We start from the raw sequence: 57,000 nt of genomic DNA on the forward strand, positions 1-57,000 counted from the left end.
CGCGGCCACACGATCTCGCAGACGAGCAGCACGACGTACCAGGCGAGGTCGAGCGCCAGCAGGGCGACGGTCGCGTCGTGGAGCACGGCGTCGTCGTCGCCGTTCCACAGGTACGGCCCGCTGTCGGCCGCGGCGAGCAGCTTGGCCCCGGCGAGCGCCGAGATGGCGAGCGCGCCGCCCGCGACCCAGTGGTCCCCGGCGCCGCGGGCCACCTGCCGCGGGTCGAAGCGGAACAGCGCGACGACGTAGAGCACGAGCCCCAGCCAGAACGGCACCAGTGCCAGGTGAGCGAGCCAGGCCGTCGAGGTGGCCTCGGCCAGCGAGGCGCCGAGCACCGCCAGGCCCTCCGTCGCCACGCATCCCAGGAAGACCGCCCCGGGCATCCGCCGCTCCCAGTGCTGCACGACCAGCAGCAGCAGCGCCGGCCACAGCAGCGCGGCCAGCGCCAGCAGCGCCGCCGCCGGCGTCGTCCAGCCGAGCAGCGTGAAACGGGTGCCGATCACGGTCGTCGCGGCGATCGCGGTGAGCGCGCCCGGCGTCGCCGCCCACCGCTCCCACTGCGCACGGTCGGACAGCAGCAGGTGGACGAAGCCCGCCGCGAGTGTCAGCCAGGCGGCACAGGCCAGGGCCAGCGCGACGCGGGACAGCAGCTCGTGGTGCGTCAGGTGCAGGGCGACCGACAGGATGCCGGTCGCCATCACCGCGGCCCCGGCCGCCGGCGGACGCCGCGCCCACCATGCGCGCAGGGGGTGACTGGTGCCGGATGACATGGACCGATGCTAGAGAGCCCGGCGCGTCAGGCCGGACGCACCACGCTGTGGATCGCCGACTCGCCGTCGTAGAAGACCGACTCCTCGCGGACGTACGCGCCCGGCTTCGGGGCGTGGATCATCATGCCGTTGCCGATGTAGAGGCCGACGTGGCTGATGTCGTCGTAGAAGAAGACCAGGTCACCGGGTTGCGCCTGGGAGACGGAGACCGTCGTGCCGGCCTCGACCTGGTCGTAGGTGGTGCGCGGCAGGGTCACGCCCGCCGCCTTCCAGGCGGCCTGGGTGAGCCCGGAGCAGTCGTAGGAGCCGGGGCCCGTGGCACCCCAGACGTACGGCTTTCCGATCTGGGCGCGGGCGAAGGCGAGCGCCTTCTCGGCCTTGGTGCCGTACGAGGGATCCGGCGCGGACGAGCCGGTGTCCGTGCCGCCGGTGTCCGCACCGGACGAACCGGTGGAACCCGAAGAGGTGCCGCTCTCCTGCTGGGCGGCCCGCTCCCGCTCCTGCGCCTGCTGCGCCTGCTGCCGGGCGAGCTCGGCGGCCTTGCGCGTGGCCTCCTCCTGCTTCTTCCTCTCGATCGCCGCGAGCCGGGCCTTCTCCTCGGCGGTCAGCGTCGACAGCAGCTCGCGCGCGTCGCTGAGCTTCCCCTGGACCGTGGCCTTGGCCTGCTTCAGGTCGTTCTGCGAGTCGGTGAGCGTCTCGAGGCTCTCGGTGGCCTCCCGGCGCTTCTTCATCGTGTCGGACTGCTGGGTGACGAAGTCGTCGACCGCGTCCTTCTGACGGCCGGTGAGCCGGGTCATCAGCTGGCTCCGGTCGACGTAGTCCTGCGGCGAGTCCGCGAGCAGGAAGGTCGCGGTCGACGGGAGCAGGCCGCCCGTGCGGTACTGCGCGGAGGCGTAGGAGCCCAGCTCCTCGCGGGCCTCGTTGAGCTTCTGGGTGCGCTTGGCCACGTCGTCGAGGAGGGTGTCGACGCGCTGCCGCTGCTTCGCGGTCCGCTCCTTCGCCGCGTTGTACTTCTCGGTCGCCGACCCGGCCTGGCGGTAGAGGTCGTCGACCTTCTTCTCGACCTCTTCGAGGGTGGGCCTGTCGTCCGACGGCGCGGCCTCGGCCGTCTGGGAGAGCAGGGCGACGGAGGTGAGGGCCGCCGTGGCGAGGGCGGGGGTCCGTATGCCTGCCATGCGCGTGCCGGTGGGGCGCGACTTGCGGTGGGACGCCAAGGGAGGCGACTCCTTCCGTGCTCCGCCTACCGGGTTGGCGGTGGGGGCACCTCCCAGGCCGTTCAGGCTCTGGGGGAGGGTTCGGGCGGTGTGGCTCGGAAGGTGTGCCCTACGGCACCGCCCGTCGTGGGCGGGTGACCGATTCACCCCAGGAATCCGGTGGGTCCCCGGCTCCGGGCGCCGTACGGCACGCCGGACTCGGCGGAGGCCGCACGTCCCGGCGACGTTCGCCGGAGGGGGCGTGCGACCTGCCCCGCACCGTAGCCAACTCGTGTGGCGCCTGGGAAGGTTGCCGGGTGATATGCCCGATACATTTTCGTGACCTTCGGCGTGGGCGTCACGGTGTGTGATAACCCCTGCCCCGAGAGTCCCCGGGTGTAAGAGGGCGGCCAATTTCCGGGGTGGCGGCCGGTTGTCGGTGGGGCGCCCTAGACTCGGAGAGCGATGAGCAGCCTCTTTGACGAAAGCTTCCTGGCGAGCCTCCAGACCCCGCGCGGTCACGAGGAGGAACCCCCGCCGCCGCCCGAGGACGAGCACGGGGCGGAGCCGGTTCCGCACGATCTGTTCGGCGGGAAGTTCGACGTGCCGCCGGACCGGGACCCGTACTACCGGGACGGCGCCCCGCGCCCGGTCCTGGACCCCGCCGCACTCCTGGACGGGCTGAACGACAACCAGCGCGCCGCCGTGGTGCACTCCGGCTCCCCGCTGCTCATCGTGGCCGGCGCCGGCTCCGGCAAGACCCGGGTGCTCACCCACCGCATCGCCCACCTGCTGGCCGAGCGGGGCGTCCACCCGGGCCAGATCCTCGCGATCACCTTCACCAACAAGGCCGCCGGCGAGATGAAGGAGCGCGTCGAGCACCTCGTCGGACCCCGGGCGAACGCCATGTGGGTCATGACGTTCCACAGCGCGTGCGTGCGCATCCTGCGCCGCGAGAGCAAGCGGCTGGGCTTCACGTCGTCGTTCTCGATCTACGACGCCGCCGACTCCAAGCGCCTGATGGCCCTGGTCTGCCGGGACCTCGACCTGGACCCCAAGCGCTTCCCGCCCAAGTCCTTCAGCGCCAAGATCAGCAACCTCAAGAACGAGCTGATCGACGAGGAGGACTTCGCCGCGCAGGCCGCCGACGGCTTCGAGAAGACCCTCGCCCAGGCCTACGCCCTCTACCAGTCGCGGCTGCGCGAGGCCAACGCCCTCGACTTCGACGACCTGATCATGACGACGGTCAACCTGCTCCGTGCCTTCCCGGACGTGGCCGAGCACTACCGCCGCCGCTTCCGGCACGTCCTGGTCGACGAGTACCAGGACACCAACCACGCCCAGTACGCCCTCGTCCGCGAGCTGGTCGGCACCTCGGAGCACCCCGTCGACGTGCCGCCCGAGACCGAGGTCCCGCCCGCCGAGCTGTGCGTCGTCGGCGACGCCGACCAGTCGATCTACGCCTTCCGCGGCGCCACCATCCGCAACATCCTCCAGTTCGAGGAGGACTACCCGGACGCGACGACGATCCTCCTGGAGCAGAACTACCGCTCCACCCAGACGATCCTCAGCGCCGCCAACGCGGTCATCGAGCGCAACGAGTCCCGCCGCCCCAAGAACCTGTGGACCAACCAGGGCGCGGGCTCGCAGATCACCGGGTACGTCGCCGACACCGAGCACGACGAGGCCCAGTTCGTCGCCGACGAGATAGACCGGCTCACGGACGCGGGCAGCGCCCGGGCCGGCGACGTCGCCGTCTTCTACCGCACCAACGCCCAGTCCCGTGTCTTCGAGGAAGTGTTCATCCGCGTCGGCCTGCCCTACAAGGTCGTCGGCGGTGTCCGCTTCTACGAGCGCAAGGAGGTCCGGGACGTCCTGGCCTACCTGCGCGTCCTGGCCAATCCCGAGGACTCGGTGCCGCTGCGCCGCATCCTCAACGTCCCCAAGCGGGGCATCGGCGACCGCGCCGAGGCGATGATCGACGCGCTCGCCCAGCGGGAGAAGATCAGCTTCCCGCAGGCCCTGCGCCGCGTGGACGAGGCGTACGGCATGGCCGCGCGCTCCGCGAACGCCGTCAAGCGGTTCAACGCGCTCATGGAGGACCTCCGCACGATCGTCGAGTCCGGCGCCGGACCGGCGACGGTGCTGGAGGCCATCCTCGAACGCACCGGCTACCTCGCCGAGTTGCAGTCGTCCACCGACCCGCAGGACGAGACCCGCATCGAGAACCTCCAGGAACTCGCCGCCGTCGCCCTGGAGTTCGAGCAGGAGCGGGCCGAGGCAGAGGGCGAGAGCACCGGGACCCTGGCCGACTTCCTGGAGCGGGTCGCACTGGTCGCCGACTCCGACCAGATCCCCACAGCGCCTGATGATGCTGCTGACGCAGCGGGGTCGGACGGCGACGGCGTCGTCACCCTGATGACCCTGCACACCGCCAAGGGCCTGGAGTTCCCGGTCGTCTTCCTCACCGGCATGGAGGACGGTGTCTTCCCGCACATGCGCGCCCTCGGCCAGGCCAAGGAGCTGGAGGAGGAGCGGCGTCTGGCCTATGTAGGCATCACGCGCGCGCGGGAGCGGCTGTACCTGACCCGGTCCACGCTGCGCAGCGCCTGGGGGCAGCCGTCGTACAACCCGCCCTCGCGCTTCCTCGAGGAGATCCCGGCGCCGCACCTGGAGTGGAAGCGCACCGGTGCGAACGGGCCCGCGCCCTCCGCGCCGGTCTCCGGTGTGGCGGCCTCGCTGTCGTCGTCCCGTTCCCGCTCCTCGGCGTCGGGCGCGTCCGGCTTCGCCACGCGCCGGACCGCCGCCGAGAAGCCGACGGTCTCGCTCGCGGTCGGCGACCGGGTGACGCACGACCAGTTCGGGCTCGGCACGGTGGTCGGGGTCAAGGGCACGGGGTCGAACGCGGAGGCGACGATCGACTTCGGCGAGCCCAAGCCCAAGCGGCTGCTGCTGCGGTACGCGCCGGTGGAGAAGCTCTGAGGGACGCGTTCCGGCCGGGTCGGCCCGGCCGGGCCCGTCCGGGGCCGCGTGGTCCGGCCCGGCTCGCCGGGAGGCTGTACGGGCGTCAGGTCGGGTCGATGCCGTGGCTGCGCAGCCACGGGAGCGGGTCGATCGCCCCTCCGCCGGCGGGCCGCACCTCGAAGTGCAGGTGCGGTCCGGTCGAGTTGCCCGTGTCGCCGGAGAGCGCGATCGCATCGCCGGCCTTGACCTGCGCACCGTAGGGAACCTGGTAACTGGAGAGGTGGCAGTACCACGTCTCCGTGCCGTCCTTCGCGGTCAGGATCAGCATGTTCCCGTAGGCGACGTTGAACTGCGTGCGCACCGTGCCGTCGGTCGCCGCCATCACCTTGGTGCCGTACGTCACGGGGAAGTCGATGCCGGTGTGGGCGGACATCCAGTTGATGCCGGCCTGGCCGTAGTAGGCGCTGAGCCCGTGCTCCTCGACCGGGAGCGCGAACTTGGGGCGCAGCCGCTCCTTGCGGGCCGCCTCCTGCGCCGCCCTCTTCTTCTCCGCCTCCTGCTGGGCCTCGAGGTCGATGCGCTCCTGCGTCCGGCTGGCCCGGTCGGCGAAGTCGTCGGCGCCGGCGGAGAGGCTCGCGAGCTGCGTGTCCAGCTTGTTGTTGGCGGCGGACGGCTTCACCGGGGCGGCGTCCGTGTCGGCCGCCGACGCCGTGGTCTCCTTGCCGTCCTCGCCGCCCAGACCGCCGACGGAGGCCGCGGCGATACCGGCGACGCTCATCACGCAGGCCGAGGGCACGGCGATGGTCAGCAGCGCCGAGCGCTTGGCCGGCTGGCGCCGACGGGAACGCGATCCGCTGCGGGACGCGGTGCGCGAGGCCGGGATCCGGGGGGCCGGGACGACCTCTTCCTGGTCCTCGAGCAGCGTTCCCAGGGCGGGCAGTTCACCGGTGGCGGTCGCCGGGTCGTCGTGCGGGGCGGGTGCCTCGACGGCGGCCGGAGCGGTGTCCGTCGCGGTGCCCGTCGTGGTGTCCGTCGCGGTGTCCTGCTCCGTGCCGTCCTGCGCCGCGCCGTCCGAGTTCCACTGCGTGGCGTCGTAGGCGCCCGTGTCGAAGGTGCCGGTGCCGAACGCCACCGCTTCGAAGGCGCCCGTCTCGAAGGCCCCTGTCCCGAACGTCCCCGTCTCGAAGGTCTGGGTGCCCCAGTCCCACTGCTGGGTCCGGTCCGCGGGGGTGCCGGACTGGTCGGGCTGGGCCCACGCGCCCGTGTCCCACTGGCCCGTCGACTCGACGCTCGTCGCCTGCTCCGGTACCGGGACGGCCTGCTGCCCCTCGGCCGTCCACGTGAGCGTGTCGTAGGCGCCGGTGTCGTAGGCGGCATGGTGCTGGGCCGCGTAGGCGTCGTGGTACGGCGTCTGGTGACTGCCGGTGGCCCACTGGGTGGTGTCGTACGTGCCGGTGGTGGCGTAGGCACCCGTGGTGTCGTACGAGCCGGTGGTGTCGTAGCCGCCCGTGTTCTGCTCGGGGAGGCTGCCGAAGAGCGGATCCGCGGCGAAGGTCGCCGTGGTGTGGGGGCCGGTGGCAAAACCGGTGGCGTCGTAGCCGCCGTACGTGGTGAGGTCGTCGTACCGGGCTTCCCCGGTGCCGTACGACGCGTAGTGCGCCGGGTCGGCGTCGGAAGCCGAGGCCGGGGTGGTCATGCCCCCCGACGGGTGACGGTCGTTCACCAACTTCTCTTTCGCCTCGACAACAGGGCTGCCAGAGCAGTGCGGCGACTGTACCCGGCGGTATGCGGGCGCGACAATCTTCTGCAGGTTTCGCCCACGCAGGAAACGGGCAATCGGCCGTGTTTTGGGGGACGACGGGCGCGAGTTTGGCTTTGTGTTCGACGTTTGTTCGACGCCGACCGGGGCATTGCGTGCCGATTGCGTCGCGGTGATCTCTCCGCGGCGACCTCGGTGCCGGCCGCCTGACGGGGTGTTTCGGGGGGCGTTCCGGCGGCCGATCGGGTGAGACTTCCGGTCTCAGGCGACGGTCAGTCCGCCGGATGCGCCGCCGGCCGCCGTGCCTGGTACGGGGCCGGGCGTGTCGAGCGCCTGCCGGATGCCGGTGGCCACGGCGGGGTGGACGGGCAGGGCCAGGTGGCCGATGCCGCTCACCCGGACGTTGCGCACGGTCAGGTCGGGGTGGTCGAGGCAGGCCGTCTCCAGCGGGTCCATCACCCGGTCCAGATCGCTCCAGAAACTGACGAACTGCGTGCGGCAGCCGGGCGCCGGCCGGGCCAGATCCTCGATCACCGCCGAACCGGGCCGCATCTGGCGGACGATCGGGTGGGCGTTCGCCAGCGGTATCACCCGGGTGCCCGCGTGGGGGGTGCCCAGGGTCACGAGCGTCCGGACACGGAGGTCGCCGCCGAGGCGCTGCACGTAGTACCGGGCGATCAGTCCGCCCAGGCTGTGCCCGACGACGTCGACGCGCTCACTGCCCGTGCGCTCGCAGATCTCCTCGATGTGCCTGCCGAGCAGCTCGGCCGCACAGCGTATGTCGCAGGTCAGCGGTGAGTAGTTCAGCGATTCGACCTGCCTGCCGTGCTGGGCCAGGCTGCGGCGCAGCAGGAGGAAGACCGAGCGGTTGTCGATGAAGCCGTGCAGCAGGACGACCGGGGGGCGGGGGTGGGCCGGCAGCTTCGCGGTGGGCGCGGAGGAGGCTTCGGGGTCCCGGGAGATCGCCCGGGACGGATCGGGGACGCAGCGGCGCTCCTGCACGATGCCGGAGGGGTAGAGGAGGACGTGCCCGGCGAGGATCGCGGCCTCCAGGGCCGTCGCCTTGAGAAGGGTCATGGAGAGCCCCGTCACCCTGCCGGGCAGGCCGGGGAGACCGGTGAGGGCCGATAAACCGGTCAGGGCCGACAGGCCCGGGAGCGCCGGGAGAGCAGGTAGGGCGGGCAGGAAACGCTGACACAGCGGGAGAAGGGGCAGTGCTGCCGTCGTGACCTTCATGGGCCGACCTCCTGTCGGCACGCGGAGGAACGCCTGTGTCTCCGAGTGCCCTCGTGGAGAGCCGTGACACCAGTGAAATGTGGTGTTTACGAGGGGCTATCCGATTCAGTGTGCCAGTGCGGGGGGCTCTGCGCCCTCCGGTGCCGTGGATACGGCGGCGTGGCCCGCGGCTGCCCTGCCCTGTCCTGCCCTCGCTGCGGCTCTCCGTGCGCGTGTTCACTCCGCGGTCCCTGCGACGGTGCGCGGCGAACATGTCCCACCGTGTGATTTCCCCCTCTGTCTCCACCGCGAAACTGCCGGTTGCGGGATGCTGGCGATAACGTTCGTTCACTTCCCCCGGACGGTGTCGTGCGCGGTGTCTGTACCGCGGGGCGTGCACTCGCGCACTCGGTGCGGAACGTGTGGCCCGTGTGCACCGTGCCCGTGTGTACGGGCACGGGTGATGTGTGCGGTACTTGTCGGTACGGATTGATGTAGTCGCTTCATGGAGGCAGTGATGGGTGTGGCAGCCGGTCCGATCCGCGTGGTGGTGGCCAAGCCGGGGCTCGACGGCCACGATCGCGGGGCCAAGGTGATCGCGCGGGCCCTGCGCGACGCCGGTATGGAGGTCATCTACACCGGCCTCCACCAGACACCCGAGCAGATCGTGGACACCGCGATCCAGGAGGACGCCGACGCGATCGGGCTGTCCATCCTCTCCGGTGCGCACAACACGCTCTTCGCCGCCGTGATCGACCTGCTCCGGGAGCGGGACGCGGCGGACATCCTGGTCTTCGGCGGCGGGATCATCCCCGAGGCGGACATCGCCCCGCTGAAGGAGAAGGGCGTCGCGGAGATCTTCACCCCCGGCGCGACGACGGCGTCGATCGTGGACTGGGTCCGGGCGAACGTGCGGGAACCGGCGGGAGCGTAACCGCTCCGGCCCGCCTGCGGGCGGCCGCGGCGTCGACCACGGGTGCCCGCGGGCGCCGATGCCCGGCGCTCGCTACCGAGGCGGACCTCCGGGGAGGCGTACGCGGGAGCGTGCGCACCCTTAAGGGTGATCGCGGAGGCGTACGCGGGTGCGTGCGCGGCGTCGGGGTGACGCGGCTCAGCGCCTGCGGCACCACTCCCTTCCGGTATCCGCGCTGTCGGGTCGTGGGCCGGAGTGCTTTCGGTGTGCCGCACCGCCTCCCGTTCCGTGGGCCCGGGGGTGCCTTCGGCGTGCCGGGTCGCGTCCCGCCCCGCCCCGCCGGCCGCGGCATCGGGGTGCGCCGGGCGGCGCGCCGCGCCCCCGCTCCGGCCCCCCTACACCGCCCCCAGCTCCTCGGTCATCGCCGCGCGCAGTCGCAGGGTCGTGACCAGGCGCTGGAACGCTTCCGCCCAGTACCCGCCCGCCCCGGGCGACGCGTCCTCCCGTTCGTCAGGTACCGCCAGCAGCCCGTCCAGGCGGCCAGCCTCGGAGGGGTCCAGGCAGCGCTCGGCCAGGCCCATGACGCCGCTGAAGCTCCACGGGTAACTCCCCGCGTCCCGAGCGATGTCGAGCGCGTCGACCACCGCCCGCCCGAGCGGCGCGGCCCACGGCACCCCGCACATGCCGAGCAGCTGGAACGCCTCGGACAGACCGTGCGTCGCGATGAACCCGGCGACCCACTCGGCCCGTTCGCCGCCACCGAGCGTGCCCAGCAGCTTGGCCCGCTCGGCCAGGGACACCGCACCGGGACCGCCGGCCTCCGGCGCCGTGGGCGCTCCCAGCAGTGCCCTCGCCCACGCGGCGTCCCGCTGCCGTACCGCCGCCCGGCACCACGCGGCGTGCAGCTCGCCCGCCCAGTCGTCCGTCATGGGCAGCGCGACGATCTCCTCCGGTGTGCGCCCGCCCAGCCGGGCCGGCCAGGCCCCGAGCGGCGCCGCCTCCACCAACTGGCCGAACCACCAGGACCGCTCGCCCCGCCCCGTCGGCGGCTTGGGCACGACCCCGTCCCGCTCCATGCCCGCGTCGCACTCGTGCGGCGCCTCCACGGCGATCGCCGCCCGGCCCGGGGCGAGGTCCAGCGACACGCACGTCAGGGCGCGCGCCGCCATCCGCGCGGCCAGCGCCGAGCCCGGCAGCGCCGACAGCAGTTCCGCCGCCGTCGCCCGTACATTGCGGCTGCGGTCGGCCAGGGCCTGTTCCAGGAACGGCTCGTCCGCCGGCGTCAGCCCCTCCCGCAGGGAGTCGAGGAACATCAGCCGGTCCTCGGCCCGCTCCGTCGCCCAGGTCGAGGCGAGCAGCCCGCGGGCCGCGGCCGGATCGCGCGAACGCAGGGACGCGAGCAGGGCGACACGCTCGGCGAACAGCCCCTCCTGCCACAGCTCCCGGATCCGCTCCGCCGCCTCGGGGCCGGGCAGTCCCGTGCCGCCGCCCGGTGTCGCACGCAGGGCGAACCGCCAGTCCGGGTTCAGCCGGGCCAGCCACAGGGCGCGCGGCCCCGCGAAGGCCAGTGCCGCCGGACGCAGGTCCGTGCGCCCCCGGGCCGCGTCCAGCAGGGCCGGCAGCGTCTCCGGCGGTGCCGCGAAACCCCGGGCGTTCGCCGCGGCCAGCCACTGGGGCAGCAGCTCCATGAGGTCGGGTGCCGTGCCTCTGCGCCCGCCGCCCGCCGTCCCGGGACGGTCGGTGAGGAGCATCGTGAGCCGGCGGGCGGCCGCGGCCGGCAGCGGCGGACGGTCGTCGTCGGGAGCCGGCCGCGGACGCCGGGCCGCACGGGCCGGGGACAGCCCGGCGCGTCTGCGGACGGTCTCCACGGCCGCGGCGTCCAGCAGCGCCGCCGGTGCCTCCCGGCCGGGCTCCAGGCCCCGGGGAGTGCGCCGCTGAGTGCCGAGCAGAGCCGAGGTGACGAGTTCCTCCCACGCTCCTTGCTGGGGCACGTCCGCCGGGGCGGGCGTCCTGGTCATGCGGTTCCCTTCCGTGGGGTGGGTCAGCACAGCGGCACCGCCGGGCCCGGTCCGCTCGGCCAGGCCGTCAGCGGGGTGAAGCCCCGGTGACCGCACTCGCCGAAGACCGTGAGGGGCCTGCCGCCCGCGAGGGCGACCAGGCGCCACAGGCCGGAGCGGCCGCGGGCCGCCGGGGTGAGGGGCAGCGCCGTGTCCGCGTCGGCGTCCGCGAGCTGCCAGGACTCGCCGTCCGGTACGGGCACGACCCGCTCCAGCACCACCGGGACCGACTCCAGCCACGGGTCGTCGACGAGGGCCTCGCCGTAACGGGCGACCGCGCGGGACGTCGTCACTCCCGGCGGCCGTGCCCCCGTCCCCTCGGGCGGCGCGAACTGCCTGCCGAGGGCGACCCGCCGCTGCCCGGCGCCCGGGTAGGCGGACACCTCCGCCTCCAGTGCCAGACCCACCGGGAGCGTGAGCTCCGGGGCCCGGCCGGCGGCCCCGTAGGACAGGAGCAGCACGGTGCGCTCCGACTCGGTGCCGTACAGCCAGACGCGCCGGGTCGTCAGCCGCGCGTCGGCCGTGTCGTACTGGGCGAGGACCAGCCACCGGTCCCGCACCGGCGGGCCGTCCGCCGACGCCGGCAGGCCGACGCGTGAACGGACCGTCGCCGCCAGTGCGTCCGGCAGCCGCTCCCGGCGCAGCCAGCCCTGGTCCAGGAGGTGGAGCAGGGCGCACTCCTCCAGCAGCCGGACCGGCCAGCCGGGACCCGAGGACGGCAGGGCACCCAACTCCCTCGCCCGGGCGGCCAGTCCCGGCGCCTGGGCGTCGACCATGCGGGCCGCCGCCTCCTCCCACAGCGCGTACCCGGTCCGCTCCGCACCGGCCAGACCGTCTCGGAGCAGGTCCGCCAGGCGCTGCTCCAGCTCCGTCGCGCCCGCGGTGACGCGCTCGGCCCTGCGTTCCGCCCGCCGCCGCGCCGCCTCGGGGTCGGCGGCCCCGCCCGTGGAACCGGCCGGTTCCCTCGCCTTCCTCTCCTTCTCCTTCGCCCGCTCCCGTCTGCCCGTGAGCCACGGCTCCGCCCAGTCCGGCTCCTCGGCCCGCGGCACGGCGCTCTCGTCGCCCGCCCACAGGAGCAGCAGCCCGAGCGCGTGCTTGCACGGGAACTTCCGGCTCGGGCAACTGCACGTGAAGGCCGGGCCGGACGCGTCCGCGAGGTCGACGACCGTCCGGTACGGCGTGCTGCCGCTGCCCTTGCACAGCCCCCATACCGCCCCCTCGCCGGAGCCCCCTGTCCCGGACCACGGACCGGCCGCGCCGAGTTTGCTGCCCGCTTTGCGCGACGCGGCGTCAGGTGCCAGTGCCAGCACCTGGTCCGCGGTCCAGCGCACCCCCTGCTGAGTCATGCTCCCGAAGGTAGATCGTGCCACTGACAATCGGCCCAACGAGAGCGCCGGCCACGGTGTTTGCGCAGGTGGGAGCGATTGTCAGTGGGGTGGTGCACGGTTGGTTCCAGACCGAACCGGCCGAGCTGGAGGGGGACTCGCCATGTCCGTGTCCGTGGAACCGACGCCCGTCGATCCGACCCGCGACGGGGGAGCGGCGGAGGCGTTGCGGCCGCACGCCGAGCACGCCTTCGCGGCCGAACTCGCCGCGCTGGCCGCGCAGGACGACCGACCGCGCCCGGCCCGCTGGAAGCTGTCGCCGTGGGCCGTCGCCACCTACCTGCTCGGCGGCACGCTGCCCGACGGCACGGTGGTCACCCCGAAGTACGTGGGACCGCGCCGCATCGTGGAGGTCGCCGTCACCACCCTGGCCACCGACCGCGCGCTGCTCCTGCTCGGCGTGCCCGGGACGGCGAAGACGTGGGTGTCCGAACACCTCGCGGCCGCCGTCAGCGGCGACTCGACGCTGCTGGTGCAGGGCACGGCCGGCACCCCCGAGGAGGCCATCCGCTACGGCTGGAACTACGCGCGGCTGCTCGCCCACGGCCCCAGCCGCGACGCCCTGGTGCCCAGCCCGGTCATGCGGGCCATGGCGGAGGGGACGACCGCCCGCGTGGAGGAGCTGACCCGCATCCCGGCCGATGTGCAGGACACGCTCATCACCATCCTGTCGGAGAAGACCCTGCCGATACCGGAGCTGGGCCAGGAGGTGCAGGCGGTCCGCGGCTTCAATCTGATCGCCACCGCGAACGACCGCGACCGGGGGGTGAACGACCTGTCCAGCGCCCTGCGCCGCCGCTTCAACACGGTGGTGCTGCCGCTGCCGGAGAGCGCCGAGGCGGAGGTCGACATCGTCACGCGCCGGGTCGACCAGATCGGCCGGTCCCTCGACCTGCCGGCCGCGCCCGACGGCGTCGACGAGATCCGGCGGGTCGTCACCGTCTTCCGCGAGCTGCGCGACGGGGTGACGGCCGACGGGCGCACCAGACTGAAGTCGCCCAGCGGCACGCTGTCGACGGCCGAGGCCATCTCCGTCGTCACCGGCGGCCTCGCGCTGGCCGCCCACTTCGGCGACGGAGTGCTGCGCTCCGGCGACGTCGCCGCCGGCATCCTCGGCGCCGTCGTCCGCGACCCGGCGGCCGACCGCGTCGTCTGGCAGGAGTACCTGGAGACCGTCGTCCGCGAGCGCGACGGCTGGAAGGACTTCTACCGGGCCTGCCGGGAGGTGAGCGCGTGAGCGGCGAGCGGACGCGGTCGCGGGCGGCCCTCCCGGTCGCCGTTCCGGCGGGGGACGACGGGGACTCGACCTGGTCCCGGAGGCGAGGGGGACGGTGTGACGGGCACTGAGGGGGCAGCCGGGTGGCAGCCGGGGGACGGTCCGCTGCTGCTGGGCGTGCGCCACCACGGGCCGGGGTCGGCGCGGGCCGTCCGGGCGGCGCTCGAGGCGGCCCGGCCGGGGGTCGTGCTGATCGAGGGCCCGCCCGAGGCCGACGCCCTCGTTCCGCTGGCCGCCGACGAGGACATGCGACCGCCGGTCGCCCTGCTCGCCCACGCCGTGGACGAACCCGGCCGCTCGGTGTTCTGGCCGCTGGCCGAGTTCTCCCCCGAGTGGGTGGCCGTCCGCTGGGCCCTGGAGCACGACGTGCCGGCCCGCTTCATCGACCTCCCGGCCGCCCACACCCTGGCGTGGGACACCCCCGGGAGCGGGACGCCGGCCGTGAGTCCGGAAGAGGCCGAGCCGAGTCCGGCAGCGGGGGAGCCGGGCCCGGAGGCGGAGCCCGCGGGCGGGACCGGCCCGGGGGAGGGGCGCGCGCCGGACGCCTGCTCCGGCGTGCGGGCCGATCCGCTGGCCGCCCTCGCCGAGGCCGCCGGCTACGACGACCCGGAGCGGTGGTGGGAGGACGTCGTCGAGCACCGGGGCTCGGGAGGCGGGGACGTGCTCGCGCCGTTCACCGCGCTGGAGGAGGCCATGGGGGCGCTGCGCGAGACGGAGCGGGACGGCGGGCGCGACCACGACCGCGACCTCGTCCGGGAGGCGTACATGCGGCTCCAGGTGCGGGCGGCGCAGCGCGAGTTCGAGGCGGGCGTGGCCGTGGTGTGCGGGGCCTGGCACGTGCCCGCGCTGCGCCGCAGGGCCACCGTCGCGGCCGACCGGGCCCTGCTCAAGGGGCTGCCCAGGACCAAGGTGGACATGACCTGGGTCCCCTGGACCCACCGCAGGCTGTCCCGGGCCGGCGGGTACGGGGCGGGCATCGACTCGCCCGGCTGGTACGGGCATCTGTTCGACGCCCCGGACCGGCCCGTCGAACGCTGGCTGACCAAGGTGGCCGGACTGCTGCGGGAGGAGGACCGCACCGTCTCCCCGGCGCACGTCATCGAGGCGGTACGGCTGGCCGAGACCCTCGCGGTGGTGCGCGGCCGCCCGCTGCCCGGGCTGAGCGAGACCACGGACGCCGTACGGGCGGTGATGTGCGAGGGCTCGGACGTGCCGCTGGCCCTGGTGCACGACCGGATGGTCGTCGGGGACGCCCTGGGGGAGGTGCCGGCGGGGGCACCCGCCGTGCCGTTGCAGCGCGACCTCGCACGGCTCCAGCGGCGGCTGCGGCTCAGACCGGAGGCGCGGGAGCGGGAGCTGGAACTCGACCTGCGCAAGGAGACCGACGCGGGCCGCAGCAGGCTGCTGCACCGGCTGCGGCTGCTCGGTATCGGGTGGGGCGAGCCGGCCGGCTCGCGGAGCAGCACGGGCACGTTCCGGGAGACCTGGCGGCTGCGGTGGGAGCCCGAGCTGTCCGTGCGGGTGGCCGAGGCCGGGGTGTGGGGCACCACCGTGCTCGCCGCCGCGACCGCCAGGGCCGAGGCGGACGCCCTCGCCGCCCGGGGGCTCGCCGAGGTCACCTCCCTCGCCGAGCGCTGCCTGCCGGCCGGACTGCCGGACGCGCTCCCCACGGTCATGCGGGTCCTCACCGACCGCGCGGCGCTCGACACGGATGTCGGCCACCTCGCCCAGGCCCTGCCCGCGCTGGTCCGCGCGCTGCGCTACGGCGACGTGCGCGGTACCGACACCGGCGCGCTGGCCGAGGTCGCCGCGGGACTCGCGGAGCGCGTCTTCGTCGGCCTCCCCGCGGCCTGTGCCGCCCTGGACGCCGACGCCGCCGAGGAGATGCGGCGTCACGTGGACGCCGTGCACGGGGCGGTCGGCCTGCTCGGAGAGGGCCCCGGCCACGGCGGCCTGCGCCCCCGCTGGCAGGCGGTGCTGCGGACGTTGTCCACGCGGGACACCGTGGCCGGCGTCGTCCGGGGCCGCGGCGTGCGGCTCCTGCTGGACGACGGCGCGCTGGCGCCGGAGGAGACGGCACGGCTCATGGCGCTCGTGCTGTCACCGGGGACACCGCCGGCGGACGCGGCGGCCTGGATCGAGGGCTTCGTCGGAGGCGGCTCCGGGGGCGGGATGCTCCTCGTCCACGACGAGCGGCTGCTCGCCCTGGTCGACGCCTGGCTGACCGGCGTACCGGCGGGCGCGTTCACGGACGTGCTGCCGTTGCTGCGCCGCACCTTCTCGGCCTACGAACCGGGGGTGCGCCGCACCCTCGGTGAGCTGGTCCGGCGCGGACCGGAGGGACGCGGCGCCGTGACGACGGCCGGATCGGCCGTACCGGGTTTCGCCGCCGGGCCCGACACCGGTCGCGCGGACGCCGTGCTGCCGGTGGTGCGCCTCCTGCTCGGCCTGGACGCGGACAAGGAAGACCTCGTGGGGGTGGACGCATGACGAGCGGGACCAGGGAGACGGACGCGGCGCGGGAGCGGCTGCGGCGGTGGCGGCTCGTGCTCGGCGGGGACACGGCCGACGGCACCGGATGCGCGCTGTCCGGACGGGACGCCGCGATGGACGGGGCCCTCACCGCGCTCTACGGCGGGAGCGGCAGGCCGCGGACGCGGGGGGACCGGGCGGCCGGGCTCGGCGCCTCCGCGCCGTCCGTGGCGCGCTGGCTGGGGGACGTACGGACGTACTTCCCGTCCTCCGTCGTGCAGGTCATGCAGCGGGACGCCATCGACCGGCTGGGCCTCGCCTCCCTGCTGCTGGAGCCGGAGATGCTCGAGGCCGTGGAGGCCGACGTGCATCTCGTCGGCACGCTGCTGTCCCTCGGCAAGGCGATGCCGGAGACGACGAAGGAGACGGCACGGGCCGTCGTCCGCAAGGTCGTCGAGGACCTGGAGAAGCGGCTCGCCACCCGCACCCGGGCCGCTCTCACCGGTGCCCTCGACCGCAGCGCGCGGGTCGGCCGGCCCCGCCACCGCGACATCGACTGGAACCGCACGATCGCGGCGAACCTCAAGCACTACCTGCCCGAGCACCGGACCGTGGTGCCGGAGCGGCTCGTCGGCTACGGACGGGCGGCGCGGTCGGTGAAGAAGGAGGTCGTCCTCTGCATCGACCAGTCGGGGTCGATGGCGGCGTCCGTCGTCCACGCCTCCGTGTTCGGGGCGGTACTGGCCTCCATGCGGTCGATCGACACCCGGCTGGTCGTCTTCGACACGGCGGTCGTCGACCTCACCGACCAGCTCGACGATCCGGTGGACGTGCTCTTCGGCGTCCAGCTGGGCGGCGGTACGGACATCAACCGGGCGCTGGCCTACTGCCAGTCGCGCATCACCCGGCCCTCGGAGACGGTGGTCGTGCTGATCAGCGATCTGTACGAGGGGGGTATCCGGGACGAGATGCTGAAGCGGGTCGCGGCGATGAAGGCGGCGGGGGTGCAGTTCGTGACGCTGCTGGCCCTGTCCGACGAGGGGGCGCCCGCGTACGACCGGGAGCACGCGGCGGCGCTCGCCGCGCTGGACACGCCGGCCTTCGCCTGCACGCCCGACCACTTCCCGGAGGTGATGGCGGCGGCACTGGAGAAGCGGCCGCTGCCGATACCCGACGCCGGGTGACGATGCGATGTCCGGGGGCCTGTTTCCGGGCGCCAAAACGGACATGACTACCCATCGGTAACGGAGAGCTTGCGCAACCTCCGGAGTCCCGTGTAAGGATCGCGCGTCCGTCCTGCCGCACGGGAGGAAGCTCCCCCTTGATGTCGTCAGCAGCCCTGCCCGGTGCCGCTCTGCGCGTGATGCGCACGGCGGCCGGGTGGCGTGCGCTGCGCCTGGCGCTGCTGGTGGGCGGACTCCTCGTGCTCGGTGTGCTGTGCGGGGAGCGGGCGCAGGCGGCCGAGGGCGCGCCGTCGGCGCGGGGTGCCGTAGGCCAGGTGCTGGACGCCGTGCCGCTGGACGTCGCGCAGACGGCCCGCACCGCCGGGGCACCGCCCGCCGCACCGGACGCCCGGCCCGGCCGGGGCGCCGGACCGGCGGTCCTGGACGGTCTGCGCCCGGTCACCGGGCATGCCGTCCGCACCGTGACGGACCAGGTCGTGCGGCCGGTCGGTGACGTGGTGGCCGCGGTGACCGAGGAGCTCGGGACGGCCGTGCGGGTGGAGGTGCCGCCGCTGGAGGCGTTGCCGCAGCCGGCGCCCTCGCTGCCCACGAACCCCTCGCTGCCCACGCCCCCGTCGCCGCCCCCCGCGCCGACGCTGCCGGATCTCTCCACGCTGCCCGACCGGTCCGGCCCGCCCGTCCGGCCGGCCCCGGGCGCGCGGGAGCCGGGGCCCGCGACCGCTCCGGACACCGGCCTCGCCGAGTCCGGTACGTCCGACGCCCGGCCCGCCTCCGGAACCCGGCCCGTCTCCGGCGCCCCGGCCATCTCCGCCGGTCTCGCCTTCGGGCCGGGCCTCGACAGGGACGGCGAGGCGGGCGTCGCCGCCCACGACGACGCCCGTGGTGTACCGGCCGGGCCCCACGCCCACGCCCCCGCGCACCGGGCGCCCACCGGGGACGCCGACGGTGCCCTGGGGACCGGCGCGGACGCCGACGCCGGCCCGCCGCGCCACGCCGACGCGCATGCGATCGCCCCGCACCACCGGGTACCGGTCCGGCTCGTGCCCGGCGCCGTCGTGCACACCGAGGCGCCCGACACCCGGGAGCGGTACCGGGACATCCCCGTCTCCCCGGCCTAGCGCCGACGCCCCCGCCCCGCCGCGGACCTGCCGCGCGGGCGTGGCGAGGTCTCCCCGCGGTGGGAGACGCCTTCCCCTTTCCGGTTCCGTTTTCCGGACGGAAGCCGCCGGAGCCGTACCCGGAGCCGGTGCCCGGCGCGGCGACCGCGGGGAAGCGCCACCGCCCCGCCACCGCCCCGGCACGGGACCGGCCGCCACCCGCCCCGCCCCGCCCCGCCGCGACCGCGCCCGCACCACCGGCGACGCGGGGGACCGCGAGGGGCGGCGGGGCAGACGAAAGACTCCGCGGGGCTCCAGACCCCGGACGGAGGGCCGAAAGCCGTCGGCCCCCGTCCGGCCGAGACCCCGCGGACGGTGCCGGCGATCCCCATTGGGGTGGGGACCGACCGGCCCGCACTCCGGGGGACCGCACCCGTGCGGCCCCCCGGAGGAGCGCCACGGACCTCACCGGGTCAACCCCAACCCGGTGAGGTCCTTCACTCCGCCGCAGGCCCCGGCCCTCCCGGCCGCCGTCACGCCTCCGCCCGGGCCCCTCCCAGCCCCCCTTGCACCCCCGTCCGCCCCCTCACGCCAGGCACCCCGTGCCAGTGAGCGTGGCATCATGTGACAGGTATCACCGCTCAGGTGTGACCCGCGATTTAGAGACCCCCGGGGAGCGGCGATAACCTGCGAGACGGACATGCCGCGCGCTCGGTCACCGTGTGCGCCCCCCTTGTGACACAGCGGACGTCACGTTGCCCTTCGCGGCACGCCCACGCATCCAACGAACCGCGAGATCACTGATAGGGACGGAAGCGCGTGGACCTGTTCGAGTACCAGGCGAGGGACCTCTTCGCCAAGCACGATGTACCGGTGCTGGCCGGTGAAGTCATCGACACGCCTGAGGCGGCGCGCGAGATCACCGAGCGTCTGGGCGGCAAGTCCGTCGTCAAGGCTCAGGTGAAGGTCGGTGGCCGCGGCAAGGCCGGTGGCGTGAAGCTCGCCGCCACCCCGGACGAGGCCGTCGCCCGCGCGACGGACATCCTCGGCATGGACATCAAGGGCCACACGGTCCACAAGGTGATGATCGCCGAGACCGCCCCGGAGATCGTCGAGGAGTACTACGTCTCCTTCCTCCTCGACCGTGCCAACCGCACGTTCCTCTCCATCGCGTCCGTCGAGGGCGGCATGGAGATCGAGGAGGTGGCCGCCACCCGTCCGGAGGCCGTCGCCAAGACCCCGATCGACGCCATCGACGGTGTGACGCCGGAGAAGGCGCGCGAGATCGTCGAGGCCGCGAACTTCCCGGCCGAGGTCGCCGACAAGGTCGTCAACGTCCTGGTCAAGCTGTGGGACACCTTCATCAAGGAGGACGCCCTCCTGGTCGAGGTCAACCCGCTGGCCAAGGTCGCCGGGGGCGAGGTCATCGCCCTGGACGGCAAGGTGTCGCTCGACGACAACGCCGAGTTCCGTCACCCCGACTTCGAGGCCCTCCACGACAAGGCCGCGGCCAACCCGCTCGAGGCCGCCGCCAAGGAGAAGAACCTCAACTACGTCAAGCTCGACGGTGAGGTCGGCATCATCGGCAACGGCGCGGGTCTCGTCATGAGCACCCTGGACGTCGTCGCGTACGCCGGTGAGAAGCACGGCGACGTGAAGCCCGCCAACTTCCTGGACATCGGTGGCGGTGCCTCCGCCCAGGTCATGGCGAACGGCCTGGAGATCATCCTCGGCGACCCGGACGTCAAGTCCGTCTTCGTCAACGTCTTCGGCGGCATCACCGCCTGCGACGAGGTCGCCAACGGCATCGTCCAGGCGCTGAAGCTCCTGGAGGACCGCGGCGAGAAGGTCGAGAAGCCGCTCGTCGTCCGCCTCGACGGCAACAACGCCGAGCTGGGCCGCAAGATCCTCACCGACGCCAACCACCCGCTGGTCCAGCGCGTCGACACCATGGACGGCGCGGCCGACAAGGCCGCCGAGCTGGCCCACGCCGCCAAGTAAGCACTCAGGACGAGGACACCAACACACCATGGCTATCTGGCTCAACAAGGACAGCAAGGTCATCGTCCAGGGCATGACCGGCGCCACCGGCATGAAGCACACCAAGCTCATGCTCGGCGACGGCACCAACGTCGTGGGCGGCGTCAACCCGCGCAAGGCGGGTCAGTCCGTGGACTTCGACGGCAACGAGGTACCGGTCTTCGGCACCGTCAAGGAGGCCATCGAGAAGACCGGCGCCAACGTCTCCGTCATCTTCGTGCCGGAGAAGTTCACCAAGGACGCGGTCGTCGAGGCCATCGACGCCGAGATCCCGCTGGCCGTCGTGATCACCGAGGGCATCGCCGTGCACGACTCGGCCGCCTTCTGGGCGTACGCCGGCAAGAAGGGCAACAAGACCCGGATCATCGGCCCGAACTGCCCCGGCATCATCACCCCGGGCCAGTCGAACGTCGGCATCATCCCGGGCGACATCACCAAGCCGGGCCGCATCGGCCTGGTCTCGAAGTCCGGCACGCTGACGTACCAGATGATGTACGAGCTGCGTGACATCGGCTTCTCGACCGCCGTCGGCATCGGTGGCGACCCGATCATCGGCACCACGCACATCGACGCGCTCGCCGCGTTCGAGGCCGACCCCGAGACCGACCTGATCGTCATGATCGGCGAGATCGGTGGCGACGCCGAGGAGCGGGCCGCGGACTTCATCGCGAAGAACGTGACCAAGCCGGTCGTCGGCTACGTCGCGGGCTTCACCGCGCCCGAGGGCAAGACCATGGGCCACGCCGGCGCCATCGTCTCCGGTTCGTCCGGCACCGCCCAGGCGAAGAAGGAGGCCCTCGAGGCCGCCGGCGTCAAGGTCGGCAAGACGCCGACCGAGACGGCGAAGCTCGCCCGCGAGATCCTCGCCGGCTGAGCCGGTCGCACCACACGAGTGGGCCCGCCTCCCGTACGGGGGGCGGGCCCACTCGGCGTTCCGGCGGGCCGTCCCGCTCACCCGGGGCCGGGCATCAGCCGCTCCGGCCCGTCCTGGAGCTGGTCGCGCAGCCTCTGGCGCAGCTCCAGCTCCCTGTCCGACAGCGCGCCCGGCGCCACCCTGGCCGGCACGCCGCGCACCGCCTGCCCGGGGGGCACCGGCGGCTCGTACTGCGTCGGGGCCGTGCGCAGCGTCAGGGCCGTGGTGCCGATCAGGGCGGCCGTGAAGGCGATCGCGGCCCGGGTCCGGAACCGCGCCCGGCGTTCGCCGCCCGCCCGCACCGTCGGCGGCCGGGACGCCCGCAGACGCCCGGTGGAGGCCACCTCGGCCAGCCGCCGGTGCAGCACCGCCGGATCGGCCAGCTCGGGCAGCCGCACGGCGACGGCCTCACGCGCGCGCAGCAGCCGTCCGGCCGCCGCCGGGGTGCTCGCCTCCGTCTCCGCGGCCGTCTCGGGCAGGTCGAGGCCGACGCCGTCGTACAGCAGGAGCGTGCGGCGGTACGGAGAGGGGAGTTGGAGCAGGGCGCCGAGCAGGGTGCGGTCGCCGGGGTCGGCGGGCGGCGGCTCCGGCTGCCGGTGGCGCGGCCTGAACCGGTGCCAGGGCGAGAGCGCGTACTCGTACGCCGTCGCCCGGACCCACCCCACCGGATCCCGGTCACGGGCCACCTCGGGCCAGTGCTCCCAGGCGAGTTGGAAGGCCCGTTCCACCGACTCGCGCGCCAGCTCACGACGGCCCGTCAGCAGGTAGGTCTGGCGTACGAGCGCGGGGGCGCCGAACTCGTACAGCGCGTCGAAGGCCTGAGCGGGCGTCAGTGCGGGGAGCGGTTCGGCCTTCGCCGACCCGGCCTTCGTCGGTTCGGCGCGGGCGCCCGCGGTCACCGGCGCCGCGGTCACCGGCGCCGCGGACTCCGGGGCCGGCTCCGGCTCGGACTCCGGTTGCCGGGCCGCCGCTTCGCCGGACAGGGTGTCCAGCAGCTTCGCGTACGCCGCCCGTGTGCGGCCGCGTGGGATCCCGCGGCCGCTCTCCCACGCTTCGACCGTCTCGCGAGTGACCCCCACCCGCTCGGCGAGCTGAGCCTGCGTCAGGGTGGCGGCCTCGCGCAGGCGTCGGCGCGTCTCGGGAGGAGGGAGCGGGGTTGCGTGGCTCCGCTTCACAGGACACCCCTTCGGACGAAAAGGTACATAAACGTATATTGAGCGACACAGCGGCGCTTCGCGCGTTACGCCGCGAAAGCGCGTGTCGTTGGGAGCATGGCGGGCGTGATCCAGACGACCGTTCGCCGAGCCCCGTTGTCCCTGCTCCGCACCCGGTGGCACGAGCGGGCGCCCGGCATGGCCGCCGGCCTCCTGGGAGGCGCGTTCGCGGCGGCCCTGGGAGTGGCCGGGGTGGCCGTGCTGGTGACGCTGCTGTGGATCAGCTCGCCCTACCCCGTCCGCGGGCCCGGCGACGCCCTGCACGTCGCCGCGGCGCTGTGGGTGCTGGCGCACGGCGCCGAGCTGATCCGCACCGACACGCTCTCCGGCGTCCCCGCGCCCGTCGGTGTCACTCCGCTGCTGCTGCTCGTGCCGCCCGTGTGGCTGGTGCACCGGGCGGCCCGGGACGCCACGGACCCCGGGGACGGGGTCGGAGTGGCCGTGGGCGCGGGCGCGAGGGCGGGTGTCGGTGTGCGCCGGGACGACGGCCCGCACCCCCTCTCCGCGCGCCTGGCCTGGGCCGGCGTCGTGGTCGGCTACCTCGCGGTCGCCACCCCGGTCGTGCTGTACGCGGCGGGCGGCGAGCTGCGGCCCTCCCCGGGCCGGACCGCGGTGTGCCTGCCGCTGGTCGTCATGGCGGCGGCCGGTGCGGGCGCGTGGACGGCGTTCGGCCGCCCCGGCGGGCCGGTGGGGCGGGCGCTGCGCGTGCTGCCCCGGAGCCTGCGGGAGCTGCTGGTGGAGCCGGACGCGCGGCTGGGCGCCGCGACGCGCGCCGCGGCCGCGGGGGCGGCGGTGTTCGTCGGGGGCGGGGCGCTGCTGCTCGCCGTCTCGCTGGTGTGGCACGGCGACTCCGTGCGCGGGGCCTTCCTGCGGCTGAGCGAGGGGTGGTCGGGGCAGTTCGCCGTGCTGCTGCTCTGCGTGACCCTGGTGCCGAACGCGGCCGTCTGGGCGGCGGCGTACGGCCTCGGGCCGGGCTTCGTGCTCGGTGCCGGGCACGTGGTGGGACCGATGGCGTCCGCCCCCGCTCCGCTGCTGCCGCCCTTCCCGCTGCTCGCGGCGGTGCCGGAGGCGGGGCCCGGTACGCCGCTGCACTGGGCGGCCGGGGTGGTGCCGCTGGCGGCGGGGGCGACGGTGGGCTGGTTCACGGCGCGGGTCGCCGCCGTGGGCGGTGGGGCGGTGGGGTTCGCCACGACGCAGTTCGTCACGGCGGGGTTCGCCACGACGGGCACGCGGAAGGAGGCGGCCCCGGAGCGGGACGAGGGTGCCGTCGAGCCGTGGGACGTGCGGCGGACCGTCGTCGCGGCCTGGGTCGCCGCGCTGTTGTCCGGGGTGCTGGTCGCCCTGCTGGCGGCGTGGGCGGGCGGACCGCTCGGCGGCGCGGGGCTGGCGCGGTTCGGGCCGGTGTGGTGGCAGGCCGGGGGCGCGGCGGTGGCGTGGGTGGCGGTGGTGGGGGTTCCGGTCGCGGTGGTGGGGCGGTGGTGGCTGTGCCGGCGGGCCGGAAAGGCGGCCGGTGCCGGGGCCGGTGCTGCCCCTGACGGTGCCTCTGCCGGTGACGGTTCGGGTCAGGGGCGGTGGGACTGGACCCGGCTGCGGGTGCGGGTGCCCTCGGTTTCGGTGGGGGGATGGTGGCGGCGCGGCCCGGTGCCGTCGTCCGGGGGCGGGGAGGCGTACGACCTGCTGCCCGCCGACGCCCCGGGGGAGCCGCCCCGGGCGCCCTGAGGGCGGTGACCCGCGCCGGCCGCACCCCCGGATCCCCGCTGAAGGCCCCCGTCCTCGAACGCGGGACGGGTGGGTGGCCCACGGAGGGGTCAGTCGTCCGTCGAGAGGACGTCCCGCAGGTGTTCCGGCAGGAGCTTGCTGCAGTTCTGCTGAGCCTGGCTGGTCAGGGCGTCGTTCTGACAGGTGTAGTAGTCGCTGTAGACCAGCTGCGCGGTGAAGGACGCGGCGACGATGAGGACGGCCAGGGACGACGTGACCAGGCCGCTGATCGCGGCGGTCCGCTGCGGGCGGGCGTCCTGCGGCGCGGCCGGGGCCGGGTGGTCCGGGTCGGTGGCGGCACGGGGCTTGGCGCGCAGGGCGCTGATGCCCCAGTACAGGGCGAGGGCGCCGAGGAGCAGGGCCACGTACGGCCAGGAGAAGAGCGCGAAGAACAGGGCCCACATGCCGCACAGCAGGGCGTAGCGGGCGCGCCGCTGGGCCGGGTCCGTCGGATCCCAGCGCGGGCCCCCGCCACCGCCCTGACCCTCGGGGCCGGAGCCGCCGCCGGGCCGCTCGCCGAAGCCGCCGGAGGAGCGGCCCGGCTGGCGGTCGCTCCACTGACGGCCCCACGGCGAGCGCCCGCCCTCGCCCTGCGGGTTCTGCGAGCCGTCGTCGCCCGACGGGTGCCGCGGCTGCCAGGGGCGGTCCGGCGAACCCTCCGGCGGCGGGGCGAACGGGTTGTCGTCCTGGGGGGTGCCGCCGCCCTGCTCGTCGCCGTTCTTCCGGTCCGGGGAGGCGTCGGACGGCGTGGAGGGACGTTCCCGCAGCAACACGGCGCTGCGCTGGTCTGGCTGCGCCGACTGCTGGGGGAGCGTGAGCAGTCGCAGGCTGCGGTCCGGCATCAAGTGAGCGTCTTCCCCTTGGCGATAGCGAACTGGCGACAACGATCGTGGCGGGCACGAACCGGGCGCCACGACTGGTGAACGCGTGGCACACGGGTCCCGTTCCCCGTCCGGTCCCCCGCAGACGCTACCTGCCGGCGCCGCCCCCGTCCCGAGGGGGCCGTCCGGTGTGCCGGTATCGTTGCTGACGGTCGGCCGCTTCGTAGACTTCCCCGTATCCCGGGGCGCGAAGCATTCGTAGGACCCTACGAACCGGCGTATGCGGGGCCGACCGCACGCACCCGCTCCCCCGAGAAAGGCCCCCACCGTGGCCGCCAAGCCCGTGGCCCAGCGCGCCAAGCGCCTCGTCGTGCTGGTCTCCGGATCCGGCACCAACCTCCAGGCGCTCCTCGACGAGATCGCCGCCACCGGCGTCGAGGCCTACGGAGCCGGGGTCGTGGCCGTCGGCGCCGACCGCGACGGCATCGAGGGCCTCGCGCGCGCCGAGCGCGCCGGGCTGCCGACCTTCGTGCGGAAGGTCGGGGACTACGGGACGCGGGAGGAGTGGGACGCGGCGCTCGCCGAGGCCGTCGCCGCCCACGAACCGGACCTCGTCGTCTCGGCCGGGTTCATGAAGATCGTGGGGAAGGAGTTCCTCGCGCGGTTCGGCGGGCGGTTCGTCAACACCCACCCCGCACTCCTCCCCAGCTTCCCGGGAGCCCACGGTGTGCGGGACGCGCTCGCGTACGGCGCCAGGGTCACCGGCTGCACCGTCCACTTCGTCGACGACGGCGTCGACACCGGGCCGATCATCGCGCAGGGCGTGGTGGAGATCCGGGACGAGGACGACGAGAGCGCTCTGCACGAGCGCATCAAGGAAGTCGAGCGAAGGCTGCTCGTCGATGTCGTGGGGCGGCTCGCCCGCAACGGCTATCGCATTGAGGGACGAAAGGTAGTTATCCAGTGACCGCCACCGCCGAGAGCAACAAGCGGGCCATCCGTCGCGCGCTCGTCAGCGTCTACGACAAGACCGGGCTCGAGGAACTCGCCCGCGGGCTCCACGAGGCCGGCGTCGAACTCGTCTCCACCGGGTCCACCGCCGGGCGCATCTCCGCCGCCGGCGTCCCCGTCACCAAGGTCGAGGAGCTGACCGGCTTCCCCGAGTGCCTGGACGGCCGGGTCAAGACGCTGCACCCGAAGGTGCACGCCGGCATCCTCGCCGACCTGCGCCTGGAGAGCCACCGGCAGCAGCTCGGCGAGCTGGGCGTGGAGCCGTTCGACCTGGTCGTGGTGAACCTCTACCCGTTCCGCGAGACCGTCGCCTCGGGCGCCACCCCCGACGAGTGCGTCGAGCAGATCGACATCGGCGGCCCGTCGATGGTGCGCGCCGCCGCCAAGAACCACCCGTCCGTCGCGGTCGTCACCAGCCCCGCCCGGTACGGCGACGTCCTCGCCGCCGTGCGGGACGGCGGCTTCGACCTCGCCGCCCGCAAGCGGCTGGCCGCCGAGGCCTTCCGGCACACGGCCGAGTACGACATCGCGGTCTCCTCCTGGTTCGCCTCCGCCTACGCGCCGGCCGACGACTCCCCGTTCCCGGAGTTCCTCGCCACCAGCCTGGAGCGCGCCCACACCCTGCGCTACGGCGAGAACCCGCACCAGCCCGCCGCCCTCTACACCGCGGGCACCGGCGGCCTGGCCGAGGCCGAGCAGCTGCACGGCAAGGAGATGTCGTACAACAACTACGCCGACACGGACGCCGCCCGCCGTGCCGCGTACGACCACGACGAGCCCTGCGTCGCGATCATCAAGCACGCCAACCCGTGCGGCATCGCCGTCGGCGCGGACGTCGCCGAGGCCCACCGCAAGGCGCACGCCTGCGACCCGGTCTCCGCCTACGGCGGCGTGATCGCCGTGAACCGGCCGGTCAGCAAGGAGATGGCCGAGCAGGTCGCGGAGATCTTCACCGAGGTCGTCGTGGCCCCCGGCTACGAGGAGGGCGCGCTGGAGGCCCTCACCAAGAAGAAGAACATCCGCGTGCTGCGCTGCCCGGACGGCCCGTCCCACCCGGTCGACGTCAAGCCGATCGACGGCGGAGCCCTCCTCCAGGTCGCCGACCGCCTCCAGGCCGAGGGCGACGACCCGGCGACCTGGACGCTGGCCAGCGGCGAGGCCCTGTCCGAGGCGGAGCTGGCCGAGCTGGCCTTCGCCTGGAAGGCGAGCCGGGCCGTGAAGTCCAACGCGATCCTGCTCGCCAAGGACGGCGCCTCGGTCGGCGTCGGCATGGGCCAGGTCAACCGCGTCGACTCGTGCCGGCTCGCGGTGGAGCGGGCCGGCGAGGAGCGGGCACGCGGCTCCTTCGCCGCCTCGGACGCGTTCTTCCCGTTCCCCGACGGGCCGCAGATCCTGATCGACGCCGGCGTGCGGGCCATCGTGCAGCCCGGCGGCTCGATCCGTGACGAGCAGGTCGTGGAGGCCGCGAAGGAGGCCGGCGTCACGATGTACTTCACCGGGACCCGGCACTTCTTCCACTGACGCACGCGCCGCCCCGACGCACCAGGGCCGTGTCCCCCTCGTACGGGTGGGACACGGCCCTGTGCGGTGCTCGGCGCGGACCGTGCGGTCGCGCGGGGGGCTTCAGTAGCGCGGGCGCCTGAACCACTCGGCGCTGGCCCGCTTGGAGGCGAAGACGATCAGCAGGATGGAGACGATGATGACGAGCAGGCCCAGGCCGTACATGGCGAGGGTGAAGATGCCCGTGATGATCGCGAACGATCCGTAGACGATCGAGCAGACCCGGACCCCGTTGCCGCCCTTCGCGTACTGCACCAGCAGGGCGAGACCGAGAAGTGCGAAGACGGAGGCAAGGGCGAGGAAGAAGACGACGACGCCCTTGCCCAGGTCGGCGTACCGCTCCGCCTCGGCGTCCCCGGTGATGCCCGCCTCGAGCATCGTCTCGTCCCAGCGCGACAGCGCGTAGCCGTAGACACCGGCGACGATCAGGTGGGCCAGGACGATCACGCCGAGCATGATCTGCGCCGCCCGCGTGAGGCCCGGCATCTGCGCCGGCCCCGGCGGGTAACCGCCGTACGGCTGCTGCACCGGCGGCGCGGCCGGGTAGCCGTAGCCCTGCGGCGGGACGTTCGGCGGCTGCTGCGGGTAGCCGTAACCGGGAGCGCCCGGCGGCTGCTGGGGCGGGGGCCCGTAGGGGTTGTTCGGGTCGCCGAAACTCATGGCGGTCCTTCCTCCGTGTGCTCCTGTGCGGGGACGCGCGGCATGGTGCGGAGGAAGTTCTACAGATGCGGTTCGTCCCCCCGGTACAGTCCGCGGCACTGTGCCGCTCCATCGTTCTTGACCCGGTCGTTACTTGTCCAGCCGCGGTCACCAGGTGTTGTGCAAGTGCAACATCCGTGATCATGGCCGGATACGGCCGGACCCGTCCCCGCGTGCCCGGGACTTCCCGGTCGGTGCCCGCATGGTGACCGGATTGGAACAGGGGGCCGGTCATCCGCGAGGATGGGGGCATGACCGCCCAGATTCTCGATGGCAAGGCCACCGCAGCCGCGATCAAGTCCGAACTGGCCGCCCGCGTGGCGGCGCTGAAGGAGAAGGGCGTCACGCCCGGCCTCGGCACCGTCCTGGTCGGGGACGACCCCGGCAGCCAGAAGTACGTCGCCGGCAAGCACCGCGACTGCGCCCAGGTCGGCATCGCCTCCATCCAGCGTGAACTGCCCGGTACCGCTACGCAGGAGGAGATCGAGGCGGTCGTCCGCGAGCTGAACGAGGACCCGGCCTGCACCGGCTACATCGTCCAGCTGCCGCTGCCCAAGGGCATCGACGAGAACCGCATCCTCGAACTGATGGACCCGGACAAGGACGCCGACGGCCTCCACCCGATGAACCTCGGCCGCCTCGTCCTGAACGAGCCGGCGCCGCTGCCCTGCACCCCCAACGGCATCCTCACCCTCCTGCGCCGCTACGGCGTGGAGATCAAGGGCGCCGAGGTCGTGGTCGTCGGCCGCGGCGTCACCATCGGCCGCCCGATGCCGCTGCTGCTCACCCGCCGCAGCGAGAACGCCACCGTGACCCAGTGCCACACCGGCACCCGCGACCTGTCCGCCCACCTCAAGCGCGCGGACATCGTCGTCGCCGCGGCCGGCTCCCCGCACCTGGTGCGCCCCGAGGACGTCAAGCCCGGCGCGGCCGTCCTCGACGTCGGCGTCTCGCGCAACGCCGAGGGCAGGATCGTCGGCGACGTCCACCCGGACGTGGCCGAGGTGGCCGCCTGGATCTCCCCGAACCCCGGCGGCGTCGGCCCGATGACCCGGGCCCAGCTGCTCGTCAACGTGGTCGAGGCGGCGGAGCGCAGTGCCGGCTGAGGGGCGGAGCACGGTGCCGGCCGAGGGCGGTAAGGGGACCGGGGGCGACGACGAGCGCCCGGAGGAGGAACTCCCGCGGGAGGAGCTCACCGTCCGGGACCCCGTCAGCGCGCCCGACGCCTCCGGCAGACCGCGGCGCGCCACCCGGCGGTTCCCCCTCTTCACGCGCGACACCGCGCGCCCCGAGGGCGGCGGCCGGGCCGCACCCCGTGACGCGCCCGCGCCCGCCCGGCAGTGGCCGGTGCTCACGGTGGTGGGCCTCGTCGGGGTCGGCCTGCTGCTGACCGCGCTGGACGTCTTCCGCTGGGGCACGCTGCTGATCGGCGTCGCGCTGCTGGTCGGCGCCGCGCTGCGCTGGATGGTGCCCGACGTCGGCATGCTCGCCGTGCGCTCGCGCTTCACGGACATCAGCACGTACCTGGTCCTGGGGCTCTGCATCGCCCTGCTGGCGCTGATGGCCCAGCCGCACCCGGTGCTGCAGATCCCGTTCCTGAAGGACACCCTGCACTTCACGGTCAGTCAGTAACCGGTCCCGCGTACGGCGGCCCGTCCTCCACCCCCGTGGGAGAACGGGCCGCCGCCGCGACCAACCCTCCTGCACGCGGAACGCCCTGTTCAACGCCTGGCGGGGCGCTGTGGCACGGAAGTGACCGTTCCGCTACGGAGTCCGTGAATGACGGGGGCCTTGCGCCGGGCGTGACCGCACATGTGCGTTCCGTGTGCCGAAGTGCCGACAAGTTCGGGGATGTGCCCCCAAGTCGCCCGGCGGCGGGGCTACCGTGGCCGACCGGGACGGCCCGGGGCGTTCCGTACAAGCGGTGGGGGCCGTTCCGGACGACGGCAGGGGTTCCGTACGGTGCACGGGAACGCCGGTGGGACACTGGTCCGCGGATCGGCGAGCGTGCGACGGTGCGTGCCGCGGGTCCCTGTGCTCCCGTGCGCCCCCACCCCGGGAACGGGGAGCCCGACCGGGCGCATCCCTGTGGGTAGCCAGAACGGGGACTCGGCGCGGGACGCCGCGCGCGAGGACCGCGGGGGACCGAACGGGGAACGAAACAGCACGTCACCGGGGGGAAGAGGGGGAAGCAATGCCTCGCTGGAAGGCCTTGCCCGAGGAACTCGATCCGCAGCTCGAGGAGTTCGTCGGCCAGTTGCGCCGGCTCGTGGACCGCAGCGAGCTGAGCATCGCGTCGCTGGCCGACGCCACGGGCTACAGCAAGACGTCCTGGGAGCGCTATCTGAACGGGCGGCTGCTCGCGCCGAAGGGCGCGATCGTGGCCCTGGCCGAGGTGACGGGCACCAACCCCGTCCACCTGACCACCCTGTGGGAGCTGGCCGAGCGCGCCTGGAGCCGCTCGGAGATGCGCCACGACATGACCATGGAGGCCATCCGCATCTCGCAGGCGCGGGCCGCCCTCGGCGAACTGGGCACGCCCGACGCCGGTTCCGGCAGCGGACGCGGCGGCAGGACGGGCCGGCACGGCGGCGGTACGGCGGCCAGGACGGGGGTCGCCGGGCCGGGCGGTGTGGCGCCCACGCTGCCGCCGACGACGGTCCCGGCGCAGCCGACGGCCGTCGACAGCCCCGACTCGGCCGTGGGTCCGGTGCGCGGCGGCGTCCCCGGGGGGCCCTCCGCCCCGTCCGCCGGCGGGCCCTCCGAGGGCAACTCGTGGGGCCTCGCGGGGTACCGGGGGCCGTCGCCGACGGGCGAGCGCCGGCCGCGGGTCACCGGGGCGCACCCGGCCGGTCCCGCCGCCACCGCGCCGGTGCCCGCGCCCCACGGGACCGCGGACGCGTACGGCCCGCCCCCGCCGGACGGCTCCCGGTCGCGAGGCGGTGCCCCGGGCGGCGGCGGGCGGACGGGGACGTTCGTCGCGGGCGTCGTCGGCGTCCTCGTCGTGGCCGCCCTCGCCTTCTTCCTCGTGCACGACGGCGGCGACAAGAAGGACGAGCGCGCCGAGCCGTCCCCGTCGCCCACCGCGAGCACCGCACCCCAGCTCCCGCCCGGGGTGAAGTGCAGCGGCGACCAGTGCACGGGCAAGGACCCCGAGGCCATGGGCTGCGGCGGAGACCTGGTGACCACCGCCGCCGCGGCCACCATCGGCACGGCCTCCGTCGAGGTCCGCTACAGCAGGATCTGCGGCGCCGCGTGGGCCCGCGTCACCCAGGCCGGCCAGGGCGACGAGGTCCGGGTCAGCGCCGGCGGCAGGAACGAGCAGACCGGCAGCATCACCGCCGCCGGTGACACGGTCGCGTACACCCCGATGGTGGCGGTGAGGAACGCCGCCGATGCCAAGGCGTGCGTGACGCTGGCCGCGGGCGGCCAGGGCTGCACGAACTGAGGCCGGCGGTCCGCCGGACCGGGTGCGGGAGGCGCCGGGGCGCGGCCCGCGGGACGAGGCGCCGTCGGCCGTTCGGGTGGCATCGGGAGGGAAGAAAGAAAATCTTCCCGTCGTAGGCATGGCCGGCGGAGGCGCGGGCACGCGACAGGTGTCCCCCCACGGGAGTCCGGCAACGGTCCCCGAACGGCGGTCGCCTCAGTCCCTCCCTCTCCCGGACCCGGGCGACCGCCTCTCCCTGTCCGTGACCGGCGCACCGGATGCCCCCACCGGGTGACAGCAGGCGGCGCTGTGGGACGGGCCACACGGGCCCCGACGCCCCGGGCATCGCGGGCGCGATAGCCTGACCGCTGGATCTCTCTTGACGCCAAGAGATCGATCATCCGTCGGTGATCCGTCCGCACCGATGATCGATCATCACGGCGGGCCGGTCACGAGCCGGTGCGGGATCCCGCACCCCGGGGCAGGGACGCCCCACCGCCAGCTGTCATACGGAGAACGCCATGACCCGCACTCCCGTGAACGTCACCGTCACCGGCGCGGCCGGCCAGATCGGTTACGCCCTGCTCTTCCGCATCGCCTCCGGCCAGCTGCTCGGCGCGGACGTGCCGGTCAAGCTGCGCCTTCTGGAGATCACTCCGGCGCTCAAGGCCGCCGAGGGCACCGCGATGGAGCTGGACGACTGCGCGTTCCCGCTCCTGCAGGGCATCGAGATCACCGACGACCCGAACGTCGCCTTCGACGGCGCCAACGTCGCCCTCCTCGTCGGCGCCCGCCCCCGCACCAAGGGCATGGAGCGCGGTGACCTCCTCGAGGCCAACGGCGGCATCTTCAAGCCGCAGGGCAAGGCCATCAACGACCACGCCGCGGACGACATCAAGGTCCTCGTCGTCGGCAACCCGGCCAACACCAACGCCCTGATCGCCCAGGCCGCCGCCCCGGACGTACCGGCCGAGCGCTTCACCGCGATGACCCGCCTGGACCACAACCGCGCGCTGACCCAGCTCGCGAAGAAGACGGGCTCGACGGTCGCCGACATCAAGCGCCTGACCATCTGGGGCAACCACTCCGCCACCCAGTACCCGGACATCTTCCACGCCACGATCGCCGGCAAGAACGCCGCCGAGGTCGTGAACGACGAGAAGTGGCTGGCCGACGACTTCATCCCGACCGTCGCCAAGCGCGGCGCGGCGATCATCGAGGCCCGCGGCGCGTCCTCCGCCGCCTCCGCCGCCAACGCCGCCATCGACCACGTGTACACGTGGGTCAACGGCACGGCCGAGGGCGACTGGACCTCCATGGGCATCCCGTCCGACGGTTCCTACGGCGTCCCGGAGGGCCTGATCTCCTCCTTCCCGGTCACCACCAAGAACGGCTCGTACGAGATCGTCCAGGGCCTGGACATCAACGAGTTCTCCCGCGCCCGCATCGACGCCTCCGTCCAGGAGCTGTCGGACGAGCGCGAGGCGGTCCGCGGTCTCGGCCTCCTCTGAGTCCGTCCGCTCCGCGGGCCGTACGTCACGGCCCCGCACGGGCCCCGTTCCGGTTTCGGCCGGAACGGGGCCCGTCGCCGTTTTCGCCGCTACCTTCGGAACACCGGTTTCGACGGGTTCGGGGGGTACGGATGAACGGCTGGCAGGACGACGGTTCGTGGTCCGGGTCGGAGCCGGAATCGCCGGCGGGTGCGCGGGCGGAGCCGGAAGCGGACTCCGGTCACGGTCCGGGTGAGGAGAGCGGCCGGGCGCCCCGGACCCCGGACGCCGCGGGCGGCACGGACGGGCCGTTCGAACCACCCGCCTGGGCCACGGCCCAGACCCGCACGAGCCTCACGCCCCCGCCCCCGATGCCCTCCGGGCACGCCGTCCCGGCGACCCCGGTACCGTCCGGGCCCGCCGCCCCGCCGTCTCCGTGGACGCCCGCTCCGACGCCGCCGCCCGGCCCGCCCGCCGCCCTGAGCCCGCCGGCCGCGGCCCCCTGGACCCCGGACCCCGCCGCTCCCGCGCCCGCCGTCCCGGCCCCGCCGGCCTCGTGGACGTACGGGCCCCCGGACGCGTCCGCCGGACCCCCGCCCCGGCCGGCACCGCCCGGATCGGGCCCCGGCTCCGGTCCCGGGCTGCGCCGGGTGCTGATCGCCCTGACCGCGATGGCCGTCCTCGGCGCGGGAGTCGGCGCCGGGATCTGGGCGTTCACCCGCGACGACGGCACCGACCCGGCCGGCGGCGCCCCCGCCACGGGCGTCACCGTCACGAACGCCCCGACGGCGCCGGCCTCGGACACCGCGCCGGCGCCCAGCGCACCGGCGGCCCCACCGGCCACCACCCCCTCCGCCGCCCCCGGCTACCGCCACGCCCAGGACCCCGTCGGCTACGCGATCACCGTCCCGCAGGGCTGGCGGCGCCACCAGAAGCAGGGCGAGTCCGCCCCCGTCGTGACCTACGACTCCCCGGACGACGGACGTCAGTTGCAGATCTTCGCGCTGGTGGAGGAGAGCCCGGCCGCCTCCCTGGACCTGGCCGAGAACGCACCCGCCTACGGATTCGCGCGGCAGCCCGGCTACCGCGCCCTCAGCCGCGACGCGGACGGCGACGCGTTCTCCGAGCTCACCTACCGCTACGACGACGAGGACCGCGGCCCGCGCCAGGTCATCGACCACCGCTTCCGGGCCGCCGACGGCACCCTGTACGCCATCCGTTCCAGCGGGCCCGAGACGCTCGACGGCACGCTGCTGCGCGAGCCGCTGACCACGGCCGTGGAGTCCTTCTGCCCGGCCGGGGGCCAGTGCGTCTGACCGCGCCGGGAAACCGCCCGGGTTCCACCCCTTTCACCGTTCATTCCCGTGACCCACCGCACTTTCGCCCCCCGATCCCGCATGGGCCGGGAGGGAGCGGGCAGGGGCTCCGCGTCCCGAGAGTGACACGCATGTGACGCAGGGGCACGGAACAGGAACGGAAGGCAGTACCGGATCATGGCGAACAGAACGGAAACCCGGGCGGAACGGGCGCACCGGACCATTCACGCGGGTGGTGAGTGGCGGGAGGCGTCCTCCGGCGCGACGCGCGAGATCGTCGACCCCGCGGACGCCCTGCCCTTCGCCGTGGTCGCGGAGGGCGACGAGAAGGACACCGACCTGGCGGTGGCCGCCGCCCGGCGCGCCTTCGACACCGGCGACTGGCCGCGCACCCCGGTCGCCGAACGCGCCGCCCTGCTGCGCCGCGTCGCCGGCCTGCTCACGCGCGACCGCGAGGAACTCGGCCTGCTGGAGAGCCGCGACGCGGGCAAGACCGTCGAGGAGGGCCGGGTCGACATCGACTGCGTCGCCGACGCCTTCCGCTACTTCGCGGACCTGGTCGCCGGCGAGGCCCCCGGCCGGGTCGTCGACGCGGGCTCGCCCGACGTCCACAGCGTCGTCGTGCACGAGCCGATCGGCGTCTGCGCCATGATCACGCCCTGGAACTACCCGCTGCTCCAGGCCAGTTGGAAGATCGCGCCCGCGCTCGCCGCCGGCAACACGTTCGTGATCAAGCCCAGCGAGATCACCCCGCTCACCACCGTCGCCCTGGTCGACCTGCTGGTCGAGGCCGGGCTCCCCGCCGGCGTCGCCAACATCGTCACCGGCCCCGGCCACTCGGTCGGCGCCCGGCTCGCCGAACACCCCGACGTCGACCTGGTCTCCTTCACCGGCGGCCTGGTCAGCGGCACCAAGGTCGCGCAGGCCGCCGCCGTCACCGTCAAGAAGGTCGCCCTCGAACTCGGCGGCAAGAACCCCAACGTCGTCTTCGCCGACGCCTGTGAGACCGAGGAGGGCTTCGACACCGCCGTCGACCAGGCCCTCAACGCCGCCTTCATCCACAGCGGCCAGGTCTGCTCCGCGGGCGGGCGGCTCATCGTCGAGGAGTCGGTCCGCGAGCGCTTCGTCGCCGAACTCGCCCGCCGCGCGGCGAAGATCCGCCTGGGCCGCGGCACCGAGGACGGCGTCGAGTGCGGCCCGCTCGTCTCCGAGCAGCAGCGCGCCAGGACGGAGGACCACGTCGCCTCCGCCCTCGCCGAGGGCGCCGTGCTGCGCTGCGGCGGCAAGCGGCCCGAACCGGCCCCCGAGCGCCCGGCGAACGGCTACTTCTACGAGCCGACCGTCCTCGACCAGTGCCACCGCGGGATGCGCGTCGTGCGGGAGGAGGTCTTCGGACCGGTCCTCACCGTGGAGACCTTCCGCACCGAGGACGAGGCCGTCGCCCTCGCCAACGACACCGAGTACGGCCTCGCCGGCGCCGTCTGGACCGCCGACGCGGGCCGCGCCCGCCGGGTCGCCGGCCGGCTGCGCCACGGCACCGTCTGGATCAACGACTTCCACCCCTACCTGCCGCAGGCGGAGTGGGGCGGCTTCGGCAAGAGCGGCGTCGGCCGCGAGCTGGGCCCCGCCGGCCTGGCCGAGTACCGCGAGACCAAGCACGTCTACGAGAACCTCGCGCCGCGGCCCGTCCGCTGGTTCGCCGGCTGACCTCCCCGCGCGTCCCCTCCCGTCCCCCACGCCCTCCTGGAGTACCCCCATGCCCGAGACCTCCCAGGTCTACGACTACGTCGTCGTCGGCGGCGGCACCGCAGGCTCCGTCATCGCCTCCCGTCTCACCGAGAACCCGGACGTCACCGTCGCCGTCATCGAGGGCGGCCCGAGCGACGTCGGCCGCGACGACGTGCTGACGCTGCGCCGCTGGATGGGCCTGCTCGGCGGCGAGCTCGACTACGACTACCCGACCACCGAGCAGCCACGCGGCAACAGCCACATCCGGCACAGCCGCGCCCGCGTGCTCGGCGGCTGCTCCTCCCACAACACCCTCATCGCCTTCAAGCCGCTGCCGTCCGACTGGGACGAGTGGGAGGCCGCGGGGGCCAAGGGGTGGGGCGCGGTGCAGATGGAGGCGTACTTCGCCCGGCTGGAGAACAACATCGTCCCGGTCGACGAGAAGGACCGGAACGCCATCGCCCGCGACTTCGTCGACGCCGCGCAGAAGGCCCTCGAGGTACCACGCGTGGAGGGCTTCAACAAGAAGCCGTTCACCGAGGGCGTCGGCTTCTTCGACCTCGCCTACCACCCGGAGGACAACAAGCGCTCCTCGGCCTCGGTGGCGTACCTGCACCCGGTGATGGACGAGCGCCCCAACCTGACGATCATGCTGGAGACCTGGGCCCACCGGCTGGAGCTCGACGGCACCCGCGCCAGGGGCGTCCACGTCCGCACCAAGGACGGCGAGGAGATCCTGGTCCAGGCACGCAACGAGGTCGTGCTCTGCGCCGGCGCGGTGGACTCGCCGCGCCTGCTGCTGCACTCGGGCATCGGCCCCCGCGAGGACCTCGAGGCGCTCGGCATACCCGTGGTGCTCGACCTGCCCGGCGTCGGCGAGAACCTGCTCGACCACCCCGAGTCGGTGATCGTGTGGGAGACGAACGGTCCCATCCCGGAGAACTCCGCGATGGACTCCGACGCCGGTCTGTTCGTGCGCCGCGACCCCGAACACGCGGGCCCCGACCTGATGTTCCACTTCTACCAGATCCCGTTCACGGACAACCCGGAGCGACTGGGCTACGAGCGGCCGGAGTTCGGCGTCTCCATGACCCCGAACATCCCCAAGCCGAAGAGCCGCGGCCGCCTCTACCTCACCAGCGCCGACCCGCGGGAGAAGCCCGCCCTCGACTTCCGCTACTTCACCGACGAGGACGACTACGACGGCCGCACCCTCGTCGACGGCATCCGCATCGCCCGTGAGATCGCCAAGGCAGAGCCGCTCGCGAACTGGCTCAAGCGCGAGGTCTGCCCCGGCCCGGACGTCACCGGCGACGAGGAGCTGAGCGAGTACGCCCGCAAGGCCGCCCACACCGTCTACCACCCGGCGGGCACCTGCCGGATGGGCGCCGCCGACGACGAGCGCGCCGTGGTCGACCCCGAGCTGCGCATCCGCGGCCTGGACGGCATCCGCATCGCCGACGCCTCCGTCTTCCCGACCATGCCCGCCGTGAACCCGATGATCGGCGTCCTCATGGTCGGGGAACGTGCCGTCGAGCTGATCGGTGGTGATGCCCGATGACCGCCACCGTCAACGGCACCACGCAGGAGCGTCCGCCGGTCTTCTCCGTGGACGGCCTGTGGAAGGTCTTCGGCCCGAAGGCCGCCCGCGTCCCCGCCGACCCCGAGCTGACCGCCCTGCCCCCGGCCGAGCTGCGCTCCCGCACCGGCTGCACGGCCGCCGTCCGCGACGTCTCCTTCGACGTGCGCAAGGGCGAGGTCTTCGTCGTCATGGGCCTGTCCGGCTCCGGCAAGTCCACGCTGGTGCGCTGCCTGACCCGGCTGATCGAGCCGACCGCCGGCACCATCGCCATCGACGGCGAGGACGTGCGCGCCATGGACCGGGGGCGCCTGCGCGAACTGCGCCGCCACCGTGCCGCGATGGTCTTCCAGCACTTCGGCCTGCTCCCGCACCGCACGGTCCTCGACAACGTGGCGTACGGCCTGGAGGTCCAGGGCCTGCGCCGCGCCGAGCGCCGCGAGCGTGCCGCCGCGATCGTCGCGAAGGTCGGCCTGGAGGGGCTGGAGCACCGCCGCCCCGGCCAGCTCTCCGGCGGCCAGCGCCAGCGCGTCGGTCTCGCCCGCGCCCTCGCCGTCGATCCCGAGGTGCTGCTCTTCGACGAGCCGTTCAGCGCGCTCGACCCGCTGATCCGGCGGGACATGCAGGAGGAGGTCGTCCGGCTGCACCGTGAGGAGGGCCGCACGATGGTCTTCATCACCCACGACCTCCAGGAGGCCCTGAAGCTGGGCGACCGCATCGCCCTGATGCGCGACGGCCGCGTCGTGCAGCTCGGCACCCCCGAGGAGATCGTCGGCTCGCCCGCCGACGACTACGTCCGTGAGTTCGTCCGCGACGTGCCGCGGGAGCAGGTCCTGACGGTCCGTACGGCCATGCGCCCCGCCTCCTCCTCCGACGAGGCCGGCACCGGTCCCGCGCTGCGTCCCGAGGCCACGGTCACGGAGGCCATCGAGGCGGTGGCCCGCGCCGGCGCCCCGGCCCGCGTGATGGACGAGGGCCGCTGCCTGGGCGTGGTCGACGCGGACGCGTTGCTGTCGGTGGTGGCGGGCACGACGGACCCCCCGGCCGCAGCCGCATCGGCCCCCGCCTCCGCAGCCGACCCAGCGGCCCCCGCCGCCGACGCGGCGCCCCCCGCCGGCGCAGCTCCGGGCAGTCGTGCCGCTGGGGCGGCACGGGTGGGCGCAGCGGCACCTGCGAAGCGCCGTGAGCCGACCGACCCCGCCCCCAGCGAGGAGCCGGTCTGATGGCAACGATCACCGCGACACCCCAGAAGGCCGGCCCGCCGGGCCTCCTCACCCACCCCGCCGTCCGCAAGCTCCTCACCCTGGCGCTCCTCGCCGCGATCTTCGTCCCCCTCGCCGTCACCCGGTGGCCCGGCGCCGCCTGGCCCGCCGCCCTCACCGTCGACGTCTCCGCCCCGCTCGGCAGCGCCAGCGACTGGATCATCGACAACCGCGACAGCCACCCCCTCTTCCTCTACTTCTTCGGCCACATCAGCAACGCCGTCACCATCGCCGTACGCGCCGTCTACCTCGCCCTCCTCGCCGTCGGCTGGGCCGGGGTCACCGCGATCGGCGCCCTGGCCGCCTGGCGTGCGGCCGGCGTGAAGCTGGCCCTGGGCACCGCCGCCGCGTTCCTGGCCTGCGGCCTGCTCGGCATGTGGATACCGACGATGCAGACCCTCGCCCTGATGGTCGTCGCCGTCCTCGCGTCGGTCGCCGTGGGCGCCCTGCTGGGCCTCGCCGCCGGCCTGTCCGACCGGATGGACCGCGTCCTGCGGCCGGTGCTCGACACCATGCAGGTGCTGCCCGCCTTCGCCTACCTCCTCCCCGTCGTCCTGGTCTTCGGCATCGGCGTCCCCGCCGCCGTCCTGGCCACCGTGGTCTACGCCGCCCCGCCCATGGCCCGGCTCACCGCCCTCGGTCTGCGCGGCGCCGACAAGGAGGTCCTGGAGGCCGTCGAGTCCCTCGGCACCACCGCCCGCCAGCGGCTGCTGACCGCCCGCGTCCCGCTGGCCCGCAAGGAACTCCTCCTCGGCGTCAACCAGACGATCATGATGGCCCTCTCCATGGCCGTCATCGCCTCCGTCATCGGCGCCGGCGGCCTCGGCGACCGCGTCTACCAGGCGCTCGCCTCCGTGGACGTCGGCGCCGCCCTCGCGGCCGGCATCCCGATCGTGCTGCTCGCCGTCGTCCTGGACCGCGTCACCGGCGCGGCGGGGGAGCGGCTCGGGGAGTCCGGGAAGTCCCCGGTGACCTGGCTCCACGCCCTCGCCGCCGCCGTCGCCGTGGCGGTCGCCGGGCGTCTCGCCGGCCTCCTCGACTGGCCCGAGGCCTGGGAGGTGGACATCGCCGAGCCCGTCAACCGGGCCGTCGACTGGATGACCGCGCACCTCTACTCCGGCGTCCCCGTCGTCGGCGGCACCGCGGACTGGGCCGCCCACTTCACGAGCTGGGTCCTCAACCCGCTGCGGAACGGCCTCCAGTGGCTGCCCTGGTGGTCCGTGCTGCTGATCGTCGCCGCCCTGGCCTGGCTGATCGGCACCTGGCGCACGGCCCTCACCGCCGTCCTCGCCATGGTCGCGATCGGCGTGCTCGGCGTGTGGAACCCGTCCCTGGACACGCTCTCCCAGGTGCTGGCCGCCGTCGCCGTGACCCTGGTCATCGGCTTCGCCACCGGCATCGCCGCCGCCCGCAGCGACCGCTTCGAACGCCTGCTGCGGCCCGTCCTGGACGTCTTCCAGACGATGCCGCAGTTCGTGTACCTGATCCCGGTCGTCGCCCTGTTCGGCGTGGGCCGCGCCCCCGCCGTCGCCGCCGCGGTCGTCTACGCCCTCCCGGCCGTCGTCCGCATCACCGCCCAGGGGCTGCGCCAGGTCGACCCGGCCGCGATGGAGTCGGCCCGCTCGCTCGGCGCGACCAGCGGACAGCAGCTGCGCCAGGTCCAGCTCCCGCTGGCCCGCCGGTCCCTGCTGCTCGCCGTCAACCAGGGCGTCGTCCTCGTCCTCGCCGTCGTCATCATCGGCGGCCTGGTCGGTGGTGGCGCGCTGGGCTACCAGGTCGTCTTCGGCCTGGCCCAGGGCGACCTGGCGACCGGCCTGGTGGCCGGTGCGGCGATCGTCTGCCTCGGCCTGATGCTCGACCGGGTCACCCAGCCCACCGAACGCCGCGCGAAGAAGGGAGCCTGACATGCGACTGCGTACGACCTCCGCGATCGCGGGCGTGGCCGCGCTCACTCTGCTGACCGGCTGCGGCGCCGCCGACATGACCAAGCAGGCGTCCCCGTTCGCGAACGCCCAGGGCGCGAAGACCGTCACCCTGTCCGTACAGTCCTGGGTCGGCGCCCAGGCCAACGTGGCCGTCGCCCAGTACCTGCTGGAACACGAGCTCGGGTACCGCGTCGACACCGTCCAGGTCGACGAGGTCCCCGCCTGGGACGCGCTCAGCCAGGGCCGGGTCGACGCCATCCTGGAGGACTGGGGCCACCCCGAGCAGGAACAGCGCTACGTCACGGACAAGGGGACCATCGCCGCCGGCGGCGACCTCGGCGTCACCGGGCACATCGGCTGGTTCGTCCCGTCGTACTTCGCGAAGAAGCACCCGGACGTCACCGACTGGAAGAACCTGGACAAGTACAGCGAGCTGCTGCGCACCGCCGAGAGCGGCGGCAAGGGCCAGCTGATGGACGGTTCCCCCTCCTACGTCACCAACGACAAGGCGCTGGTCAAGAACCTGGGCCTGGACTACCAGGTCGTCTTCGCCGGCTCCGAGGCCGCGCAGATCACCCAGATGAAGCAGTTCGCCAAGGAGAAGAAGCCCTTCCTGACCTACTGGTACACGCCCCAGTGGCTGTTCGAGAAGGTCCCGATGACGGAGGTGAAGCTGCCGCCGTACAAGGAGGGCTGCGACGCCGACCCGGAAAAGGTCGACTGCGCCTACCCGGTCACGCCGCTGCAGAAGTACCTCAACGCCGGTTTCGCGCGGCACGGCGGCAGGGCGGCGGAGTTCCTCAGGAACTTCCGGTGGACGACCGAGGACCAGAACCAGGTCTCCCTGATGATCGCCGAGCAGAAGATGCGGCCCGAGGAGGCGGCGAAGAAGTGGGTGGACGGCCACGGGTCCGTCTGGCGGGCGTGGCTGCCCTGACCCTCACCCCGTCAGCCCGGCCGCGATCTCCCGCAGCGCCCGCTCCGAGCGCCGCTGCAGACCCGGCCCGAACGTGACCCGGGTGGCCCCGAGCTCGCCGAGACCGGCGGGCGAGGGGCCCTCCCCGGGCCGTGCGACGACGTTCAGCGGCCCCTCGATGCCGGCCCGCAGCAGCGGCAGCACGTCCACGGGGGCGCCGATCGGGTACACGCAGTCGGCGCCCGCGGCGACGTACAGCGCGGCCCGCTCGACGGTCCGGTCCGGGTCGGTGACGCCCCTCAGGAAGGTGTCGATCCGGGCGTTGACGAACAGCCGGTCCCCGGCCGCCGCCCGCACCCCGGCCAGCCACTCGGCGTGCTCGCGCGGGTCCTTGAGCACCCCGCCGGTGGAGTCCTCCAGATTGCAGCCGACGGCACCCGCCGCCAGCAGCCGCTCCACCAGCTCCCCGGGTGCCAGCCCGTACCCGTCCTCCACGTCCGCCGAGACCGGCACGTCGACGGACCGGGCGATCCGCGCGACCGCCGCGAACATCTCACCGGCCGGGGTCCGCCCGTCCTCGTACCCGAGGGAGGCGGCGACCCCGGCACTGGGCGTCGCCAGCGCCGGGAACCCGGCGTCGGCGAGGACCCGGGCGCTCGCCGCGTCCCAGGGGCCGGGCAGGACGAGCGGGTCGCCCGGAAGCCGGCCGTGGTGCAGGGCGCGGAAGGTGCCGGCCTTGTTCATGGTGTGTAGCCCCCCGGCGGGATGCGGCGGGCGACCATCAGCCGGTTCCAGCTGTTGATGGCGGCGATCAGCCCGACGAGGTGGGCCAGCTCGCCGTCCGCGAAGTGCGCGGCGGCCCGCTCGTACACGGCGTCGGGCACGAAGCCGTCGGTCAGGACCGTCACCGCCTCGGTCAGCGCGAGCGCGGCCCGTTCCCGCTCGCTGTAGAGCTCCTCGGCCTCCTCCCAGGCGTCGAGCAGACCGAGCCGCTGCTCGCTCTCCCCGTTCTCGCGGGCGAGGGTGAGGTGCATGTCCAGGCAGAACGCGCAGTGGTTGAGCTGCGAGGCCCGGATCATCACCAGCTCGGCGAGCACGGGATCGCCGAGGCCCTTCTTCGCCGCCGCGGCGAGCGCGGACAGGGTCTGCCCGACCTGCCGGTCCAGGAGCCGCGTCCGGGCCGTCATCCGTGCTGCCCCGGCCGGTAGTGCCCCGGGGTCATGCGGCAGGTCACGCCGAAGCGGTTCCAGGCGTTGATCACCGTGATGACGGCGATGAGCTGCGCCAGCTCCGGCTCGTCGAAGACCTTCGCGGCCCGCTCGTAGACCTCGTCGGGGACGAAACCGTCCGTCAGCACGGTCACGGCCTCCGTCAGCTCCAGCGCCGCCAGCTCCTTCCCGGTGTAGAAGTGCCGCGACTCCTCCCAGGCGCTGAGCTGGATGATCCGCTCCACGCTCTCGCCGGCCGCGAGGGCGTCCTTGCTGTGCATGTCGATGCACAGCGCGCAGCGGTTGATCTGGGAGGCGCGGATCTTCACCAGCTCGTAGAGCGTCGGGTCCACGCCCCGCCGGGCGGCCGCGTCGAGGCGGACCATGGCCTTGTACACCTCGGGCGCGTGCCCGGCCCAGTCGAGCCGTACGGGCAGTTCCGGGGCGTGGCGCGCGGTCGTCGTGTCATCGGTGTGCGTCGTCATGCCTCGACCCTAGGAACGAAGCAGCCCAGGGGTATGGTCCATTTCCATGGCGAAACCCTGGTCCACTCTCGGCGTCGACCTGCACCTGGAACCGGCCGGGCCGGGCCTGCGACGCGGGCTGACCGACGCCCTGCGCGAGGCCGTCCGCACCGGCCGCCTGGCCGCCGGCACCCGGCTGCCCTCCTCCCGCGCCCTCGCCGCCGACCTCGGCATCGCCCGCAACACCGTCGCCGACGCCTACGCCGACCTCGTCGCCGAGGGCTGGCTCACCGCGCGCCAGGGCTCCGGCACCCGCGTCGCGGACCGCGCCGTCGTCCCGCCCGCCGGCTCGGCCCCGCGCCCCCGCGTCAGCACCCGCCCCGCCTACGATCTCCGCCCGGGCACGCCCGACCTGGCCTCCTTCCCGCGCGCGGAGTGGCTCCGGGCGGCCCGCCGGGCCCTCAACGCCGCCCCCCACGACGCCCTCGGCTACGGCGACCCGCGCGGGCGCCCGGAGCTGCGCACCGCGCTGGCCGGCTACCTCGCCCGTGCCCGCGGCGTGCGCACCGACCCCGAACGCCTGCTGGTCCTCGGCGGGTTCGCCCACGGCCTGACCCTGCTCGCCGCCGTGCTGAAGGCGCGCGGCGTGCACACCGTCGCCGTCGAGTCGTACGGCCTCCACGTCCACCGCGACCTGCTGACCGCCGCCGGACTGCGCACCGTCCCGCTGCCCTTCGACGCCCGGGGCACCGACCCCGTCGCCCCGGCCGGCGCGGGCGCGGTGCTGCTCACCCCCGCCCACCAGTTCCCGATGGGCGTGCCCCTGCACCCCGACCGGCGGGCCGCCGTCGTGGACTGGGCGCGGCGCACCGGCGGCCTGGTCCTGGAGGACGACTACGACGGCGAGTTCCGCTACGACCGCCAGCCCGTCGGCGCCCTCCAGGGCCTGGACCCCGACCGCGTCGTCCATCTCGGCACCGCGAGCAAGTCCCTCGCCCCCGGCCTGCGGCTGGCCTGGGCCGCGCTCCCGCCGGGCCTCGCCGACGACCTCACGGCGACCCGCGGGGGCCTCGACACCAGCGGCGTGCTGGACCAGCTGACCCTGGCCGAGTTCCTCACCTCCGGCGCCTACGACCGCCACGTCCGCTCGGCCCGCCTGCGCTACCGGCGCCGCCGGGACGCCCTGGTCGCGGCGCTCGCCGGCCGCGCCCCCGAGGTGCGGGTCACCGGGATCGCGGCCGGACTGCACGCCGTCCTCCGGCTGCCGCCCGGCACCGAACAGCAGACGGTCCGGGCGGCGGCCTGGCAGAGCCTCGGCCTGTACGGCCTGTCCCTGTTCCGCCATCCGGAGGCCGTCACCGAACCCCTGGACGCCGTGGTCGTCGGCTACGGCACCCCGCCCGACCATGCCTGGTCAGGGGCCCTGGACGCGCTGTGCCGGGCGCTGCCCTAGAGTCCACCGGCGGTGCGGGCCGCACACCCGTCCGGCTCAACCGTCGTACACGTGCCCACGGGGGGACGGGGACATGGCAGAGACCCGGCGACGGCCGCGGTCCCAGGGACGACGCTCCCGCATCGCGGACACTCCCCGCACCCCTCCACCGGCCCGGGTACGCTGACCGTGGGCCGTGACTGGCGCGCTGGGATGGGACCGACCATCGGGGAGCGGCCCGGGCAGGGAGAGCCGTGCGCCTGGGCCGAGCCGAACGCCGACCACTACGCCCGGAGGTCCCCATGTCCGCGGAGCAGCAGCTCACCCCCGCTTCCACCGCCTACCGCGCCGCCCTCGACGTGATCCGCACCGTCGAGCCGCGCGTCGCCGACGCCATCGGCCAGGAGGTCGCCGACCAGCGCGAGATGCTCAAGCTGATCGCCTCCGAGAACTACGCCTCCCCGGCCACCCTGCTGACCATGGGCAACTGGTTCAGCGACAAGTACGCCGAGGGCACCGTCGGCCGCCGCTTCTACGCCGGCTGCCGCAACGTCGACACCGTCGAGTCGCTGGCCGCCGAGCACGCCCGGGAACTCTTCGGCGCCCGCCACGCCTACGTCCAGCCGCACTCCGGCATCGACGCCAACCTCGTCGCCTTCTGGGCCGTGCTCGCCGACCGCGTCGAGGTGCCGTTCCTGGAGAAGACCGGCGTCCGCCAGATCAACGACCTCTCCGAGGCGGACTGGGCCGAGCTGCGCCAGGCCTTCGGCAACCAGCGCATGCTCGGCATGTCCCTCGACGCGGGCGGCCACCTCACCCACGGCTTCCGCCCGAACATCTCCGGCAAGATGTTCGACCAGCGCTCCTACGGCACGGACCCCGCCACCGGCCTCATCGACTACGAGGCCCTGCGCGCCCAGGCCCGCGAGTTCAAGCCGCTGATCATCGTCGCCGGCTACTCCGCCTACCCCCGCCTGGTGAACTTCCGCATCATGCGCGAGATCGCCGACGAGGTCGGCGCCACCCTCATGGTCGACATGGCGCACTTCGCCGGTCTGGTCGCGGGCAAGGTGCTCACCGGCGACTTCGACCCGGTCCCGCACGCCCAGATCGTCACGACGACCACCCACAAGTCGCTGCGCGGCCCGCGCGGCGGCATGGTGCTGTGCGACGACTCCCTCAAGGACCAGGTCGACCGCGGCTGCCCGATGGTCCTCGGCGGCCCGCTCCCGCACGTCATGGCCGCCAAGGCCGTCGCCCTCGCCGAGGCCCGGCAGCCCGCGTTCCAGGACTACGCCCGGCGCATCGTCGACAACTCCCGCGCCCTCGCCGAGGGCCTGACGCGCCGCGGCGCCACCCTGGTGACGGGCGGCACGGACAACCACCTCAACCTGATCGACGTGGCGTCCTCCTACGGCCTCACCGGCCGGCAGGCCGAGCAGGCCCTGCTGGACTCCGGCATCGTCACCAACCGCAACGCCATCCCGGCCGACCCGAACGGCGCCTGGTACACCTCCGGCATCCGCGTCGGCACCCCGGCGCTGACCACGCGGGGCCTCGGCACCGCCGAGATGGACGAGGTCGCGGGCCTGATGGACCGCGTCCTGACGGCCACCGAGCCGGGCACCACCAAGTCGGGCGCCCCCTCCAAGGCGTCGCACGTCCTGGACGGGAAGATCTCCGACGAGATCTCCCGCCGGGCCACGGACCTGGTGGCGGGCTTCCCGCTCTACCCGGAGATCGACCTGGGCTGAAGCGCCTCGGAAAGGGTGCGGGGGATCGCGCGCCGGGCCTCGGACGGCCCGCGGTTCCCCACCCCCGGAGCCACCCTCCCGGCTCTGAGAGAATGGCGCCATGGCCTCTGAACGTCCCCGCGTGCTCTCCGGTATCCAGCCGACCTCCGGCTCGTTCCACCTCGGCAACTACCTCGGCGCCGTCCGCCAGTGGGTCGACATGCAGAACACCCACGACGCGTTCTACATGGTCGTCGACCTGCACGCGATCACGGTCCCGCAGGACCCGAAGGTGCTCCGGGAGAACACCCGTGTCGCCGCCGCCCAGCTCCTCGCGGCCGGTCTCGACCCGGAGCACTGCACGCTGTTCGTGCAGAGCCACGTGCCCGAGCACGCCCAGCTCGGCTGGCTGATGAACTGCATCACGGGCTTCGGCGAGGCCTCCCGGATGACCCAGTTCAAGGACAAGTCCGCCAAGCAGGGCAGCGACCGCACCACCGTCGGCCTGTTCACGTACCCGATGCTGATGGTCGCCGACATCCTGCTCTACCAGGCCGACCAGGTCCCCGTCGGCGAGGACCAGCGCCAGCACCTCGAGCTGACCCGCGACCTCGCCGACCGGTTCAACCAGACCTACGGCGACACCTTCACCATGCCGAGCGCGTACATCCTCAAGGAGACCGCGAAGATCTACGACCTTCAGGACCCGACCGCCAAGATGAGCAAGTCGGCGGCCACCCCGAAGGGCCTGATCAACCTGCTCGACGAGCCGAAGGCCACCGCGAAGAAGGTCAAGAGCGCGGTCACGGACACCGACACGGTGATCCGCTTCGACCGTGAGCACAAGCCCGGCGTCAGCAACCTGCTGACGATCTACTCCACCCTCACCGGCACCACCGTCCCCGAGTTGGAGCAGCAGTACGAGGGCAAGGGCTACGGCGCGCTGAAGACGGACCTCGCCGAGATCATGGTCGAGTTCGTGTCGCCCTTCCGGGAGCGCACCCAGCAGTACCTCGACGACCCGGAGACCCTCGACGCGGTGCTGGCCAAGGGCGCGGAGAAGGCGCGCGCCGTCGCCGCCGAGACCCTCGCCCGGGCGTACGACGGCATGGGCTTCCTGCCCGCCAAGCACTGACCGGCGGTACCGCACCGAGCGCCCGGCACGCCACCGTAGCGCTGCACATCACTCCGGTTGCGCCTGCCCGGGACAGGGTCGTGGCCGTACAGTCGATAACCGGGTGGCCGTATCGGCGGCCACCGCCGCACGCCGGTGGGCGGGCGGCACCGACAGAACGACAGGGAGACGACGTGGGGACCGTAACGATCGGCGTGTCGATCGCGGTCCCGGAGCCTCACGGCAGCCGGCTTCAGCAGCTGCGCGCGGGCTTCGGCGACGCCGCGGCGCACGGCATCCCCACGCACGTCACGCTGCTGCCGCCGACCGAGATCGACGGCGCGGCGCTGCCCGCGGTCGAGTCGCACCTGGCGGAGGTGGCGGCCCGCGGCCGGCCCTTCCCGATGCGGCTGTCCGGCACCGGGACCTTCCGCCCGCTGTCGCCAGTGGTCTTCGTCCAGGTCGTCGAGGGCGCCGCGGCCTGCTCCTGGCTCCAGAAGCGGGTCCGCGACTCCTCCGGGCCGATGGCGCGCGAACTGCAGTTCCCGTACCACCCGCACGTCACGGTCGCGCACGGCATCGACGAGGCCGCCATGGACCGCGCCTACGAGGAGCTGGCCGACTACGAGGCCCAGTGGCCCTGCACCGGCTTCGCGCTCTACGAGCAGGGTGCCGACGGGGTGTGGCGCAAGCTGCGCGAGTTCCCCTTCGGCAGCGCGGTCGTGCCCCCGCAGTCGGGACGCCTGGAGACCGGCTCCCTGCCGGCCCGCTAGGTTCTACACCGGAAGCCGCCGGAACATCCCCCGCGGCAGGTGCCGCAGCGCCGACATCACCACCCGCAGCGCACCCGGCACCCACACCGTCTCCGAGCGGCGCCGCAGCCCCAGCTCGATGGCCGTGGCGACCGCCTCCGGCGTCGTGGCGAGCAGCGACTCCTCCATCCCGGCCGTCATCCGCGACCGCACGAACCCGGGGCGCACGACCATGACGTGCACACCCGTGCCGTGCAGCGCGTCGCCGAGACCCTGCGCGAAGGCGTCCAGGCCGGCCTTGCTGGAGCCGTAGATGAAGTTGGCCCGGCGGGCCCGCTCCCCGGCCACGGACGACAGCACCACCAGGGAGCCGTGCCCCTGCGCCTGGAGCGCGCGGGCGCTCACCAGGCCGGCCGAGACCGCGCCGGTGTAGTTGGTCTGCGCGACCCGCACGGCGTTCAGCGGCTCGCGCTCGTCGTGCGCCTGGTCGCCGAGGACGCCGAACGCCAGGAGCACCAGGTCGATGTCGCCCTCGGCGAACACCTTGCCCAGCGCCTCCTCGTGGGACCCGGGATCCAGCGCGTCGAAGGCGACGGCGCGCACCTCGGCGCCCAGCCCGCGCACCTGCTCCGCCGCCGCGTCCAGGGCGGGGGAGGGGCGGCCGGCCAGCCAGACCGTGCGGGTGCGGCGGGCGACCAGGCGGCGCACGGTGGCCAGCGCGATCTCGGACGTACCGCCGAGGACGAGAAGGGACTGGGGGAGGCCGAAGGCGTCCTTCACGACAGCTCCAGAAAGGGTCAGAGGGCGAGGCGCCGGGACAGGTCGGACCTGAACACCCCGCGGGGGTCCAGCTCCGCGCGCAGCGCGCGGAAGTCGTCCAGGCGCGGGTACATCGCGGCGAGCAGCTCGGGCCGCAGCCGGGAGTCCTTGGCGAGGTAGACGCGGCCGCCGGCCCCGGCGACCTCCTCGTCGAGCTCGTCGAGGAAGGCACCGAGCCCCGGCAGCCCGGCCGGGACGTCCAGCGCGAGGGTCCAGCCGGGCACCGGGAACGACAGCCAGCCGGGGTCGGCCTGCCCGAAGCGCTTGAGGACGGCCAGGAAGGACGGGCAGCGGTGCGCGGAGATGCGCCGCACGATCCGGCGCAGGGTCTCCTCCCGGCCGTGCCCGACGACGAACTGGTACTGCACGAAGCCGCCGCGGCCGTAGACGCGGTTCCAGTGGGGCACCCCGTCCAGGGGGTGGAAGAAGGTGGAGATCCGCTGGAGCTGCCCGCGGCGCGCACGGGGGGCCCTGCGGTACCAGAGCTCGTTGAACAGGCCCACGCTCGTCCGGTTGAGGAGCCCGTCCGGCAGGAAGGCGGGGGCGGCCGGCAGGCGGGAGGTGCGGAACGCCGCCGGATCGCGCCGGGCGCGGGCGTCCAGCGCGTCCGGCGGGGCGTGGTCCCCGCGGGTGAGCACCGCCCGCCCGGTCGCCGCGCCGCGCGCGAGGAGGTCGATCCAGGCGACCGAGTAGCAGTAGCGGTGGTCGGTGGCCGTCAGACGGGCCATGAGGTCGTCGAGGTCGGTGGCGCGCTCGGTGTCGACCGACATCAGCGCGGTCCCGACACGCTGGAGCCGCACGGTCGCGGCGAGGATCACCCCGGTCAGGCCCATGCCGCCGGCGGTGGCGTCGAACAGCGGTGTGCCGCGGTCCACGGTGCGGATCCCGCCGTCGGCGGTGAGCAGCTCCAGGGACGGCACGTGCCGGGCGAACGACCCGGACACGTGGTGGTTCTTGCCGTGGATGTCGGCGCCGATCGCTCCGCCGACCGTCACGTAGCGGGTGCCGGGCGTCACCGGCACGAACCAGCCGAGCGGCAGCAGGACCTCCATCAGCCGGTGCAGGGAGACCCCCGCGTCGCACACCACGGTGCCGCCGTCGGCGTCGATGGCGTGGATCCGGTCCAGGCCCGTCATGTCGAGCACGGCGCCGCCCGCGTTCTGCGCCGCGTCGCCGTACGCCCGGCCCAGGCCCCGGGGGATGCCGCCGCGGGCCCCGCAGTCCCGGACGGCCGCCGCGGCCTCCTCGTACGTCCGCGGACGGACCAGACGGGCCCCGGTGGGCGCCGTGCGGCCCCAGCCGGTGACGGTGCCCCACTCGGCGTCGGGAACGGTGTCGGCAGACATACCGGTGACCGTATCCCCCTTGTGCGAGCGATCAGTTACGAAACATCCCGTCCCTCCCCGAAACGGGTGATTAATGGTATGTCGCTCGATCATGCCGGACTTCACGCCCCGTCGGCGTGAACAGTGAGTCCACATGGACGACCTCGACGACATGGACCACCGGATCGTGACGGCGCTCAGAGCCTGCGGCACGGACCCGCGCGTGGCCGCCGCCGCGCGCACCCTGTCCTGGGCCGGGGAGCACGGTGCGCTGTGGCTCGCGACGGGCCTCGCCGGAGCCGCCGTGGACCGCGGGCGGCGCGCGGCGTGGCTGCGCGGCACGGCGCTCACCGCGGGCGCGCACCTGGCCAGCATGGGGGTGAAGCGGGTCGTGCGCCGTCCCCGCCCCGCGCACGTCCAGCCGCTGGTGCGCACCGCGGGCCGGCACTCCTTCCCCAGCTCCCACGCCACCTCCGCCGCGGCCGCCGCCGTCGTCTTCGGCGCGCTCGGCGTGCGCGCCGCCTGGCCGCTGGCCGCCGCCGTGTGCGTGTCCCGGCTGGTCGTCGGCGTCCACTACCCGTCCGACGTGGCGGCGGGCGCGGCGCTGGGCGCGCTCACCGCCCGGCTGGGGGCCGGCTGGATGCGGGAGGGGACCCGGTGACCGACACGGCCGTCCTGCGGCAGCGCGCTCCCGAACAGCCGCGGCCCGCCCCGCCAGGCCGCGGCGGCCTCGCGGGCGGCCTGCTCAGGACCGCGCGGCCGCGCCAGTGGATCAAGAACGTGCTGGTCGTCGCCGCCCCGGCCGCCGCCGGCGAGCTGTTCTCCCGGCACGCCCTGGGCCGGCTCGCCCTGGTCTTCGTCCTGTTCACCGCCTGCGCCGCCGCCGTCTACCTCGTCAACGACGCCCGCGACGCCGACGCCGACCGCGCCCACCCGGTCAAACGCCACCGCCCGGTCGCCGCCGGGCAGGTCCCCGTCCCGGTCGCCTACGCCGCCGGCGGCGCCCTGGGCGTCTTCGCGCCCGTCCTCGCGGCCCGGCTGTGCCCACCGGCCGTCACCGCCCTGCTGGTCGCCTACCTGGCGATGCAACTGGCGTACTGCGTCAGCCTCAAGCACGTGCTGGTCGTCGATCTCGCCGTCGTCACCACCGGGTTCCTGATGCGGGCCATGGTCGGCGGGCTCGCGCTGGGCATCCCGCTGTCTCGCTGGTTCCTCATCACCACCGGTTTCGGCGCCCTGTTCATGGTCTCCGCCAAGCGCTACAGCGAGGCCGTGCAGATGGCCGGCGAGGCGGGCGCCACCCGTGCGCTGCTCACCGAGTACACCACCGGCTACCTGCGCTTCGTCTGGCAGCTCGCGGCCGGCGTCGCCGTCCTCGGCTACTGCCTGTGGGCCATGGAGGAGGGCGGCGTCCCGCACACCAGCGTGCTGCCCTGGCGGCAGCTGTCCATGGTCGCCTTCATCCTGGCCGTGCTGCGCTACGCCGTCTTCGCCGACCGCGGCACGGCCGGCGAGCCCGAGGACGTCGTCCTGCGCGACCGGGCCCTGGCACTGATCGGCCTGGTGTGGCTGGCGATGTACGGCCTGGCGGTGGCCAATTGGTAGCCGGCCGGCGCGAACTGGTGGGCTTCGCCCTGGCCGGGCTCCTCGCCTACGCCGTCGACCTCGGGCTCTTCACCGTCCTGCGCGGCCCCGCCGGCCTCGGCCCGCTCACCGCCAAGTCCCTGTCCTTCGTCGCCGGCTGCTCCGTGGCCTATACGGGCAACGCCCTGGGCACCTACCGGCACGCCCGCCCGCGCGGCCTGCGCCCGTACCTCGTGTTCTTCGCCGTGAACGCGGCCGGAGCCGCCGTGCAGCTGCTGTGCCTGGCCGTCAGCCACTACGGCCTCGGACTCACCTCGCAGCGCGCCGACACGGTCTCCGGCGCGGGAATCGGCATGGCGCTGGCCACCATCCTGCGTTTCTGGGGCACAAGGACACTGGTCTTCCGCTCCGGGAAGACACCCGGCCGCCGGCCGGGATCATGGACCGGGACGACCGGGGGCAGCGTCGGATCATGGACTGGCTGAAGAAGCTCCCCGTGGTGGGGCCGTGGATCGCCCGGCTGATGACCACGCACGCGTGGCGGTCGTACGAGCGGCTGGACCGGGTCAAGTGGACGCGGCTGGCCGCCGCGATGACGTTCACCAGCTTCGTCGCGCTCTTCCCGCTGCTCAGTCTCGCCGCCGCCGTCGCGGCCGCCACGCTCAGCCAGAAGCAGCAGGACCAGCTCCAGGACAAGATCGCCGAGCAGGTCCCGGGCATCTCCGACCAGATCGACATCCAGGGCCTGGTCGACAACGCCGGCACGGTCGGCCTCATCGCCGGCCTCCTGCTGCTCTTCACCGGCATAGGCTGGGTCGACGCCACCCGGGGCTGTCTGCGCGCCGTCTGGGAGGTGCCGGACGAGGAGGAGAACCCACTCCTGCACCGGGCCAAGGACGCGGGTGTCCTCGTCGGCCTCGGCGGCGCGCTCCTGGTCACCGTCGGCATCTCCACCGTCGCCTCGGCGCTGGTCGGCTGGATCATCCGCCAGCTCGGCATCGCCGAGGGCGGCTTCGGCAGCGTCCTGCTGCACATCGCCGCCTTCGCCGTCGCCGTCCTCGCCGACTTCCTCCTGCTGCTGTACGTGCTGACCCTGCTCCCCGGCGTCCAGCCGGGCCGCCGCCGCCTGGTGGTGGCCGCCCTGATCGGCGCGGTCGGCTTCGAGCTGCTCAAGCTGCTGCTGAGCGGCTACATGCAGGGCGTCGCCACGAAGAGCATGTACGGCGCCTTCGGCGTCCCGGTCGCGCTGCTGCTGTGGATCAACTTCACCTCGAAGCTGGTGCTGTTCTGCGCCGCCTGGACGGCGACGGGCAGCAAGGCCGAGGAGCTCACGGACGGGACCGGCGACGCACCAGCTCCGGCAGCGGCCAGCGACGATTGACCAGGAAGGCCCCGCCGGTCAGCAGCACCAGCACCCCGGCGGCGATGCCGGCCGCGATCCCGACGCCGGTGGAGCCGTCCGCGGCCGGGGCGCCCGCCACGGGCTTCGTCCCCATGACGGCCTTCCCGCCCGCGCCCCCGGCCTGACCCGAGTCGTCGGGTTCCGCGCTCGCCGCCACCGCGCTCCTCGGCGGCACCAGCTCACCGACCGGCTTCACCTTGCCGGCCGCCTGGAAACCCCAGTCGAACAGCCGGGCGGTCTCCTTGTAGACCTCGTTGTGCTCCTTCTTCGCCGGGTTCATCACGGTGACCAGCAGCACCCTGCCGTCGCGCTCGGCGACCCCGGTGAAGGTGGCGCCCGCGTTGGTGGTGTTGCCGTTCTTCACCCCGGCGATGCCGGGGTAGACGCCTATGTCCGAGTCGCCGGCCAGCAGCCGGTTGGTGTTCTGGATCTCGAAGGACCCACGGGACGTCCTGCCCTTCTTGTCCTTGGCCGTCTCGCCCGGGAACTTCGCGCGGACCGTCGAGGCGTACTCGCGGAAGTCCTTCTTCTGCAGCCCCGAGCGGGCGAACAGCGTCAGGTCGTACGCGGAGGAGACCTGGTGCGGCGCGTCGTAGCCGTCGGGGCTGACCACGGTCGTGTCGAGGGCCTGGAGCTCCGCGGCGTGCTCGTTCATCTCCGCCACGGTCCTGTCGACCCCGCCGTTCATCGCCGACAGCACGTGCACGGCGTCGTTGCCGGACCGCAGGAAGACGCCGAGCCACAGGTCGTGGACGGTGTAGGTCTCCTCCTCCTTGATGCCGACCAGGCTGGACCCGGCGCCGACGTCCGCCAGGTCGGACACCGCCACCTTGTGCTGCGTGGTCGTCGGCCACTTCGGCAGCAGCGTGTCGGCGAACAGCATCTTCAGGGTGCTCGCCGGGGCCAGGCGCCAGTGCGCGTTGTGCGAGGCGAGCACGTCGCCGGTCTCGGCGTCGGCCACGATCCAGGAGCGGGCGGTGAGGTCCTTGGGCAGGACGGGGGCCCCGCCCGCGAGATCGACCTGCGTCCCGGGCCGCCCGAGCCGCGTGCCGCCCACGGAGGACATCGACGCCGGGGGAGTGGCCGTGGGGCTCGCCGACGGGCTCGCCGTGGGGCTCGGGGCGGCGAGCGCGGCGGGCGCGAGGAGGGTGAGCGCGGTCAGGGCGGCGGCGGTGACCGGCAGGGAACGCCGGACGGTCTTCATGGATGCGGGCACGAGCGGCAACGTACCGCCCGCCACCGGCGTCCTCCCACCCCGCTCCCCACCCCGCGAACGGAACCGGACATCCGGCGGCGATACTGGGTTCATGAAGCTCAGCCGCCCCGTCTCCTGGTTCCTGCTCGCCTTCGGGGTGTGGAGCTGGATCATCTGGATCACTTTCGTCAAAAACCTGGTCAAGGACGGCAGCGGGCTGGCCTTCGAGGACGGCGACCCCACGGCGTACTTCTGGGTGCACCTGCTGCTCGCGGTCGTCTCCTTCGTATTGGGGACGGTCGTCGGGGCCATCGGGTTGCGCTCAGTGCGCGCACTGCGCCGAACGTCATAACGTCACCGACGTCACAACTGAGGGGATCCGACGGCATGGTGGTCGTCTTCGCGCTGGTCGCACTGGTCGTGCTGGGCGTGGTCGTGCTGGCGAACCGGTACGTGTGGCTGCGCCTGTTCCGCGACACCACCCGGGGCCCCGGCCCCGTCCGCCGCGCGGGCGCGGTGGTGATCGCCGGGGGCTGGGTGCTGGCCGTCGGCGCGCTGGTCGCCGAGCGCACGGGCGCCCCCTTCTGGCTCCAGCGCGTCCTGGCCTGGCCCGGCTTCCTGTGGCTGGCCCTGTCGATATACCTGCTGCTGGCGGTGCTCGCGGGCGAGGCCGTACGGCCGCTGCTGCGCCGGTTCCTGGAGCGTCGGGCAGCCGCGAAGCCGGCGGAGCCGGACGAGCTGCCGGTGCCGGCCCCGGCAGCGGACCCGGAGCGCATGCCGGCGGGCTCCGTGCCGCCCGGCACACCCCCCGCGGAGTCCGAGCCGCCCGCCGCGCCCGCGCCCACGCCGCCGGGCTCCCTCGCCGTCCCCTCGCGCCGCCTGTTCGTCTCCCGCGTCGTCGCCGGCGCCGCCGCCGCGGCGGCCGTCGGGACGGTCGCCGGCGGCACCTACGGCGTACTGCGCGGCCCGAAGGTGAAGCGGGTCACCGTGCCGCTGGCCAAGCTGCCGCGCGCGGCGCACGGTTTCCGCATCGCCGTGGTCAGCGACATCCACCTCGGCCCGGTGCTGGGCCGGGGCTTCGCGCAGACGGTCGTCGACACGATCAACTCCACGCAGCCCGACCTCGTCGCCGTCGTCGGCGACCTGGTGGACGGCAGCGTGAAGGACCTCGGCCCCGCGGCCGCCCCGCTCGCGCAGCTCCGGGCCCGGCACGGCGCGTACTTCGTCACCGGCAACCACGAGTACTTCTCCGGCGCCGAGCAGTGGGTCGCCGAGGTACGGCGGCTCGGCCTGATCCCGCTGGAGAACGCCCGCACCGAACTGCCCCACTTCGACCTGGCCGGCGTCAACGACGTGGCGGGCGAGGACGAGGGCCAGGGCCCCGACTACGCCCGCGCCCTCGGCGACCGCGACCGGGCCCGCGCCTGCGTGCTGCTCGCCCACCAGCCGGTGCAGATCCACGACGCCGTCGACCACGGCGTCGACCTCCAGCTCTCCGGCCACACCCACGGCGGCCAGCTCTGGCCCGGCAACCTGATCGCGGGCGCCGCCAACCCGACCCTGGCGGGCCTGGAGCGCTACGGCGACACCCAGCTCTACGTCAGCCGGGGCGCGGGCGCCTGGGGCCCGCCCACGCGGGTGGGCGCGCCGTCGGACATCACGGTGATCGAGCTGGCGTCCCGTCAGGCCTGACGGGAGGGCTTCCCGGCCGCGGGGTCGGGAAGCGCCTTCGTCATGCCGGGCAGGAAGTCCGTGAACAGCTCGTGCACCTCGCGCACCAGCGGGCGCAGCACCCGGAACCGGGCCAGCGCGACGCCCCGGGCGGTGATCCGGGCGCCGCGCTCGGCGAGCCGGTAGCTGCGCTCGCGGCCCTCGGTGCGGTCGAAGATCCAGTACAGGACGAGGCCCATCTGGGAGAGCCACATCAGCTCCGGCAGGATGTCCCGCAGTTCCTCCGGCACCTTGGTCTTCGTACCGGCCAGCACCGAGCGGTGGACGCTGATGGCCTCCACGCGCGCGTGCTCCGAC

The 57,000-nt window shown here is 74.0% G+C and carries 47 protein-coding genes (2 of these 47 only partly in view); 31 read left to right on the plus strand and 16 right to left on the minus strand.

From position 1 onward, the window contains the following. Together ACFWJB_RS06120 and ACFWJB_RS06125 are read right to left on the minus strand one after the other, a co-directional pair. Positions 1-770: the 5' portion of a tellurite resistance/C4-dicarboxylate transporter family protein gene (locus ACFWJB_RS06120; protein ID WP_386920508.1), read on the minus strand. It extends 241 nt beyond the left edge of the window; 770 of the gene's 1,011 nt are visible here — the first part of the coding sequence; its start codon is at positions 768-770; its stop codon lies off the left edge, out of view. A 26-nt stretch (positions 771-796) separates the two neighbouring features. Next, positions 797-1,984 carry an NlpC/P60 family protein gene (locus ACFWJB_RS06125; protein ID WP_386920510.1) on the minus strand — a complete coding sequence of 396 codons (1,188 nt, stop codon included), beginning with the start codon at positions 1,982-1,984 and terminating at the stop codon, positions 797-799. A 444-nt stretch (positions 1,985-2,428) separates the two neighbouring features. Here ACFWJB_RS06125 and pcrA point away from each other — a divergent pair, with 444 nt between their 5' ends. Further along, positions 2,429-4,945 carry a DNA helicase PcrA gene (gene pcrA, locus ACFWJB_RS06130; RefSeq protein ID WP_386920512.1) on the plus strand — a complete coding sequence of 839 codons (2,517 nt, stop codon included), beginning with the start codon at positions 2,429-2,431 and terminating at the stop codon, positions 4,943-4,945. Positions 4,946-5,030: 85 nt separating this feature from the next. On the opposite strand, the gene ACFWJB_RS06135 is transcribed toward pcrA, so the two are convergent. Both ACFWJB_RS06135 and ACFWJB_RS06140 read right to left on the minus strand, forming a co-directional pair. Then, positions 5,031-6,650 carry a M23 family metallopeptidase gene (locus ACFWJB_RS06135; protein ID WP_386920517.1) on the minus strand — a complete coding sequence of 540 codons (1,620 nt, stop codon included), beginning with the start codon at positions 6,648-6,650 and terminating at the stop codon, positions 5,031-5,033. Positions 6,651-6,947: 297 nt separating this feature from the next. Continuing rightward, positions 6,948-7,922: an esterase/lipase family protein gene (locus ACFWJB_RS06140; protein ID WP_386920520.1), complete on the minus strand. Its 975-nt coding sequence runs from the start codon at positions 7,920-7,922 to the stop codon at positions 6,948-6,950. 496 nt (positions 7,923-8,418) lie between these two features. On the opposite strand from ACFWJB_RS06140, the gene ACFWJB_RS06145 reads away from it, so the two are divergent. Continuing rightward, positions 8,419-8,835 carry a cobalamin B12-binding domain-containing protein gene (locus ACFWJB_RS06145; protein ID WP_385459078.1) on the plus strand — a complete coding sequence of 139 codons (417 nt, stop codon included), beginning with the start codon at positions 8,419-8,421 and terminating at the stop codon, positions 8,833-8,835. A gap of 374 nt (positions 8,836-9,209) precedes the next feature. On the opposite strand, the gene ACFWJB_RS06150 is transcribed toward ACFWJB_RS06145, so the two are convergent. Together ACFWJB_RS06150 and ACFWJB_RS06155 are read right to left on the minus strand one after the other, a co-directional pair. Next, a complete protein-coding gene (locus tag ACFWJB_RS06150) occupies positions 9,210-10,832 on the minus strand; it encodes a DUF5691 domain-containing protein (RefSeq protein WP_386920523.1) in 1,623 nt (540 codons plus the stop codon). Positions 10,833-10,855: 23 nt separating this feature from the next. After that, positions 10,856-12,217, minus strand: a complete 1,362-nt coding sequence (locus tag ACFWJB_RS06155) for an SWIM zinc finger family protein (protein WP_386920525.1) — start codon at positions 12,215-12,217, stop codon at positions 10,856-10,858. Positions 12,218-12,359: 142 nt separating this feature from the next. Between ACFWJB_RS06155 and ACFWJB_RS06160 the strand changes: the two genes are divergently transcribed. From ACFWJB_RS06160 to sucD, 6 genes are all read left to right on the plus strand, one after another. Next, positions 12,360-13,493: an AAA family ATPase gene (locus tag ACFWJB_RS06160; RefSeq protein WP_385459074.1), complete on the plus strand. Its 1,134-nt coding sequence runs from the start codon at positions 12,360-12,362 to the stop codon at positions 13,491-13,493. A gap of 96 nt (positions 13,494-13,589) precedes the next feature. Beyond that, complete coding sequence (locus tag ACFWJB_RS06165) at positions 13,590-16,022, plus strand: DUF5682 family protein (protein ID WP_386920527.1); 2,433 nt, start codon at positions 13,590-13,592, stop codon at positions 16,020-16,022. Further along, positions 16,019-17,188, plus strand: a complete 1,170-nt coding sequence (locus tag ACFWJB_RS06170; RefSeq protein ID WP_386920529.1) for a vWA domain-containing protein — start codon at positions 16,019-16,021, stop codon at positions 17,186-17,188. The genes ACFWJB_RS06165 and ACFWJB_RS06170 overlap by 4 nt, the downstream gene beginning before the upstream one ends. A 140-nt stretch (positions 17,189-17,328) precedes the next feature. Further along, a complete protein-coding gene (locus tag ACFWJB_RS06175) occupies positions 17,329-18,306 on the plus strand; it encodes a hypothetical protein (protein WP_386920531.1) in 978 nt (325 codons plus the stop codon). 798 nt (positions 18,307-19,104) lie between these two features. Beyond that, positions 19,105-20,286: an ADP-forming succinate--CoA ligase subunit beta gene (sucC, locus tag ACFWJB_RS06180; protein ID WP_385459066.1), complete on the plus strand. Its 1,182-nt coding sequence runs from the start codon at positions 19,105-19,107 to the stop codon at positions 20,284-20,286. 28 nt (positions 20,287-20,314) lie between these two features. Continuing rightward, positions 20,315-21,199, plus strand: coding sequence for a succinate--CoA ligase subunit alpha (gene sucD, locus ACFWJB_RS06185; RefSeq protein ID WP_386920533.1), 885 nt, complete (start codon positions 20,315-20,317; stop codon positions 21,197-21,199). Between the two features lie 77 nt (positions 21,200-21,276). Here sucD and ACFWJB_RS06190 read toward each other — a convergent pair whose 3' ends face one another. Beyond that, positions 21,277-22,413 (minus strand): helix-turn-helix domain-containing protein, encoded by a 1,137-nt coding sequence (locus ACFWJB_RS06190; RefSeq protein WP_386920535.1) that lies wholly within the window; start codon positions 22,411-22,413, stop codon positions 21,277-21,279. Between the two features lie 96 nt (positions 22,414-22,509). On the opposite strand from ACFWJB_RS06190, the gene ACFWJB_RS06195 reads away from it, so the two are divergent. Continuing rightward, the gene (locus ACFWJB_RS06195; RefSeq protein WP_386920537.1) at positions 22,510-24,171 is read left to right on the plus strand and encodes a DUF6350 family protein; all 1,662 of its coding nucleotides are present in this window, start codon (positions 22,510-22,512) and stop codon (positions 24,169-24,171) included. A gap of 89 nt (positions 24,172-24,260) precedes the next feature. Here the strand turns inward: ACFWJB_RS06195 and ACFWJB_RS06200 are convergent, their stop codons facing one another. Continuing rightward, complete coding sequence (locus ACFWJB_RS06200; protein WP_385463005.1) at positions 24,261-25,052, minus strand: hypothetical protein; 792 nt, start codon at positions 25,050-25,052, stop codon at positions 24,261-24,263. A gap of 307 nt (positions 25,053-25,359) precedes the next feature. Between ACFWJB_RS06200 and purN the strand changes: the two genes are divergently transcribed. Both purN and purH read left to right on the plus strand, forming a co-directional pair. Continuing rightward, positions 25,360-25,998, plus strand: a complete 639-nt coding sequence (gene purN, locus ACFWJB_RS06205; protein WP_385463008.1) for a phosphoribosylglycinamide formyltransferase — start codon at positions 25,360-25,362, stop codon at positions 25,996-25,998. Then, on the plus strand, positions 25,995-27,563 hold the full coding sequence (purH, locus tag ACFWJB_RS06210) for a bifunctional phosphoribosylaminoimidazolecarboxamide formyltransferase/IMP cyclohydrolase (protein ID WP_386920540.1): 1,569 nt from the start codon (positions 25,995-25,997) through the stop codon (positions 27,561-27,563). Before purN ends, purH begins: the two co-directional genes overlap by 4 nt. 102 nt (positions 27,564-27,665) lie before the next feature. On the opposite strand, the gene ACFWJB_RS06215 is transcribed toward purH, so the two are convergent. After that, positions 27,666-28,262, minus strand: coding sequence for a hypothetical protein (locus tag ACFWJB_RS06215; protein WP_386920542.1), 597 nt, complete (start codon positions 28,260-28,262; stop codon positions 27,666-27,668). Between the two features lie 290 nt (positions 28,263-28,552). Here ACFWJB_RS06215 and ACFWJB_RS06220 point away from each other — a divergent pair, with 290 nt between their 5' ends. The 10 genes from ACFWJB_RS06220 (at position 28,553) to ACFWJB_RS06265 (ending at position 41,965) form a co-directional block, all read left to right on the plus strand. After that, a complete protein-coding gene (locus ACFWJB_RS06220; RefSeq protein WP_385463016.1) occupies positions 28,553-29,407 on the plus strand; it encodes a bifunctional methylenetetrahydrofolate dehydrogenase/methenyltetrahydrofolate cyclohydrolase in 855 nt (284 codons plus the stop codon). A gap of 13 nt (positions 29,408-29,420) precedes the next feature. Beyond that, entirely contained in the window at positions 29,421-29,933 is a 513-nt protein-coding gene (locus ACFWJB_RS06225; RefSeq protein ID WP_385463018.1) for a DUF3017 domain-containing protein, read from the plus strand. A gap of 562 nt (positions 29,934-30,495) precedes the next feature. After that, positions 30,496-31,749 carry a DUF2690 domain-containing protein gene (locus ACFWJB_RS06230; protein WP_386920544.1) on the plus strand — a complete coding sequence of 418 codons (1,254 nt, stop codon included), beginning with the start codon at positions 30,496-30,498 and terminating at the stop codon, positions 31,747-31,749. Positions 31,750-32,249: 500 nt separating this feature from the next. Continuing rightward, positions 32,250-33,239: a malate dehydrogenase gene (locus tag ACFWJB_RS06235; protein WP_386920546.1), complete on the plus strand. Its 990-nt coding sequence runs from the start codon at positions 32,250-32,252 to the stop codon at positions 33,237-33,239. Between the two features lie 629 nt (positions 33,240-33,868). Beyond that, the gene (locus tag ACFWJB_RS06240) at positions 33,869-34,534 is read left to right on the plus strand and encodes a hypothetical protein (RefSeq protein ID WP_386920548.1); all 666 of its coding nucleotides are present in this window, start codon (positions 33,869-33,871) and stop codon (positions 34,532-34,534) included. A gap of 177 nt (positions 34,535-34,711) precedes the next feature. Then, complete coding sequence (locus ACFWJB_RS06245; protein WP_386920550.1) at positions 34,712-36,241, plus strand: aldehyde dehydrogenase family protein; 1,530 nt, start codon at positions 34,712-34,714, stop codon at positions 36,239-36,241. A 49-nt stretch (positions 36,242-36,290) separates the two neighbouring features. After that, a complete protein-coding gene (locus ACFWJB_RS06250; RefSeq protein WP_386920552.1) occupies positions 36,291-37,823 on the plus strand; it encodes a GMC family oxidoreductase in 1,533 nt (510 codons plus the stop codon). Then, a complete protein-coding gene (locus ACFWJB_RS06255; protein ID WP_386920554.1) occupies positions 37,820-39,064 on the plus strand; it encodes a glycine betaine/L-proline ABC transporter ATP-binding protein in 1,245 nt (414 codons plus the stop codon). Before ACFWJB_RS06250 ends, ACFWJB_RS06255 begins: the two co-directional genes overlap by 4 nt. After that, on the plus strand, positions 39,064-41,007 hold the full coding sequence (locus tag ACFWJB_RS06260; RefSeq protein ID WP_386920556.1) for an ABC transporter permease: 1,944 nt from the start codon (positions 39,064-39,066) through the stop codon (positions 41,005-41,007). The genes ACFWJB_RS06255 and ACFWJB_RS06260 overlap by 1 nt, the downstream gene beginning before the upstream one ends. Before the next feature lies 1 nt (position 41,008). Continuing rightward, complete coding sequence (locus ACFWJB_RS06265) at positions 41,009-41,965, plus strand: ABC transporter substrate-binding protein (RefSeq protein ID WP_386920558.1); 957 nt, start codon at positions 41,009-41,011, stop codon at positions 41,963-41,965. A 3-nt stretch (positions 41,966-41,968) separates the two neighbouring features. Here the strand turns inward: ACFWJB_RS06265 and ACFWJB_RS06270 are convergent, their stop codons facing one another. The 3 genes from ACFWJB_RS06270 to ACFWJB_RS06280 are packed head-to-tail and all read right to left on the minus strand — an operon-like array spanning position 41,969 to position 43,637. Further along, positions 41,969-42,688, minus strand: coding sequence for an isocitrate lyase/phosphoenolpyruvate mutase family protein (locus ACFWJB_RS06270; RefSeq protein ID WP_385463045.1), 720 nt, complete (start codon positions 42,686-42,688; stop codon positions 41,969-41,971). Then, a complete protein-coding gene (locus ACFWJB_RS06275) occupies positions 42,685-43,131 on the minus strand; it encodes a carboxymuconolactone decarboxylase family protein (protein ID WP_385463048.1) in 447 nt (148 codons plus the stop codon). Before ACFWJB_RS06275 ends, ACFWJB_RS06270 begins: the two co-directional genes overlap by 4 nt. Next, positions 43,128-43,637: a carboxymuconolactone decarboxylase family protein gene (locus ACFWJB_RS06280; protein WP_385463051.1), complete on the minus strand. Its 510-nt coding sequence runs from the start codon at positions 43,635-43,637 to the stop codon at positions 43,128-43,130. The genes ACFWJB_RS06275 and ACFWJB_RS06280 overlap by 4 nt, the downstream gene beginning before the upstream one ends. A 46-nt stretch (positions 43,638-43,683) precedes the next feature. On the opposite strand from ACFWJB_RS06280, the gene ACFWJB_RS06285 reads away from it, so the two are divergent. From ACFWJB_RS06285 to ACFWJB_RS06300, 4 genes are all read left to right on the plus strand, one after another. Beyond that, a complete protein-coding gene (locus tag ACFWJB_RS06285; RefSeq protein ID WP_386920561.1) occupies positions 43,684-45,069 on the plus strand; it encodes a PLP-dependent aminotransferase family protein in 1,386 nt (461 codons plus the stop codon). 281 nt (positions 45,070-45,350) lie between these two features. Next, positions 45,351-46,802, plus strand: coding sequence for a glycine hydroxymethyltransferase (locus tag ACFWJB_RS06290; RefSeq protein ID WP_385463057.1), 1,452 nt, complete (start codon positions 45,351-45,353; stop codon positions 46,800-46,802). A gap of 100 nt (positions 46,803-46,902) precedes the next feature. Next, the gene (gene trpS, locus ACFWJB_RS06295) at positions 46,903-47,916 is read left to right on the plus strand and encodes a tryptophan--tRNA ligase (RefSeq protein ID WP_385463060.1); all 1,014 of its coding nucleotides are present in this window, start codon (positions 46,903-46,905) and stop codon (positions 47,914-47,916) included. Positions 47,917-48,089: 173 nt separating this feature from the next. After that, the gene (locus ACFWJB_RS06300) at positions 48,090-48,668 is read left to right on the plus strand and encodes a 2'-5' RNA ligase family protein (protein WP_385463063.1); all 579 of its coding nucleotides are present in this window, start codon (positions 48,090-48,092) and stop codon (positions 48,666-48,668) included. A gap of 3 nt (positions 48,669-48,671) precedes the next feature. Here the strand turns inward: ACFWJB_RS06300 and ACFWJB_RS06305 are convergent, their stop codons facing one another. Together ACFWJB_RS06305 and ACFWJB_RS06310 are read right to left on the minus strand one after the other, a co-directional pair. After that, positions 48,672-49,427, minus strand: a complete 756-nt coding sequence (locus ACFWJB_RS06305) for a decaprenylphospho-beta-D-erythro-pentofuranosid-2-ulose 2-reductase (protein WP_386920564.1) — start codon at positions 49,425-49,427, stop codon at positions 48,672-48,674. Positions 49,428-49,444: 17 nt separating this feature from the next. Then, entirely contained in the window at positions 49,445-50,812 is a 1,368-nt protein-coding gene (locus ACFWJB_RS06310) for an FAD-binding protein (protein ID WP_386920566.1), read from the minus strand. A gap of 133 nt (positions 50,813-50,945) precedes the next feature. Between ACFWJB_RS06310 and ACFWJB_RS06315 the strand changes: the two genes are divergently transcribed. The 4 genes from ACFWJB_RS06315 to ACFWJB_RS06330 are packed head-to-tail and all read left to right on the plus strand — an operon-like array spanning position 50,946 to position 53,756. Further along, entirely contained in the window at positions 50,946-51,452 is a 507-nt protein-coding gene (locus ACFWJB_RS06315) for a phosphatase PAP2 family protein (RefSeq protein ID WP_386920568.1), read from the plus strand. Then, on the plus strand, positions 51,449-52,396 hold the full coding sequence (locus ACFWJB_RS06320) for a decaprenyl-phosphate phosphoribosyltransferase (protein WP_386920570.1): 948 nt from the start codon (positions 51,449-51,451) through the stop codon (positions 52,394-52,396). The genes ACFWJB_RS06315 and ACFWJB_RS06320 overlap by 4 nt, the downstream gene beginning before the upstream one ends. Beyond that, complete coding sequence (locus ACFWJB_RS06325) at positions 52,390-52,860, plus strand: GtrA family protein (protein ID WP_385463078.1); 471 nt, start codon at positions 52,390-52,392, stop codon at positions 52,858-52,860. Before ACFWJB_RS06320 ends, ACFWJB_RS06325 begins: the two co-directional genes overlap by 7 nt. Further along, positions 52,848-53,756 carry a YihY/virulence factor BrkB family protein gene (locus tag ACFWJB_RS06330; protein ID WP_386920572.1) on the plus strand — a complete coding sequence of 303 codons (909 nt, stop codon included), beginning with the start codon at positions 52,848-52,850 and terminating at the stop codon, positions 53,754-53,756. The genes ACFWJB_RS06325 and ACFWJB_RS06330 overlap by 13 nt, the downstream gene beginning before the upstream one ends. Here ACFWJB_RS06330 and ACFWJB_RS06335 read toward each other — a convergent pair. Further along, positions 53,704-54,993: a D-alanyl-D-alanine carboxypeptidase family protein gene (locus ACFWJB_RS06335; protein WP_386920574.1), complete on the minus strand. Its 1,290-nt coding sequence runs from the start codon at positions 54,991-54,993 to the stop codon at positions 53,704-53,706. The two genes, ACFWJB_RS06330 and ACFWJB_RS06335, sit on opposite strands and share 53 nt — an antisense overlap. A gap of 91 nt (positions 54,994-55,084) precedes the next feature. Here ACFWJB_RS06335 and ACFWJB_RS06340 point away from each other — a divergent pair, with 91 nt between their 5' ends. After that, complete coding sequence (locus ACFWJB_RS06340) at positions 55,085-55,324, plus strand: SCO4848 family membrane protein (RefSeq protein WP_385463086.1); 240 nt, start codon at positions 55,085-55,087, stop codon at positions 55,322-55,324. A gap of 35 nt (positions 55,325-55,359) precedes the next feature. Beyond that, positions 55,360-56,664, plus strand: a complete 1,305-nt coding sequence (locus ACFWJB_RS06345) for a metallophosphoesterase (protein ID WP_386920577.1) — start codon at positions 55,360-55,362, stop codon at positions 56,662-56,664. Here ACFWJB_RS06345 and ACFWJB_RS06350 read toward each other — a convergent pair. Continuing rightward, positions 56,655-57,000, minus strand: partial view of a TetR/AcrR family transcriptional regulator gene (locus ACFWJB_RS06350; protein ID WP_386920578.1) — the 3' portion only. Its footprint extends 401 nt past the window's final position; only the last 346 of its 747 coding nucleotides appear in the window; its start codon lies beyond the right edge, outside the window; it ends in the stop codon at positions 56,655-56,657. The two genes, ACFWJB_RS06345 and ACFWJB_RS06350, sit on opposite strands and share 10 nt — an antisense overlap.

This window comes from Streptomyces sp. NPDC127100 (assembly GCF_042724095.1).
In the GTDB taxonomy this organism is placed as follows: Bacteria; Actinomycetota; Actinomycetes; order Streptomycetales; family Streptomycetaceae; genus Streptomyces.

What these genes read in the sequence shown, in the direction of transcription:
- ACFWJB_RS06245 (WP_386920550.1), top strand. Translation starts at nt 34,712, where the DNA reads ATGGCGAACAGAACGGAAACCCGGGCGGAACGGGCGCACCGGACCATT.
- ACFWJB_RS06235 (WP_386920546.1), top strand. Translation starts at nt 32,250, where the DNA reads ATGACCCGCACTCCCGTGAACGTCACCGTCACCGGCGCGGCCGGCCAG.
- trpS (WP_385463060.1), top strand. Translation starts at nt 46,903, where the DNA reads ATGGCCTCTGAACGTCCCCGCGTGCTCTCCGGTATCCAGCCGACCTCC.
- ACFWJB_RS06275 (WP_385463048.1), bottom strand. Translation starts at nt 43,131, where the DNA reads ATGACGGCCCGGACGCGGCTCCTGGACCGGCAGGTCGGGCAGACCCTG.
- pcrA (WP_386920512.1), top strand. Translation starts at nt 2,429, where the DNA reads ATGAGCAGCCTCTTTGACGAAAGCTTCCTGGCGAGCCTCCAGACCCCG.
- ACFWJB_RS06155 (WP_386920525.1), bottom strand. Translation starts at nt 12,217, where the DNA reads ATGACTCAGCAGGGGGTGCGCTGGACCGCGGACCAGGTGCTGGCACTG.
- ACFWJB_RS06195 (WP_386920537.1), top strand. Translation starts at nt 22,510, where the DNA reads ATGGCGGGCGTGATCCAGACGACCGTTCGCCGAGCCCCGTTGTCCCTG.
- ACFWJB_RS06330 (WP_386920572.1), top strand. Translation starts at nt 52,848, where the DNA reads ATGGACTGGCTGAAGAAGCTCCCCGTGGTGGGGCCGTGGATCGCCCGG.
- ACFWJB_RS06290 (WP_385463057.1), top strand. Translation starts at nt 45,351, where the DNA reads ATGTCCGCGGAGCAGCAGCTCACCCCCGCTTCCACCGCCTACCGCGCC.
- ACFWJB_RS06270 (WP_385463045.1), bottom strand. Translation starts at nt 42,688, where the DNA reads ATGAACAAGGCCGGCACCTTCCGCGCCCTGCACCACGGCCGGCTTCCG.
- ACFWJB_RS06145 (WP_385459078.1), top strand. Translation starts at nt 8,419, where the DNA reads ATGGGTGTGGCAGCCGGTCCGATCCGCGTGGTGGTGGCCAAGCCGGGG.
- ACFWJB_RS06315 (WP_386920568.1), top strand. Translation starts at nt 50,946, where the DNA reads ATGGACGACCTCGACGACATGGACCACCGGATCGTGACGGCGCTCAGA.
- ACFWJB_RS06280 (WP_385463051.1), bottom strand. Translation starts at nt 43,637, where the DNA reads ATGACGACGCACACCGATGACACGACGACCGCGCGCCACGCCCCGGAA.
- ACFWJB_RS06285 (WP_386920561.1), top strand. Translation starts at nt 43,684, where the DNA reads ATGGCGAAACCCTGGTCCACTCTCGGCGTCGACCTGCACCTGGAACCG.
- ACFWJB_RS06175 (WP_386920531.1), top strand. Translation starts at nt 17,329, where the DNA reads ATGTCGTCAGCAGCCCTGCCCGGTGCCGCTCTGCGCGTGATGCGCACG.
- ACFWJB_RS06265 (WP_386920558.1), top strand. Translation starts at nt 41,009, where the DNA reads ATGCGACTGCGTACGACCTCCGCGATCGCGGGCGTGGCCGCGCTCACT.
- ACFWJB_RS06250 (WP_386920552.1), top strand. Translation starts at nt 36,291, where the DNA reads ATGCCCGAGACCTCCCAGGTCTACGACTACGTCGTCGTCGGCGGCGGC.
- ACFWJB_RS06140 (WP_386920520.1), bottom strand. Translation starts at nt 7,922, where the DNA reads ATGAAGGTCACGACGGCAGCACTGCCCCTTCTCCCGCTGTGTCAGCGT.
- ACFWJB_RS06340 (WP_385463086.1), top strand. Translation starts at nt 55,085, where the DNA reads ATGAAGCTCAGCCGCCCCGTCTCCTGGTTCCTGCTCGCCTTCGGGGTG.
- ACFWJB_RS06345 (WP_386920577.1), top strand. Translation starts at nt 55,360, where the DNA reads ATGGTGGTCGTCTTCGCGCTGGTCGCACTGGTCGTGCTGGGCGTGGTC.
- ACFWJB_RS06230 (WP_386920544.1), top strand. Translation starts at nt 30,496, where the DNA reads ATGCCTCGCTGGAAGGCCTTGCCCGAGGAACTCGATCCGCAGCTCGAG.
- ACFWJB_RS06310 (WP_386920566.1), bottom strand. Translation starts at nt 50,812, where the DNA reads ATGTCTGCCGACACCGTTCCCGACGCCGAGTGGGGCACCGTCACCGGC.
- ACFWJB_RS06260 (WP_386920556.1), top strand. Translation starts at nt 39,064, where the DNA reads ATGGCAACGATCACCGCGACACCCCAGAAGGCCGGCCCGCCGGGCCTC.
- sucD (WP_386920533.1), top strand. Translation starts at nt 20,315, where the DNA reads ATGGCTATCTGGCTCAACAAGGACAGCAAGGTCATCGTCCAGGGCATG.
- ACFWJB_RS06150 (WP_386920523.1), bottom strand. Translation starts at nt 10,832, where the DNA reads ATGACCAGGACGCCCGCCCCGGCGGACGTGCCCCAGCAAGGAGCGTGG.
- ACFWJB_RS06160 (WP_385459074.1), top strand. Translation starts at nt 12,360, where the DNA reads ATGTCCGTGTCCGTGGAACCGACGCCCGTCGATCCGACCCGCGACGGG.
- ACFWJB_RS06200 (WP_385463005.1), bottom strand. Translation starts at nt 25,052, where the DNA reads ATGCCGGACCGCAGCCTGCGACTGCTCACGCTCCCCCAGCAGTCGGCG.
- ACFWJB_RS06215 (WP_386920542.1), bottom strand. Translation starts at nt 28,262, where the DNA reads ATGAGTTTCGGCGACCCGAACAACCCCTACGGGCCCCCGCCCCAGCAG.
- ACFWJB_RS06255 (WP_386920554.1), top strand. Translation starts at nt 37,820, where the DNA reads ATGACCGCCACCGTCAACGGCACCACGCAGGAGCGTCCGCCGGTCTTC.
- ACFWJB_RS06170 (WP_386920529.1), top strand. Translation starts at nt 16,019, where the DNA reads ATGACGAGCGGGACCAGGGAGACGGACGCGGCGCGGGAGCGGCTGCGG.
- ACFWJB_RS06220 (WP_385463016.1), top strand. Translation starts at nt 28,553, where the DNA reads ATGACCGCCCAGATTCTCGATGGCAAGGCCACCGCAGCCGCGATCAAG.